Below are 57671 nucleotides of genomic sequence, written 5' to 3' on the forward strand. Positions count from 1 at the left end.
AAAGTAGCCCAGTCTAATACCGAAAGACACAAACTCACCACGGTGGAGTCCAACAGATAGACTGGTGCCTTGGTACTCTTGGCAAAATGACAGAACAGCATCGATGCCAAATGCGTCCAACTGTCAAAGCCTTTGCAGGCCTTGTCGGTTTGTTTCTCTTCAACCAGTTTCTTGAAAATTGGACGCTCGGTTTTTTTAATAATCTGCGAAAACAAGGTAATATTACCCATGAGAGGTCTCAGGTTTTTGGTGCAAACCCAAATTAAATAGTTTGGGCAAAAATCGGGACCTCTCTCTCTCTTTATTTAGGACGGTATTGAAGTGCTTTCAATTCTTTCCTTGAGAAATAATTGAACTTCACCATTCCGACAGCTTATGTCAAACAGAAAGTGTTTGACAAGGTGGGTGAATACCTTGATCCAAATTCGATATATTTGATTGATTATATTGTTTACAGATTAAGCTCAGAAATGCCCGTTAAATACTCAGAATTAAAGAAAAAATTGAAAATTGAAATCAAAAAGCCAGAACAGACCGAATTGGCTTATTTGACCCACTTTTTACATGATGCCGGAAATGGAGCTTCCAAGTATTATCAAGTAGGCGCAACCGAATACGCTGAAACAATTTTGGACATGGTGGCTGAACCTTGGTATCAGGGATATCTCCCAATCAAATGGGACATCCCTTTTCCTCCTCCTGAAAACCCCAAATTCAAGTTCATCGATCTCTTTGCAGGTATCGGAGGCTTTAGAATGGCCTTCCAGAATTTAGGGGGCAAGTGTGTCTTTACCAGCGAATGGAATCATTATGCCCAAAAAACCTATGAAGCCAATTTTGGAGAAGTTCCCTTCGGAGATATCACCAAGATTGATGAAAAGGAAATACCTGATCATGATATTTTAGTCGGCGGTTTTCCATGCCAGCCTTTTTCAATAGCTGGCGTTTCGAAAAAAAATTCATTGGGCAGAACCCATGGGTTTTTGGATGAAACCCAAGGCACTCTGTTTTTTGATATTGCTAGGATCATAAATGAAAAACGGCCGAAAGCATTCCTTCTAGAAAATGTCAAAAACCTTGTCTCACATGATAAAGGGAAAACATTCAAGATTATCTCTGAGACTTTGAAGGAGTTGGGGTATAATATTCATTATCGGGTACTTGATGGCAAATATTATGCACCTCAACACCGGGAGCGGATAATAATTGTTGGATTTAATAGAGGTGTTTTTCATGGAAATGAAGAGTTTTCATTTCCTGAAATGCCCGATAATCCTCCGATGGTAATCGAGGATATTCTGGAGAAAGAGGTAGATGACAAATATACGCTAACTGATAATCTCTGGGATTACTTGCAAAAATATGCTATGAAACATAAAGCAGCAGGAAATGGCTTTGGCTTTGGTATGGTAAAATTTGATGGAATCTCCAGAACCCTAAGTGCTAGGTATTACAAAGATGGATCTGAAATTCTGATACCCCAGGAAGGCAAAAATCCAAGGAGATTAACTCCGAGAGAATGCGCTAGACTCCAAGGATATCCAGAAAATTTTATCGTTCCATCTTACGTGTCGGATACTCAAGCCTATAAACAGTTCGGAAATTCGGTAGTGATGCCATTGATGGAGGCAGTAGGTTCTCAAATTGTAAATACCTTCGAAGAATATGACTCTAGAAAACCTGTTTAGAGTTTTTGATAATTATGGTTGTCAGAAAGTTTTTGTAAAAAGTTTATCCCCTAATGACAACTCAAAAAACCAAGTCTATTTGGCGGGAAGTTTTGATTTGTTGAATGTGTTCCCAATAAAAGAAATCATTTCAGACTCATCAGGTGATTGGGAACGAGATAGATTTAAGGCTAGTTTGAATTTTTCTTGGATAACAGATGAAGGTAATTTAAGCCCAGCTCCTAAATCTCAATTAATCCTATATCCAAAATATCCTGAAATACGATTTTCTGGTTTTTTACAAAAATCAGAAAATCCTCCCTCAGACTTGATGACCGTTAGATTAGCCGGAAGACTATTGTTCATGTCTGTTACTAATCGAGGAGAAATTTTGGGTTACGTTGCACATCCAGATTCTTCTTTGGCTACTGACTTTAATGGAATAAATGGATTACAAGCGTATGGTGTTTTTAAAGTATATGAGTTAAAATCTGAAAAGGGGGCAAGAGAAAACCTACTTAGTGAATTGTACCGAATTCATAAAATTGGATGGATTGATTCCAAAAGATTGGATAAAGATGGTTCTATCCTATCGTGTTTGGCTCCAAATTGTGGCGGCTATACACTTGAAGCGGAATTAGGAATTACACCAAATGGGTTTTCTGAACCTGATTACCTTGGCTGGGAACTAAAGCAGTTTGGAGTTTCTGATTTTCTCAGAACTCAAAGCGCGATCATCACACTAATGACACCGGAGCCAACTGGAGGATTTTATAAGGAACAGGGAGTAGTTGAATTTTTGAGAAAGTATGGTTATCCAGACAAGAATGGGAAAGCGGATCGAATCAATTTTGGTGGGATTCATAAGGTTGGCTTGGTTCATCCTTTGACTAACCTGAATATGGAATTAATTGGATTTGACCACGGTATCGGAAAAATTAGAAATACTGATGGAAGAATTGCATTATTGGATAAAACAGGTCTTGAAGTTGCATCTTGGTCATTTGCTTCATTGTTAAAACACTGGAACAGAAAACATAATCTTGCATGTTATATTCCATCTATGTCACAAACACAACCAAATCGACAATATCAATTCGGCAACAGTATCATCTTAGGAACAGGGACTGTTTTTACCTTATTACTGAAGGAGATGGCAGTTGGGAATATTTATTATGATCCGGGAATAAAGTTGGAAAATGCCACAAAAGGGGTTCCGAAGGCAAAGCGAAGAAGTCAGTTTAGAATTAAATCGGGTAATTTAGGCAGTCTATACAAAGTAAATGAACAGATTGATTTGCTTAAGCTTTAAGAATAACCTTTTTTAAATCGAGATTTTGATTCCACAAAATAAGTTCAATAAATCCCCAACAACATTGAACTTGCCCATCTAATAAGACACCTTGTGATGGGATGGAATCTTTGTTGTCCAGAGCTTTGAAGACTTTATCGAATTTTTGATCGGTTTCGAGTTGTTTGAGTTCGATCCTATCCAATCTGGAAATAATCAATTGATTGTCTTGGACCATCTTTCGCAGGGCTACAAAAGCCCTCATAATGGCTACATGAACCTTTACTGCGATTTCACTTTTTATTACTCCCGATAGTCCTGCTACGCCTTGTTCGGTAAAAACTAGAGGAAGTTTTCTTCTGCCTCCCCAACTTGATATCCCATTTTGCGATTTCAAGTTCTCCCATTCCTCTTTAGAGAGTTGAAACATAAAATCTGTTGGAAAACGGTCAACATTTCGTTTTACCTGTTCATTTAATCTTCCTGTTGGTATACCATAAATTTCTGCCAGATCTTCGTCAAGCATTACTTGCACACCTCTGATTGTAAAAATCCGATTTTCGATCCCTTGGCTGGAAAGCGGAAGTTCTTTGCTCATGATTTTAAAAGTCAGGTTGAAAAATTAATCAAGTAGTATTTTAAAAATAAGGATTTTTTGAAAGTTTTAAACTTTAGGTTTCAAAGTCTCCAAACTCTTCCGATGCAGTACCAAGGACTTCATCTGGGAGATGGCCATTTGATTGAGTTGAAGCAAGCGTTCGGATTGCGTCAAGCCCTGATGGATCAAAAGTGCATTGGTGCTTTCCATATTTGACAGGACTACGAGCTGCTCAAGGTTGGCGAAATCTCTGATGTTGCCTTTTTTATCCGGATTAGCATCCCGCCATTGTTTTGCTGTCTTTCCAAACAAGGCCATGTTGAGGACATCGGCTTCATTGGCATAGATTATCGCGGCTTGGTTACTGGTGATTGTAGCAGGAATTAGGTTTTCTTTAATTGCGTCGGTGTGGATGTGATAATTTACTTTTGCCAGTGTCCGCTGGAAGTTCCATTCTAAGTTATGGCGGTTATTTTCATCTTCTTTGAGACGCTGAAATTCTTTGATCAAAAAAAACTTAAATTCTGCGCTTAGCCAAGTAGCAAATTCGAAAGCTATGTCTCTATGGGCAAATGTTCCCCCATATCTTCCGGATTTTGAAATTATACCAATTGCTTGAGTAGCTTCAATCCATTTTTGTGGAGTTAATGCAAAACTATTAGATCCAGATTGATTTTTAAAAGCATCGAATTCGATGCTTTTAAAAATCGGGTTATTCAATTGTTCCCAAAGTCCACAAAATTCGATCGCACTTCGTGTCCTCATCCAATTTTGGATTATGTAATTTGTCCGGTCTGCATCCCGATATCTTGCCATATCAGTTAATGAGATATAGTCATTAGAATTGGTCGACAGGAAAGTGATTTCAGTTCCTTTGACCGTTATTTTCTTCCCTTTTGCCATAAAAAATCTGGTTTAATTGTTTAAAGATTGGCTTTCATATCCTCTATTCAATTTACAAATAATGAATATCGAATGGTAAACATCGAATGATGAAGGGGCCGAATTTCGAATCTCAAATTTTCCATTTCAGCTTGACATCTAATTAACCATTAACAAATAACCCTTAACTCCAGTGAGATTGCTTCGTCGCTGCGCTCCTCCCTCCACGGCGGGCAGGCGCAATGACGCTACGCCAACTCCCTCAAATCCACCGGTACCACCCGACTCACACCAGCCTCGATCATTGTAATCCCATAAATAATATCCGTGCTGGCCATGGTGCGCTTGTTGTGCGTCACAATGATAAACTGGCTCTCGGCACTAAACTTTTGGATGATGTGGTTAAACTTATCGATGTTGGCGTCGTCAAGTGGTGCATCCACTTCGTCAAAAATACAGAAGGGCGCGGGCTTCAGGAGGTAGATCGAAAAGAGGAGGGAAGTGGCAGTCAGCGTTTTTTCCCCACCTGAAAGTTGATTGATGGTCAAGGGACGCTTACCCTTGGGCTTGGCGATGATCTCGATGGCACTTTCCAGCGGATTGCTCGGATCCATCAAGGTCAGGTCACAGTCGTCCTGCTCGGTAAAGAGCGAGCGGAAGACCTTGATAAAGTTCTCCTTGATCTTGCCAAAGGCATCCAAAAATGTCTCCCGCGCCACCTGATCGATTTCCGAAATTGTAGTCAAAAGGCTTTGCTTGGCATTGAAAAGATCAGCCTTCTGCGAAGTGATAAAGTCATAGCGCACTTTGATCTCGTCGTAGGCTTCCATCGCCATGGGGTTGATCGGGCCGATTTTCTCCAGTCGCTCCTTTTGCTTTCGCACGAGTTCCCGGAGTTCCTCCTCCGCAAAATCTGTGAATTCAGGATCCAAATTCGGGTTTTCCTCCATCAGCGAATCAAGGTCTAACTCAAACTCCACACTCAGGCGCTCTTTCATTCCGCTCATCTTGAGCTTAATCTCGTTGATGCTGTTTTGGAGTTCCTGCAGGAGTACGTCAAATCCTTCCTTGGTTTTCTGCAGGCTGCGAATTCGGGTATCGGTCTCATCGATCATCCCGCGGGCACCGTAGTAGTCTTTTTCGGCCTCTGTGACTCCAACTTCAATGTTTTCCTTTTCGGAGTAAAGCTCAATCAGTTCGTCGTCCTTCACTTCATTGTTGTCGAGGAGGGATTTGATCTCTGAATCCAGTTGGGCGAGTTCGGCCTGAGACTTTTCGATTCGCTCTTTGGAGCTTTCAAAGGCATTTTGCTTAAACTCAATTTCCTGCTCCAGACTGTTCACCCGGTTGACCTGCTGGATGTAGGTGATATTTTCTTGGTTGAAGGTCTGAGATTTCTCGGCCAGTTTCTTGTTTTCGGCTTCTACTTCTTCATTGACCAAGGTGAGTCCTTCCGACAGTTCGGAAAAACTTGCTTTCTGATCGGTTAGTTGAGGAAGGATCTCTATCAGACTATCCTCCAGGCTGGCTATGCGATCCAAAATATCCTCCCGCTTATGCACATTGGAGGAGAGGAGTTCGGCCAGCTGTTCCTTTTTGGTTCGGACGGATACGTAAGCCGAGTTGAGTTCATTGATGCGGATTTGGCTTTCCTCCAGGGTTTTCTTGTGGCTGACTTCCTTCAGCTTCATCAGGTCGCTGAGCTTTTGGTCTAGGTTGGCACGGGTCGAACTCACCTTCTTGCTCAGGTCTTTGATTTCACGGTCCAGCTTTTCCAGGTTCTTTGCCCGACCGATTCGCTTTCCTTCGAAAAGTCCCACCGAACCGCCGGAAAGGGAGAATTTACGCTTGATGTATTTGCCGTTTTCAGAGAGAAAGACACACTCTGAATCCACGGGGAAATCCTTGTATTCTCCCTGCACGAGATAGACATTGTCCAGGATGAAATTGATCAGACGACCGTACTTGACATCAAATTCGATGATCTCCGTCACCGCGATGGCATTGGCGAAAAGCTTGCTCTGTCCCGCCTTAAACCGCTCAAAATGCTCCAGCACGAAGAAATTGGCTTTACCACGTGCCGCATCACTGAGCAGCTGAATCGCCGCAATGGCCTGATCCTCTGTGTCCACCACATAATAATTCATGTATGATTCGAGGTAGTTTTCGATGGTCACCCGGTACTTTTCATCCGTGGTCAGCAGGTCGGAGAGCAGGGGAATGTCCTTGCCCCAGGTCGGGTTTTTCTTCAGGAATTTAATCGCTTCGGGAAAGCCCTCCAGGTTTTCGACCAGAGACTTGGTGAGGTTGTATTCGTTGGTTTTGGAGTCGAGCTTGCGGGAAGAATTAGTCAATTCCTCCCGGATCATTTCGATCACACGATTGGTTTCTTCGATCTTTTGGTCCTGATCCTCCTGCTTGGATTTGAGTTGGGCAAAAGCCGCAATCGCCTCATCCAATTCGGCCTTCAGCTCCACCATTTTGTCCTCAAACTCCACCAAACTTGCTTCCTGGGAGGAATCATCTGAAGATGTACGTTCCAATTCCTGCTTTAATGTGCTGAGCTGAATCTGCTTGATTTCAACCTCTTTGCCGAGTTGATACACCCGTTCTTTGAGGCTTTCAAACTTCAGGCTTTGCTCTTTTTGGCTTTGCTGCCTAGCGGAAGTGATCAGTTTCTGTGCATCGTATTGCTCACGCAGTTCGGAGACAATGTGGTCCTTTTCCGCAAGGATTTTCTCCGCGGATTCTTTCTCCTGCTGAAGCGATCGGATACTAAATCCAGCCCGGTCATTTGACTTGCGATCGGTGTCGATTTGCCCACGCAAAGCCTGGGAGCGATCCTCGAGGAAGCGCATCCGCTCGTTTTTAATTTTCTTCTCCGACTCAAAAGCCCTGATTTTATTCACATGCTCGTTGAGTGTTTTTTGACGGGAGGAGAGGAGTTTCTCCTTTATAATCAAGTCTGCCTTCAGTTGGCTCAATAAGGCCTCCTGATCAGTGATTTGCGTGCTGAGCTGAAGCTTTCGATCCGATTCGCTCTGGATTTTTGAATTCGCTTCAATCAGTGCCGTGCTGTATTTCTCTATGGATTTTTTGGCCATGTTGATACTGGCCACGCGATAATCCGCCTTGATTTCAAAATATTTGGCAGCCTGTTTGGCCTGTTTCTCGAGGCTTTTCAGGTTTTTGTCAATTTCAAAAAGCAAATCTTCCACTCGTGCAAGATCTGCGTCTGTGTCTTCCAGTTTGCGAAGGGTCTCGCGCTTTCGGTTTTTGAACTTGGAGATTCCGGCAGCTTCCTCGAAGAGTTCGCGGCGTGAGTTGTTTTTGTCATTCAGCAACTCATCGATCATCTTGAGTTCGATGATCGCATAGGAATTGGAGTTGATCCCCGTGTCCATGAAGAGGTTGGAGATATCTTTCAATCGGCAGGATACGCCGTTGATTTGGTATTCGCTTTCACCGGTTCGGTAATAGCGGCGAGTTATGGTGACGTGCGTGTATTCGGTAGGGAGGAGATTTTTGGTGTTTTCAAAGGTCAGGGAAACCTCCGCCATATTGGTAGGCTTGCGGTTTTTGGTTCCGTTGAAGATGACGTTTTCCATCTTGTCGGAGCGGAGCAAGCGGGACTTTTGCTCGCCGAGTACCCATCGGATGGCGTCCACGACATTTGACTTGCCGCAACCGTTAGGACCTACGACTCCGGTGATTCCTTTGTCGAAGTGGATGACCATTTTGTCCCCAAAACTCTTAAAGCCCTTGATCTCCAGTTTACTGAGCAGCATGCTATTTTTTTTCTCCCTGTAAAGGGAACAAAATAAGTCCAAAGCAGGGAAATGGCAAATTATTGTACAAAGTACCATGTGCAAAGTACCAAGTAGGGATGAGTGACTAGCGCAAGTATTCCGACTTGTGCTTTGGATAATGTAGTCTTCAGACTGCCCAAGACAGTTAGGAAAAGCTTGAAAGCAGTCCGTAGACTGCATCATTGTGGGTCCAAGTCTGAAGACTTGAACCAAACGTCCCAGATTCCCAACCTCCCTGCTTCCCACTATCAAAATTTTGAATTAACTTGAGGGCATGGATTTGGGTAACATCGTTTATATCGTGGCCATTTTGGCCTATTTCATTTATCAGGCCACTCGGAAGAAAAAGGATTTGGATATGCCGGATTCGGATGAATCTTCACCTCAGGCTCCTCAGAAAGGGATGACTTTTGAGGATTTGATGAAAGAAATCCGTCAGGCTCAAAATCCTACTCCTGTTGAAAAACCTGTTCAGGCAAAGCCAAAGCCTGTAATCTCCGAACCACAAAGGGCTGAAGCTTATCGTCCTTACCCGGCCCCGTCCCATCTTCCCCAAGTCAAAACAGTCTCCCGAAAGCCTGTCATCGTAGAAGATGATGAGGAAATCGAGTATTATGAGGGTTCTTTCGGTGCTTCGAAAAAAGTGCCTTTTCGGGACTATAAATTCGCCAATTCTGCGGAATTGATTCCTTCATTCAAAATGGACTATGAAGCCATTAAGGCTAAAAAATCAAATCCTTATGCCCAGATTCTTAAAAACCCGAAAACTTTGAAAGATGCTGTCATCCTGAGTGAAATATTGAAGCCAAAGTTTTTCTGATTACAGTAAAAATTTAAAACATTTAGCATCCGTTTGAGATTATTTATTCGTATTTGATTCTATCTACCGAATAATCAATTTGAAAATGGATAAAGACATTATTACCCGTTCAGGAAGTTTGACCGAATCCAGAAGGAGATTTTTGGAAAAATCCGGTGTTTCTCTCGTGTTAGCTACCTTTGGTGCTGCTTTTTTCACCGCATGTTCCTCGACTGAGGATGCTGATCCAACAGGACCACCGACGCCTCCGGGAAATTCAAGCTCCGGAATTACCATCTCAGGATCAGTCATTGTCATTAATTTGGCCATTCAGACAGCACTCAACAATTCTGGTAATTGGCTGTTAATTGAAAATGCAAAGGCACTGGTCGCAAATGTCAATGGCTCATTTGTCGCGCTTACTTCCGTTTGCACCCACTCTGGCTGTGACCGAAATTGGACTTTTGCAGCCAGTCGTTTTACCTGTACTTGCCATGGTTCGGTATTTGATGCCTCGGGGCGCGTGGTGCAAGGACCCGCAAATCAACCCTTGACGCAGTTTACTACGCAGGTTTCAGGGACTACATTGACCATTAACAAATAAAAGTGGGTCCGCCTGATGCAGGCAGGCATGGCGAAAATGCCAATTGGGCGGACGATGTTCTACCCGGCGTGATGTCCATTTGACTATTAAAAATCAACTATTAAAACGATGAAGATTTTAGGCTTTCTTTTGGCCATTTCGCTGAGTTCTGCTGCATTTGGGCAGGAATTTCTGACTAAAACAGGGCAGGTTACATTTTTGTCAAAAGCACCGCTCAATGAGTTTGAAGGGAAGTCAAGTGTATTGAATGGTTTGGTGGACTTTGATAAAAACCTCCTTGATTTCTTTGTGGATCTAAACACCATTAAGACTGGTATTGGGCTTCGGGATAGTCACATGCGGGAAAATTACCTCGAGACTAATAAATATCCATTTGCCGAGTTTACCGGCAAAATCGATGGCAGCCCCCAACTGTCGGTCGGACAAAAAGTGCCGGTTAAAGCGATCGGGACTTTTAAAATTCACGGTGTGGAGCGGAAGATTGAAGTTTCCGGATTTTTGACCAAGCTTCAAAACGAGAAAATCGAACTTGACACAAATTTTACAATTTTACTTTCAGACTATAATATACCTGTTCCAAAGCTCGTGTTTTATGAATTGGCGGAGGAGCAAAAAGTCACGATCAAAGCCACTTTAACTGAGAAAAAATGAAAACATCAGGACTTATTATAGTGCTGTTTTTTGGTATAATCTCTTATTCAAATGCTCAATTGGAGCGAGTGCTTGAAAACACCAATCAAGCGGTAGATCTGATTTTTCATGCCCCCAGACATATCAATCTGATGACTGTGGAGCCGCTTGAGAAGAAGACCATGCACTTTGCCATCATGCACACTTTCGGCACTCTTGATGGAGGGATTGAGAACCTTTTTGGCTTGGACAATGGGGCAAACATCCAGTTTAGCTTTGAATTTGGTTTATCCGACAAGCTTTCCCTTGGTGCAGCTCGATCCAGCCGGGATAAGTTTTACAACATCTATGGACGGTATCATCTTCTGGAACAAACGCAAAACGGCAATGTACCTATTTCTGTAAGCTTGGCAGGTGGTGCGGGGGTGATCAGTAATCCGTATTCATTTTTACCGGCAGCTGAGCGACCGGAATTTGTCGATCGGCTTGCCTATTCCGCACAAGTGATGATTGCACGGAAGTTTTCAAACAAATTCAGTTTGCAGGTCAGTCCAATGTTGGCCTATTTCAACGATCCCCGTCAAATCTATCTAATCGAGGGTACCCAAAATCTTTACCTCGCGGTTGGTTTCAGCGGAAAATTAAAGGTTACAGATCGTTCCTCGCTCACACTTCAATGGATACCCAATCTTAATTCAGACTTGAGAAATAATGTCGGAATTGGTTGGGATGTCGAAGCGGGGGGCCATGTTTTTCAAATGTATTTCGTGACCTCTCAGGCACTCAATGAGCAATATTTATTGGCTGGGGGCAATGGTGTTCCCGGAGAGGAATTTAGACTCGGATTTAACGTAAACCGGATTTTTGCCTTAGGGCAAAAAAAGAGGAAATAACTATTCTCTGGAAAAATTACGTAACCAAAGTTTGCCATTGACTGATTCGGAATCCAAGCGGTAATTTTCATTCAACCATATTTCCAAAGCAGACACATCTACCTGTTCCTTGGGATATCCGTGTTTGTAATAGTCATAGATTAAAACCCTCAATTTCTGAGGTGGATTAGGTTTAAGTGAGTCCAATTTTTCGATCGGGAAAAGTAAATCTTTTGTGGTTTGATTCTCTGGTAAAAGCACTTCCTTGCTGAAATCAAGAAAATTATTTGTGAGTATAATAGATTGATTAGTAGTTGTTAAGGATTCTTGATCTAAAGTTTGAATAAGGTGTTTGTACTCCTTTAATTTCATTTGGTAGCTAATTGCCATTAGAGCAGGAAAAGCCAAATAAACTCCAAAAGACCATACCTGTTGTCTTTTTTGAATTACATAAATGATAACAATAGCGAAAGCCTGAAAAGCTGCCATTTTCCAATCTTGTTGGATTAAACTGATTCCTGTTCCAAGTAGAATTAGACCAGTCATTGATCTTTTTAATTTCAGGTTTCTACTCCAATCTTCCCAGCCCAAAGCTATCAAAAAGGCTAAAATCGGTACCAAAATTATCAGATGGCGAGGGTTGAGGTAAATTGGATTGTAAAACCGAAAGTTGGTACTCATCACCCAAAACAGTCCGAGTAAACTCAGGAATGCCAAGCCAAATTCAATTCCCGGACTCTGTGGATTTTTTCGAATTTTCAGCAGTCCTGGGATGGCAAATACGATCCAAATCCAATAAGATCGTTCGACAAAAGTAAGAATGGGAAGTATGGTCAGGCGCTTGAGCATTACCCAGACACTCTTGTCAGCATAGGTAAATTCTGAAATGTAATGTCCGTCCTGAATTGATTCAAATCGATAAAAGGGACTTCCGAATTGAATCCAAAAGTAAGCCAAATACAGACTGCCAAAGACAATCCCAAATCCGAAAAGAGCGGAATAGAAAGGGATGTTTTTGGTTCCTTTTTTCCAATCGAAAGCCCAAAGTAAAACAGGAAGTGGTGCAAGGAATATGATGGTTTCCTTGGTCAAAAAGCCAAAGAACAAACCGGAAATCAATCCTAAGGCTGCCAGAATGGGCCTCTCATTTCTGTATACTGCTGAAAACGGAACTAATACTGTCCAAAATACCAACTGAGAATCAGGATAAACCTTGGTCAAAAAGTGGAGAAAATAGACTTGAGTGGAAAACCAGATGAGCAAGACCCACGGATTAGATTCCCGCGGTAATACCTTCAACAGCATGGCTAGGGTACCGATGTAACTGAACAGGGAAATCAAGGAAATTCGATGTGGATCAAAACCGAATAGAAAACCAATCAAACCCGAGGGGATGTAGGCACCCCATCGGGTGGAGAAATGGTATTCGTTGAATTCCATGGTGCCAGCCCAGAAGTTTTTGCCGGCAAGTAAGTAGTAGACATCGTCAGAAAAAGTGATTCCGTCAAAGCCGAAAAGCCAATACAGGAAAAGAAAGCCTGTTCCGGCAAAAAAGGCGCTTTTCTTTGGATTTGAATAACTAAAGCTTCGGATTGGCATCCTGTAAAAATAAGGGAATTGAGATGAAATCGAGCCTGCCTATCGGATGCGACAGGCACTTACTCACTACAATATAAATGAGCACTATTTAAACATAAACTTTTCCCGAAATTCTATCGGATACTATCCCAAAAATGAAAAAAGCCCGGTACAATCCCGGGCTTCTATTCAAATTTTGATCACTGACTACCAATCGAAAGACTAATCCAATGGATCTAGTGGCCTTTGCTGGCAATGCTTTACTTTAATTAAGAACCGATTTTAGCCGCAGCTTTACCATATTCCCATCTAACTTCAAAACCATCAGGTTTTACTTCATATACCAAGCGCTCCTCCATGGTAGAAGTTTGCATTGAAGGTACACTTACCCTTAACGCATCTTCTTTGGCATCATAGGTATAAGCTCCCCACTGTTTTGCCACTTTATTGAAGATGAAAGTAGACTCAGTCTCACCTGGAATGATGAAGAAACTGTAAGTGCCCGCAGGTAATTTTTGACCTTGGATGGTGATGTCTTTGGAGGTCGTAAATGTGGTAGCATCATCAGCACCAGCTCTCCATACCTGACCAAGTGGCACCAGATCTCCCCAGATCGTACGACCTTTTACGGCAGGAGAGGAGTAATTAATCGTGATTTTTGAACCGGCTGCTGTTCCTTCAGCGGATCTTGCAGGGCTTGCTTTTTCTTGCGCAGAAGCTGAAAACGCAACAAATGCCATGAGGGCAAACGCAAATAGACTTTTTTTCAAATTCATAGATTTCATGGAGTTTATTAATTATTTAAGTTTAGTTTTTTATTAAACAGTTCTTGTCTTCCTACTGACAAAAGCCGCAAAAGGTTTTTAGATTTTAACCCAAGCTTGCTTTTTGTCGCTTTCCACTATTCGTTCTCCGATAATCAATTCTCTCAGACCACTTGCAAAAGTCGGAAAGGAGGGGTTTTCAGGTTGCTTTCCTACAGCAATGGCCGCATAGACTTCTTTAAACATTTGCTTGGAGGTGTCTGGAAAGCCCTCGTTGTGTCCTCCAGGAAAACTGATCAGGGCAGAAGCCTCAGGGTAAGCCAGGGAAGGATCTTTCATCAGCTGCTCATTGGCTTTGTCCCGTTTCCCAATCCATAGTTCATTCGGTCTTTCTGAATTGAATTCAAAATTGGATTTGGAACCGGCGATCTCAATATTCAGTCGGTTTTTGCGACCTGCACTTACTTGAGAGACAGTGATCGAACCCTTGGATCCATTGTCAAACCGAAGCAAAACCGTCGCATGATCTTCCGTATTGATCGGAACTTCCGCATAGTCTGAGGCTTGCAACTTAGTATCAGAATAGGTCTCAATAGCTTTCAGCGGCTTCAATCGCGTTTTATGTACCGTGGAGAAATCAGCCATCACTTCAGTGATTTTCAATCCGGTGACATACTCAGTGATGTCAAGCAAGTGGGAACCGATATCCGCGATCGCTCTGGAATCACCTGATTTGTCAGGCTCCAATCTCCAGTTATAGTCAGTTTGGAAGAAAAGCCAATCCTGCAGGTAAGATCCCATCACAGAATAGACCTCGCCAAGATCTCCTTTTTCGCGCATGATTTTCATCTGCCGTACCATCGGATAGTAGCGGAGATTGAAATGAACAGCATTGACCAAGCCGGTGGCGGAAGCAATCTTCACCAACTCTTCCGCTTCGTGAATTTTGACTGCAAGGGGTTTTTCACAAATCACATGCTTTTCTGATTCCAACACAGCCTTTGCTTGCGCAAAGTGGAGGAAATTTGGTGTACAGATGTGGACTACATCGATGTCATCCTGTTTTAGCATTTCGTCAAAAGTATAGGCTCGTGGGATTCCAAGCACTTTTGCTTTTTCATTTGCAAGTTCTTGGGTGACTTCACAGAGTGCTACTACCTCGACATTGGGTAATCTTCTAAGTGCCTCAAGGTGAGCAGGACCGATAAATCCGGTACCTACGATGGCAGCTTTGATGGTTTGGGACATAGGTTTAGGGTTTTGTTAAAAAACAGAATGATCGAAGATAAATAAATAATTTTCAAGAAACAGGGGTGAAAAGGGGAGTTTATCGTTAAAAAAACATGAAATGCCCATGAGAAAGTCTTCTCACACAGGGGAATGATTATCCAGGGCATTCCATCTGACCATTAAAAAACAAAATATAAACAGATGAAATACCCATGTCGAAAGAGCGACACACAGGAGCATGATTATCTGGGGGTATTCCATGTGGCAATTAAAAACCAAATTATAAACACATGAAATACCCATGTCGAAAGAGCGACACACAGGAGCATGATTATCTGGGGGTATTCCATGTGGCAATTAAAAACCAAATTATAAACACATGAAATACCCATGTCGAAAGAGCGACACACAGGAGCATGATTATCTGGGGGTATTCCATGTGGCAACTAAAAAACAAATTATAAACACATGAAATCGAGCATGACCCTTTCGGTGTCACACAGAGGGATGATTATATACCATGCGAGATTCCATCTGACCATAAAAAATCAATTATAAACACATGAAATCGAATTCTAATTCCCCGCATTTTATGAATACTATTCATAATATCTACCAAGTCAAGCTCTTAAATCCCGCGATTCTTTTAATCCGATTTTGGCTTGGAACGGTCATGCTAAAACATAGCGGCACTTACCTTTTTCAAGGAAAAGTTCATGAACTTGCTTCTTTCCTTGAGTCGTTGAATTGGCCATATCCATTATTTATGGCTTATGCTTCCCAAATCACAGAGTTTCTAGCAGCAATCTTGATTTTGATTGGAATCCGATTTGGTGCTTGGATAATGGCCTTTACACTGGGAATTGCAGTGATTTTTGCCCATTCAGGAAAAATCTATTCTGAGGCAGAGCTACCTTTCAATTACTTTTTGATGAGTATTGTACTCAGTTTGACAGGTTGTGGAAAGCCAGGTTTGGATAATGTTTTTTCCCGAAAATCGAAATAAATAGTAGCGATTGAACTGTATTTCAGATTGTGTAAGTCATTCATCCCTTGTTATTGCAACTCATCCAAAATCTAGGCAATTGAGCTGGATTCCAATTCGATAAGCAAAATTTATTCTTTATCTTAAGATCTTGAATAAACTCAAAACTCATGGCAAATTACAATCTGAAAATCAATGGGAAGTCCCACACCGTAGATGTCGATGATGATACTCCACTCTTGTGGGTTCTTCGGGATAACTTGGGACTGGTAGGCACCAAATTTAGCTGTGGAATCGCCCAATGCGGGGCTTGCACGGTACACATCAATGGCAATGCTACTTTTTCCTGCCTGACACCGGTTTCCAGTATCGGAAATGCAGAAGTATTGACGATTGAGGGCCTTTCCGAGGAGGGGGATCACCCTGTTCAAAAAGCTTGGGCAGAAGTGGACGTTGCTCAGTGTGGCTATTGCCAGGCTGGTCAAATCATGACTGCTGTGGCTTTATTAAAAAGCAATCCAAATCCCAATATGGAGGAAATTGACAATGCGATGAATCGAAATATCTGTCGCTGTGGTACCTATCATAAGATTCGCGAAGCTGTCGCCCTAGCCGCTAAAACCAAATAATCATGACAACACTTACAAAAGCAAGCAGAAGGGACTTCCTCAAAATTGCGGGATCCTCAGTCGGTGGATTAGTCATCGGATTTAGCTGGTTTAGCTGCGATTCTCCTAAGATGGAGGTACTCAGCACAGAGGAAATTCTTTCTCAAGCCAAATCATTCAACAGTTATTTATCCATTTCACCTTCCGGAGATGTAGTGATTTATTCTCCAAATCCAGAATTGGGACAAAATATCAAAACCTCATTTCCAATGGTTGTGGCGGAAGAATTGGATGCGGACTGGGAGAAAGTTCGGGTACTCCAAGCCAATCTGGACACCGAAAAATACGACCGCCAACTGACCGGTGGATCCGGTGCAATGCCGCATAGCTGGGAAAGACTGAGAAAAGCCGGAGCAACTGCCAAATTTGTTTTGGTGGCGGCGGCTGCTAAAGCCTGGAATGTAAATGCCTCAGAGATCACGGTGGAGAAAGGGATTATTTCTCACAAAGGATCGGGAAAAAGTGGTCATTTCGGCGAATTCGTAGCCGAAGCTGCTACAATGACAGCCCCTGAGGAGGTGACATTAAAGGATAAAAAGGATTTCAAAATCATTGGAACATCAGTGAAAAATGTGGATTCCAAAGAAATGTACACCGGTAAGCCAATGTATGGACTGGATTTCTACCGCGAGGGAATGCTGCATGCCATGATTCAGCGAGCTCCTTTTGGAATGAAAATTAAGGCTGTAGATGATTCGGCAGCGAGAGGTGTATCAGGAGTAAAAGACGTCGTCACTTTTGGAACAAGTGTGGCTGTAGTCGGTGAATCCACCTGGCCACTGTTGAAGGCGAAGAAGTTACTTCGAATAGATTATGAGCCGGATGGAGCAGTAGAAAGTACGGCAGATCATGACCGGATTTTTGCGGACTTAATGTTGAATGGAAAACCGGACGTGAAGCGGAAAGACGGAAATTTTGATGCTGCATTTAAAGGTGCTGCTCAAGTTGTGACCGCAGAATATCAATGTCCTTTCATTGCTCATTCTCCAATGGAACCTGAGAACTTTTTTGCTCATGTGAAGGGGGACAAAGTCGAACTCATCGGCCCAACCCAAACTCCGGATCGTGCCAGACAGGCAACTGCCCAACTTTTAGGTATTCCTTTAGAAAATATCACAGTAGAAATTACACGCTTGGGCGGTGGATTCGGCAGAAGACTACGAGCAGATTATGTAGAAGAAGCTGTGGAAGTTTCCCGAGCAATGAATGCACCTGTAAAAGTTACCTGGAGCCGTGAAGATGAATTGACTGGTGGTGCTTATCGTCCGGCTGTTAGATACCGATTTGAAGCAGGCTTGGATGCCTCTGGGAATATGATTGCCTACAAACTTCGTGGAGTCGGAATGAATGCAGGAAACTGTACCCGTGAAAATAACTTCCCCTCCGGAGCAGTGGCCAATGTTCTAATTGAAAGCATTGAACACAAGTCAAGCATCACCACTAATGCCTGGAGAGCACCGATCACGAATTTCTTGGCTTATGCCGAGCAAAGTTTCTTGGATGAAGTAGCGCTTGCCGCCGGAAAAGATCCTGTCCAGTTCCGATTGGATTTATTACAGCAAGCCAAAACTTCACCTGTAGGGGGAGAGTTGGGATATGATGTAGACCGGATGATTGGTGTGGTGAAAGCTGCCGCTGAGAAATCCAATTGGGGAAAAGATCCGAATGTGAAACAAGGCTTTAGCGTCTACTATTCTCACAGATCGTATGTCGCTCAGGTGGCAGACATTGCGATGGAGGGAGGAACCCCTGTACTCAAAAAGGTAACTGCCGTCACCGACTGCGGAATGGTGGTGAATCCAATCGGAGCTAACCACCAAGTTCGCGGCGGAATTGTGGATGGAATGGGTCATGCGATGTACGGGAATCTGACCTTCGAAAATGGGGTTCCAAAGCAGAAAAACTTTGATTCTTACCGTTTGATTCGAATGAAGGAAGTTCCGGAGATAGATACGCACTTCTTGGATACAGGCTTTGATCCAACTGGTTTGGGTGAGCCCGCTTTGCCACCTACAGGGGGAGCGATAGCGAATGCTATTTTCTCTGCCACAGGCAGAAGACTGAGAAGTCAGCCATTTATCGAGCAAAAAGAATTCTCTGATATTAAGCTGGAAATTAGAAGAGCCTAAGATTGAAAAATTGGAAGATTGAAAAATTTAAAAATTGATTCGATTTTATGAGTATCCGCAATCTTTCACGTACTAAAAAGTGAGGGTTTGAAGCTTAATTTGAGGAGATTCCCTCCGCCGCGGCGGAGGGCTAGGGGGATTTTTTCCTCAGGTTAATTCGAAAAATTCCTACAACGTGCAACATTCCGTAGAGTCATATTCGATTTTATTGAATCCCTGAAATAAATAAAGCCTCTAAATTTAATTTAGAGGCTTTATTTATTAAGTGGGAACAATCAACTTGGCTAATTTTTCAATTTTCCAATATTCAAATATTTCAATTAATCTTCTCAGCTTCAACTTTCAAAATTTCATTTTCATCATTCTTACAGGATTCAATAAAATCTGAAATTGCCTGATTTTTAGCCTGACCGTTTTTCAACAAAACCCCCACCGAAAGAAGGACACCGATTCGGGTTCCTGTCTTTTTTGAAGCAGTACCAAAAAGCGGCTCTAATTCATCATAGGTGACATCTTCAGCAAATTCCCGGATTGAATTCATTGCGGTTTCCAATTTTTCACCGGAGAGATTGGTCAGTTTTTTGCCGATTTGTTGAATCTCATTCAAGGCAGATCGCTGACTCTGGGCTTGTGTCGAGGTTTGGGGCTTAGGCTGATTTTGGGCTGGAGTTTCCGTATTCTGTTTAGCCCAAGTATCTTTCAAACCTACCGTTTTGTTAAATACCAGTTTTCCATCCGAGGAATCCAAATCCAAGGTAAAGTATCCCAATCGCTGGAACTGATACTTTTCATCCAAGGTTGCATTGGCCAAAAAAGGCTCGAGATATGCTTCATTGATACTATTCAGAGAGTTGGGGTTCATGAATTCCATGAAATTCTTTTCCTCATGCGAATCCGGCGCTTCTTCCAAAAACAAGCGATCGTATTCCCGAACCACAGCCTTAATCGCATGTGCAATAGAAACCCAATGAAGCGTTCCTTTTACTTTTCGCTGACTGGCCTCGGATCCGCTTCCGGATCGGGATTCAGGATCATAGGTACAGTGGATCTCAAGGATATTTCCAGCTTCATCCTTTACTACAGACTCCGCTTTGATGAAATAAGCACTTTTCAGCCGAACTTCATTTCCTAAGGAAAGGCGGAAGAAATTTTTACCTCCGTCTTCTTTGAAATCTTCCCGCTCAATATATAATTCTCTGGAAAAAGGCACCTCATGAGTTCCTGAATCAGCTTGTTCAGGATTATTTTCCATATCAAGGAATTCAACCTTCCCTTCAGGGTAATTGGAAATGACCAATTTTACCGGATTCAATACCGCCATCACACGGGTGGCGGTTTTATTCAAATCTTCGCGGATACAAAATTCCAGCAAGGAGACATCGGTCACATTGTCCCGCTTGGCAATACCTGCCAAATCACTGAATTTACGAATTGAAGTAGGAGTGTAACCTCTTCGCCTCAAGCCGGAAATAGTTGGCATGCGGGGATCATCCCAACCCGCTACCGCTTTGTTTTGTACCAGTTCGAGCAGCTTTCGCTTACTCATTACAGTATAGCTCAGATTGCGGCGCGCAAACTCCCGTTGCTTCGGTCTCAGTAGCTTCGAATCATAGATCTGATCGATGTACCAATCGTAAAGTTCCCGATGAGCTTTGAATTCCAAGGTACAAAGCGAATGAGAAACCTGCTCGATATAATCTGACTCGCCATGTGCCCAATCGTACATTGGATAGATACACCATTTATTTCCGGTTCGGTGGTGATGTGCGTTGATGATTCGATACAAAATCGGATCCCGCATGTGCATGTTAGGGGATGACATGTCGATTTTGGCACGCAGAACATAACTTCCAGCCGCGAATTCCCCATTTTTCATTCGCTCAAACAAATCCAAACTCTCTGAACTAGGGCGATTACGATAAGGACTTGCAGTACCGACTGTAGTCGGGGTACCTTTTTGGGCTGCAATCTGTTCTGAGGTCTGCTCATCTACATAGGCTTTGTCTTCCTTGATCAACTGAACAGCCCAGTTGTGAAGCTGCTGAAAGTAATCAGAAGCATAGCATTCATTGGCCCAACGAAAACCCAACCAAGCAATATCCCGCTTGATGGCGTCCACGTATTCCTGTTCCTCTTTGGAAGGATTGGTGTCATCAAAGCGGAGGTTGACCGGAGCATTGTACTTTTCTCCTAAACCAAAATTCAGACAAATAGATGCTGCATGTCCGATGTGTAGGTAGCCGTTAGGTTCGGGAGGAAATCGAAAGCGAAGTTTTTCTTGGGGAAAACCATTCGCTAAGTCTTCCTCGATGATATGTTCAATAAAATTCAGTGATTCTGTCATAGCCTAAAATTCAAGGCCAAAATTAGTCCAATTGGTAGGAATTGCAACCAAAAAACGAACGAGACAATATTAGAAAAAAGATCCAAGACATAAGACACAAGAAACAGAATAGGACAACCGATTCTAGACAAAGTCATTGCGACTTTATTATGTTTCTAATTTTTATGACACTAAAGTCTTACATCTAAAGTCTAATATCTAGCGTCTAAATTTCGTCCATCTCACGGCTTGGCCAATAAGCTCCGATTAATTTAATTTTTTGATTTACCTGGTCGATTTCAAAAGTCATTTCCATTTCATCCCGGGCTTTTTCATGAATTGCCAAACAAGCATTGAAATGAACCAAGTCAAAATCCAAAGTCAGTTTTCCCGCCGTCGAGGAGGAGAAGTGTGGAGAGCCCTTCAGTTTCACTTTTTCAGAAACCGCTCCATCTTTTTTGAAATAGTAGGACAAAAAAATACCCAGATCTTTTTCTTTTTCCATTAAAATGGCTTTCAGTTCATTTTCAGGAAAATCAGTGTTGGGAAAATCAAAAGTCCAGGATTCTTGCATGGGTTTTAAAGATAGAAAGATGAAAGTTACATAAATCTGTAAGTGATTCGTGAGAGAATAGCTTATTTTTAAGCCATGCAATACCCCATTTATCTTGATTACAACGCCACAACGCCCTGTCTACCCGAGGTCATTGAGGCAATGTTGCCGTACTTCGGAACACACTTAGGTAACGCTGCCAGCAAAAGTCATCCTTACGGTTGGGTAGCGGAAAATGCTGTGGAAGAGGCTCGGGAAAAAATAGCGAATCTGATTGGGGCCAAATCCAAAGAAATCATTTTCACTTCAGGGGCTACTGAGGCAATAAATTTGGGAATCAAAGGAACGTTTGATGCCTACCTTGGGGAAAAGCAGCATTACATCACTTGCAAAACGGAGCACAAGGCGGTTTTGGACACCTTTGCCGAATTGCAAAAAAGAGGCGCTGAACTCACTTACCTTGAAGTGAATTCCAAAGGAGAAATAAGTCTGGACGAACTGGAAAAAGCCATTCTTCCAAACACCAAACTAATCTGCCTGATGTGGGCTAATAATGAGACGGGAATTATCCATCCGGTGGAAAAAATTTTCAAACTGGCCGAGAAGAGAAATGTTATTTTTTTCACAGATGCAGTTCAGGCAGCAGGAAAAATACCTGTTTTCACCAAAGGGATTCACCTGATGGCGATTTCTGCGCATAAGCTCTATGGGCCGAAAGGAGTAGGAGCATTGTACGTTCGACATAATCATGATATGCCCAAACCTCTGTGTCAAATCCATGGCGGAGGACATGAGAAAGGAATGCGGAGCGGTACGCTCAATGTTCCGGGAATTGTAGGTTTTGGAGCCGCAGCTCAAGTACGAATGAACGAGATGAAACTGGAGGGAGAGCGATTGAAAACCCTTCGAAATAAGCTGGAAAAAGAACTTTTAGAGATCGCCGAAACCAAACTGAACGGAAGTCAGGAAAACCGTTTGTCCCATGTCACCAACATCGCTTTTGGTGGAGTGGAAGGAGAGGAGTTGCTCAGAAGAGTCAATCAGAAAGTTGCTGTGAGTTCGGGTTCGGCCTGTACTTCAATTTCACCCAAACCCAGCCATGTGTTAGCAGCAATGGGTTTAAATTCAGATTTAGGAAGGGCATCGATTCGCTTTAGTTTGGGAAAGGGAACCACTGAAAAAGACATTGAGGATGCGGTTAGTTGGGTGAAAAAGGTGGTTGTAGAGTTGCGGAATTCTTGAGATTCAGGTTAGTCGACTCATTAATCCCCAATTGGAAGGTTCCGGAATTTTCGATTTGAGGTCGGGTAGCCAAGATGGATGTCAGATGAATCTTCAAAACAGTTGTTTTAGTGTTTTTTTCAAATGTTAATGCGACTTTACTTGAATAAATATGGATATCATAAATTTAGATTTCAAAACATAGACTATTCTAAACTTTTAAAAATCAGTATATTCAACTATGGAAACTGAAAGGGAACCAAATACCGTCGAAGAACCGAAAGCTGCTTACGGCTTGTATTCCTACGCCGATTATTTGACTTGGCAGTTTGAAGAAGTAGTAGAGTTGATAAAAGGTAAAATTTTCAAGAAAGCGGCGGCGGCACCAAACCGAATTCATCAAAAAGTATCTGTAAAGTTAGTATCTAGACTTTATGTTTTCTTGGAAGGAAAGAAATGTCAAGTCTATGATGCTCCATTTGATGTCCGGTTTCCAAAAGGGTCTAAAGAAGATCACAAAATTCACGATGTAGTGCAACCGGATATCTGTGTGATTTGCGATCCCGAAAAGCTGGACGATCGGGGATGCATCGGAGCGCCAGATTTAATTGTGGAGATCCTTTCTCCGGGAAACAGCAAGACCGAACTCAAACTTAAATATGAGCTTTACGAATCACACGGTGTCCGAGAATATTGGATCATCCATCCCGAAAATCAGAATGTGCTGATTTATACGCTTATAAATGGAAAATATGTTCCCTCAGGTTTGCTGACTTCAGGTGATGTGGTCGAATCGACTGCTATTGAAGGGTTTAAACTGGACCTGGAGGAATTTTTTGGGGATATAGAATAGTTTCATGCTTTAATTTTTCAATTTTCAAATCTTTCAATTTTTCAATTGTAGCAAATCCTCCTCAGTATCTATATCTATTTTCCCTTTCGGAAATGGTATACTCACCAAATCCTCCTGGTGAGCCTGTGCAATTTTCTTTGCCCCTTCGTCACCTTTGAGTCCCATCAATTCCTTAAAATAGGCTTTTCCAAATAGAATCGGTACCCCAACAGTCTTTGAATACCCACAGGCTACGATCCCTTTTCCTTCTTTCGCCTGAGTAGCGATCAACTTGTTTAGAATCTTCGCATCTACAAAAGGCTGATCACACAGCATGATGATGACCTGATCCGGTTGGTCAAATTTGAGCATATACTCCAAGCCAATTTTAAGACTGGAAGACATCCCTTTTTCGTAGTGAGGATTGGGGATATTTGGAATGCTGGAACCTGGAAATGTCTTCTTGATTTCATCCCGGTTTGCACCGAGGACAAGCACTCGTTTATGGGCTTCACAGCCATTTGCAGCATCTATTGCGAGCTGAAGCAAGGTTTTATCCTTGTATTTAGCGATTTGCTTCGGGTAGCCAAGCCTGCTTGATTCTCCGGCTGCCAATATGATAATTCCAGTCTTCATCTCAGATTTTTTCGTGTATAGGTCCCGGTTTTTCCCGGAGGAAAATAGGCTGTTTTTTGTTCAATACTGCTTTGATCTCAGCCAAAACGGAAAGCGCAATTTCCTCGGATGTTTCAGCTCCGATTTCAATTCCGACAGGAGCGTATAAATTATCGGTATGAACTTGAATTCCTTTAGTTTCCAACCTTTGAATCAGCTTTTCGGTTTTGCGCTTCGGACCCAAAATTCCGATGTAAGGAATCATGCAAGTCAGTAATTTCTCCAAGATAATCACTTCATATTCAAAATTATGAGTCATGAGGAGTGCGACTGTGTTTGGATCTGTTTCGATTTGTTCAATCACTTCTTCAGCAGGACCTTGAAGGATTTTCGTGGCAGAAGGGAATCGTGTCTGATTTGCGAGATTTTTTCTTCCATCAATCAAAATCAACTCTAGTCCTAAAATATCAGCCATTTTGGCCAAGGGCACCGTATCATTTCCTGCGCCAAAAAGTAAAACCCGAATCGGAGGCTTAATCAATTCAAAAAAAACTGAAACTTGCTGATATTTTGAATAGGACTTAATGACATTTTGCGGAGCATCGAGATCAATGATTTCTTTTTCTAGTACCTGTCTAAAATCCGCATGAACTTTGGATAAACTTCCAACGTCATGGTTTCCTTTTTTCAAATAGATCGTTCCGATCTGCTCTGATTTGGAATTGGGGACCGAAAAAAGGGTCAATAGAAGTGAAATTTCTCGGTCAGAAAATGCTTTTTTGATCAATTCAATGGGATTTTCCGGATTGATGAAGTCAATCGGTTCAATCAAGACATGGATGATTCCATTGCATCCCAGACCCACACCGAATTTCTGATCGTCTTCATCGGTAGTATCATAAGTAACAAGCATGGATTTCTGCTGAAAAATCACTGCTTGGGCTTTGCGCAACGCATCGCCTTCCAGACAACCGCCACTGATTGCACCGGTAAGACTGCCTTCCTGAGTCACCAGCATTCGCGCTCCCGGTCGGCGATAGGCCGAGCCATCCACTTGTACAACCGTTGCCAAGGCGACCGGTTGATTTTCGGTTTTGCAGACTTCGTAGGCCTGAATGATCTGCTGAAGTTCTTTCATTTACTGCATCCGGAGTTTGTTGGTAAGCTCAAGCTTTTCTTTTCGCAAAGAAAACCAAACTGAAAAGAAAGCTGAAATAACCAGATACCCGACAAAAATGTAAACCGAACCAGGCAAAAACTTATTCAATTCAAACCAATCTCCTGAATTCACTACGAAGTACAGCGCATAAGCTACCTTGAGCAATTCCCAGGCCCATGCATTCGGATTGCGATCCATCAGTTCGGTATAGGCAAAAACTGTCAAAAAGACAAATCCACCATAATAAAATATACCAGGCGCACCGATAGTTGCCAGATTTCCAAATAAATAACTAAGCAAAAAAAGGAGTGCAATCAATTGACCAAAACTCCAAATCAACATCCCTTTGGTAAGTTGTGGATTGTATTTTTCGAAGTGATATACATCCTCGATCTTGTTCACCGGATAGTTTTTAGCAACATCGGCTGGTCTCCAACCCAAAGGCATAAACCAGATTTTAAGTTTATCAACCCACTTTTCAGCTCTCCAAGCATCTTTGATCAATAGCCAGAGATGCATAAAGTTGATCTTGATCGGATTCCAGGTTTGGACCGGACGTGTTACCCCATATACGGCAGGAATTTCTTCCTTTTCTTCTTGATAGGTATTGAATATTTTATCCCAAATGATGAAAATCTGTCCGTAATTTTTATCCAAGTACTCGGGGTTAATCGCATGATGAACTCGATGGTGGGAGGGGGTGACAATGATTTTCTCCAAAAAACCCATCCGCTTAATATGCTGAGTATGATACCAAAACTGAGCAAAAAGATGAAGCGGGGCTACAATGGCGATAACTTGTGGGGGTACACCCAAAATTGCAGCAGGAATCAAAAAAATACCGAAAATCTTAACTATTGAAGAAATGCTTTGTCGCAGGGCGCAGGCCAGATTAAACTCCTCGCTGCTGTGGTGGATGATGTGGTTGTTCCAAAAAAGATTGTATTCATGTGAAATCCGATGTGTCCAATATCCGGCAAAGTCAAGTGCTATAAACGCAATCACATAAGTAACCCAAGTCGCTTCAAACTGTACCAGTTCGAATTGATTCACCATCCATTCATAAGAGATGACAATCAGACTGAGCCCCAAGACATCCTTGGTGACATTGGTCATTCCCGAACTCAGGCTGGAAATCATGTCGTTCAATGGAACAGTGTCATTTCCTTTCCAGATTCCATAAAACTTTTCAAACAATACCAGCACAAAAAATGCAGGCATGGCAATCAGTAGAATTTGTCCGTAAGCTTCCATTGGGTTTATCGTTCGCAGGTTAAACTTAAAGATTAACCTGATTCAAATCAAAAAGATATTCCAAAACAGAAAAAATGGGCCTGTTAAAAGGAATATATTGACTTTGGTCAAAGCCAGTGACTTTTATGTGCTAGGTTAATTACTTGTGCCTGCGAATTAACATGTAGTTTTTGGTATATGTTTGCGATATGCTTACGAATTGTCAGTGTTGAAATTTCCAGTTCAACTGAAATTCTTTTTGCATCCCAGCCGTTTATTAGGTGTCGAAGAACTTCTTTTTCGCGTTCAGTGAGTAATTCTGGCAATTCAATTTTGGAAGATTTTGAGACCATATTTGTCCTGCTAAGTAATTGGAGCGTCTTTCGGGCGATCCCCGGACTCATCGGTGCCCCACCGAATTCAATGACATTCTGTACCGATTGTAAAATATTATCCGAAGGTTCATGCTTAAGCAAATAACCCGAAGCACCGGCTTGGATTGCTTCAAATATATTCTCCTCATCATCGAACACCGTTAAAACCAAGAAATGAATTTGCGGATATAGTGCTTTACCGATCCGAATAGCTTCTATGCCATTCATTATAGGCATTTCAATATCCATAAAAACCACCTGAGGTAAATTCCCATGGTGCAATGCTTCCAATTCGGAAAGGGCGGATTTTCCGTTATCAGCAATGAACATCATTTTCAAGGCAATATTCCCCTCGGTCTTCAATCGGAAACTTCTTACGTTAACAGGATTGTCTTCTACGAGTGCGATACGATAAACTTCCATGGTTCAAAATTCTGTGGAAAAAACAGGATGGGCTATAATCAATTTGCAGTAGGTTCTATCCGAACCGATGTACCTGTGTCTCCAATAATCCCTTGCCATGAAATACTCCATCCTGAAGTTTTTGCGCGTTTTTTCATGTTTTCCAGTCCATTTCCAGATAAATTGGTTGTATCAGAGTTTATGCCTCTGCCATCATCCTTTACCTCAACTGACCAGGATTGGTGACATTTGAGTGAAATCGTGATCAGCTTACAATCACTGTGCCTCAGAGCATTATTGATCGCCTCTTGAAGAATTCGAAACAGGTTAAATGCTTCAGCCGATGGCAATGTCTTGTCTTCCATGATTTCTTCGTAAAAGTTGATCTGAATTTTCGGATAGGAAGAATTTAATCGCTGAAGGTAAAGTTTGAGTCGGTCGCTGAGGGCAGTAAGTCTAAGTGAGTCATTTTTCAATGCCCAAATAGTGTCATTCAATTCGCTGATCATTGACCGGGAATTGAGTTGAAGTTCTCGTAAGGCTGTTTTACCCAAGTCATCCAAATGATCAGATTTAATATATTCAAGGTTTGAGGTGATGGAAGCGGCAAAAGCTCCCAAATTATCATGAAGATCAGATGAGATTCGTTTTCGCTCTTGTTCTTTGGCTTCCAAAATCAACTTTTTACCTTTAAATTTTTCTTCTTCCTGAAATTTCACCCGCTGAATTTTTTCTTGTCTTTTAGAAAAAACTATCCATAAAGCAGCCAAAAGGATGAAAATTGCCATTGTTGCCAACGTTCCGTAGACGAGTCGCTGTCTTCGGATCAGGTCAAGCTGTTGCTGTATGATCGTGTTTTCCTTCTGCTGCAACTCATATTGTGTTTGAAGTTCAGCTAGGGCCCGTTCTGAATTTATAGTATAAAAGACATCTTTTGCTTTGATGATCTGTTCGAGCGTCTCCTGATACTTTTGCAAGTTGCCGGATGCCTTGTATGCTTTAGCCAAAGCCTCAAAATAAATTAATCGTAGATTTATGGAGTTTGTGAATGTGTTGGAGTCCAAAGTATTCGGGTCAGGCATTGTTCCTTCCAAAATATTGTTGGCCAGATTTATGACCTTTTCATTTTGACCGGATTTTAAATAAAAATTGAGAAGGGCCTCCTTATCATCTGCATATAAATTTTGATCACCGGTGAGTTTCCTTGCTTCAAGAAGTTCAATCAGTGCATGTTCAGCTTCTATCAGATCACCTCTTTTCAATGCCAATTCTGATTTTCGCTGTAGGGCTGTCGAATAAATGGGCAGATTATTCACTTCTTTGCTCAATTCCACTCCCCTGTTGATGTAAAAAACGGCGGAATCCTCTTTTTCAAGTTGGATAAAAGCATTGGCCTTATTGATCAAAATAGAGGCTTTGGCAGTTTGAAAATCCAAGCCTAGACCCAAGTTGGTTTCTGCTTTTTTAATCCAAGTAAGTGCTTCTTCTGGGTAATTTCTGGCAAGTGCGATTGAGGCGATTGAATTCTGGTTTATGGATAGGTTAAGCAGATCCCCGATTGATTCTGCTTCCTTCACCAATTGGTAAAGAATATCCAAAGCTCCGAGGTAGTCCATGCGTCCCCCTTTGGAAATGGCTTTCAGTCTCATCAATTTAAAATAACCCTCGCTAGTCGCTTTGTTGTCAAACGCTAGCCTCGGAAGCACTCCGTCTATCAGAACAACCGCACTATCCAGCCAACCCCAACGGTAATAATCCTGGGCTTTTGCGAATGCTCCCAATGAGATAAGCGAGTCATTTTTTGTCTGTAGCGCAAGGCTATAAGCCTCATAGGCATATTTGTCAAGGGTATCCCGGGGAATGTTATAATGGACTTCGCACAGGGCAAGGATGGCGTTTAATCGTTCTAAATCTGTTTTTGCCTGATAGATTTTGGTTCGTAGGGAGTTCAATTCTACGGATTGACCGAAGGTCATACACGTGACAATGGTGAAAAAAAAACAGTATATCAGTCGCTTACCCATGGATTAAAAATAGCATTTTTCGCTTCTTCTACTCCAAATTGAGTATTTTTTTCGGGATTTCATGAGACCAATTTTGAATGCTTCAAAGCCTGAAGTTTTTCCAAAATTCAAACTACACAGCCATGAAAAATCTACAATCCATTTTATTGCTTTTTGGAATATTTATATTCCTTTTTTCCTGTAAAGACCCTGAAGAAATAGATCCTACGGTTCCGATTTCGGAAAATCCAATCCGTCCTCCAAAGGGAATTGTAAAAACAAATCTCATCGGAAGGGTGATCGATGAGCAAAACAATCCATTGGTAGGAGCTATTGTCCAGGCAGGCGGACGACAAACGGCGACAGACGTCAATGGGATCTACACTTTTTCGGATGTATCCATTGACGGAGACCGGGGCTACATCGAAGTCAGCAAAGCCGGATATTTTGACGGGCATCGAGTAGTGGAGCCTTATCGGGATAAGCTTTCCCAAGTTCCGACGCTCCGGTTAATTGAAAAGAAATCTATCGGCACCATAAGCGCTGCTTCCGGCGGAAAAGTCGGAATATCCGGAGGGATCCAGGTGGAGCTTCCTGCAAACGCCGTGGAGAATTATTCGGGGCAAATCAATGTGGTGGCATCCTATATCAATCCAACGTCTCACGATTTCATAGCGAGAGTGCCAGGAGACCTCATAGCTGAAAATGCTCAGGGAAAAATTGGGATTTTAGAATCCTATGGAATGGCTCACATTGAGCTATTGGACAATTCAGGAAAAGAACTCAAAATCAAAGCAAGTTCAAAGGCGATTTTAACACTTCCCATTCCTCCATCTATGGTTGCTAAAGCACCTGCTTCGATGGAGATGTGGTTTTTTGACGAGGCGAAGGGAATATGGAAAGAAGAAGGAAAAGGAACCAAACAGGGGAGTGTTTATGTAGGGGAGGTATCCCACTTTTCAGTCTGGAATTTTGACAAATGGAATCCTTTCCGCTTTATACCTACGACCATCAAGTGGCTTTTTGATTACCTGCTAGGAACGACAAGTCCGGACGGAAATCCCGATATGCTTACAGATCTGTTAAAAGAAATGGAAGGAGGGAAAAAGGGGATGTCAGTGCATGTGACACGAAAAAGTACCGGTTCCACCGTTTACCATCGGAACCTTACCTATCCATCAAAAACCTCCAAAAATCCCTTTTCCGCCGATTTTACGGAAGATATCAGACTACCTGACGGCTTGGATGGACAGGAAAAACTTGTCGTGAAGATCTATCCACTTCAGCCGGGTGGCCCTGAATATCCCGTCAATGAACGCTACACCCCCGTGCCGGGTGAAACACCAGTACCTATGCCTGAATTCGTTCAATCGGATGATTTTGAAAAAGTCGAAAAAGAATATGACGCAGATTTCACCAAAGCTCCCACATCAAAAATCGAAGTGATAATTCCTCCTGTAACTCCTGTAGATGGCAAAGGTGCTTACATCATCAATGTGAACGGAAAAACCGTCAATTGTGATAAAAATGCCCTGAGACAGGGCTATGCCTATGCGAGCCTGAGAAGTGGAAATAAAGTACTTGCCTCGGCCTATGCACCGATATTCAATGACGGCTTGTTTACGATCAATTATTTCATGAAGCAAAAAGGCCCTGATCTGGTCAATAATGTGGTATTGACGATCTATGATGTGCAATCCGGTAAAAAAAGTAAGGACATCCAAATTTCTGTAAATCCTTCATTGCCCTACCAATTCAAGGAGAATATTTCAGTCTGCAATGAGCCCAATGATCCGGGTAACCAAACTCCGACCAAAATTTTCACAGGTTCAATAACAATTTCCACTACACAGCAACTTCAGGCTTTTATCGACTCGGCTTACACTGAAGTAGGAAGCTTGAGTTTAAGTACTGCAGCTATTAAAGACCTAGGTGGAATTTCTTCTCTCAAAAAAATAGGTACACTTTTTATCGGTCAGACAAATATCGAAACGCTAGGTGGACTGGCTGAAGTTGAAGAAATCACACAAGCCATTCGGTTTCAGAATAATGGTAATCTGAGAAATATTGGTTTCCCTAAACTTATTACCAAAAACATGGCAGGCGGTCTGTACATTAATACCAATCCCAGCTTACAATCTATCACTTTCCCCAATTTGGAGGAAATAGGTTCAAACGGGCAGGAATTTAGTATCTATCTAAATGCATCTCTTTCCTCGATCTCTATGCCCAAGTTCCGGTCAATTACTAATGCCAGCCAATTCACGCTATCAAACACGCTGTTGAAAAATTTGGACTTTTTGGCAAACGTCACTGGGAATCCTTCGGGCTATTTGGTACTTGATGCAAATAATGAGCTAATCAATTTGAACGGAATTCAAAAAATTGTTCCACAAAGAGGGGTATGGATTAGAAACAACAAAAAACTCGAAACTCTAAATGGGGCTGGTTTGAATGTTCAAGATTTGTATTATACCGTTATTCAAGACAATCCCGAGTTAAAAGATATTTCAGCAATCACTTCAAAAATTAAATCAGGGTTTCAGATTTTGATCAACCGGAATCCAAAGATCGAATCCATCACCTTCACAAACTTAGAAAGGCTTGTCGATTTTTCGGGAATCAATATATCAGTATCACCCGGCTTGAAAATCTTGGATTTACCTAAATTGAAGGAAATTCAGGGTTTTTTTATTATCGATGATGCCAAAGCACTGACTTCTGTCAATGCTCCAATATTGGAAAAAATCTCCCATCGACTTTATTTTGCAACACTTTATTCTTTGGAAGCCTTGGATTTCCCTGAACTCAAGGATGCACTTAGCTTGGAGTTTTACCATACCCAAGGTTTGAAATCGCTGAATGGCTTTAACAAACTCGAAAAATTGAGCGGAACTTTTTCTGTCAATCTTGCTGCAACTCCGGTTCCCAACCTCGCTTCGATCAATGGATTAAACAGTCTAAAAACTGCCCAAGCCATCTTGATTAATGATGATCAAAATGGTTCGAAGCTTTTGGAAATTAAAGGGTTTAAAGCACTAACGGACATTCAGTCGGTCTTCTCTCTAACTCGCTTGGGAAAATTAAGCGATGTAAGTGGATTTGCCAATCTGACCACCGTAGGTCAGGATTTTACAATTCTTCTCACTTCTTTGCCAAAAATGCATGCTTTCGCTAAGCTCAACAGGGTAGGTACCGGCGCAAGCGGAACCTTAACTCTTCATAACAACAGCGAATTAACAGACTTGGATGGATTTAATGCCCTAAAAACATGCAGTCAACTTTCGATAAACTCCAATCCCAAACTGACTCAAATTAATGGTCTTTCAGGACTAGAAAAAATTGCTTTGGGAATTAGTATCACCTCCAATAAATTACTCAATACGCTTAATGGTCTGGCTAATTGGACTGGAGCAACTGTGAATGTTTCCGTATCAAGCAATGAGAGCCTTTCGGATCTTTGCGGACTGACAAAAATTGCCAAAGAAGGCACAATCACTAATTACTCTGTTAGTTCTAATTCCTACAATCCAACCCTTGCCCAGCTAAAGGATGGAAACTGTAAAAAATAGTTGGCTTGAGTTTGAAAGTAAAAACCGTCTCCATGAGATGGTTTTTCTTTTTTATACTATTTGGGCTTGAACTGATATCTTTGAATACCCAAGTCAAAATGTATGGAAATACCCAGTCTCGCCAATCTTAAAAAAGATCTCAGCTACCTTCCCGAAAAAGAATTGATCACCTTGATCACTGATTTGGCCAAATTCAGCCGGGAAAACAAGGCCTTTATCTATTTCAAACTCAACGAGCGGGATCAGCCCAATTTGTTTGTGGATTCAGTTAAGGAAGAGTTGGATGAGGCTTTTCTGATGGCCAACACCCGTCATTATCATGTGGCAAAAAAAGCTGCTCAGACCATTCGTCGCAAGCTTAACAAATCACTCAAATTGAGTAAAAACAAAGCTGATCAAGCTGAATTGATTCTTTACTTCTGTGAGCAGATGAAAAAATATGACTATCAAAAACATCACCATCCAGTGATTGATAACCTTTATAAGGTTCAGATTGGAAAAGCCAAAAAGCTCATTTCCACTTTGCATGAAGATTTACAAAGTGATTATGAATACCGAATTGAAGAACTTGAATAAGCCCTAGCCTATGACTCTTAGCATTTCTCCAAACCCTATCGAATTAGGCCAAAAGGCCGGAAGCATTGGCGCCGAACTGATCCGAAAAGCCATTCAAAACCAAGGTTTTGCTAGCATCATTTTGGCAACCGGAACCAGTCAGTTTGAAACTTTGAGTCAGCTTTTGACAGAAAAAGACATCGATTGGAGCAAGGTGACTGTGTTCCACTTGGACGAATACATCGGAATTCCAATTTCACATCCTGCCAGTTTCAGAAAATATCTGATGGAGCGATTTTTCACTCATGTCCCTCAATTGAAAGCCTATCACCTGATTAGTGGAGAGAAAAATCCCGATCAGGAATGCGATCGGCTTTCGACTTTAATTCAAAACCATCCAATTGATGTGGCTTTTGTGGGAATCGGAGAAAACGGGCATTTGGCCTTCAATGATCCACCGGCTGATTTTGAGACTGAAAAACCTTATTTAGTCGTCGAATTGGATCAGGCTTGCCGCATGCAGCAATTGGGGGAAGGATGGTTTCCAAGTTTGGAGGAGGTTCCTACTCAAGCCATCAGCATGTCGATCAGTCAAATTATGAAATCAAAGCATATAATTTGTTCTGTTCCGGATCGAAGAAAAGCACAGGCAGTAAAAGAATGTCTGGAGAGCGAAGTATCCAATCTTCATCCGGCATCGATTCTTCAAACTCATCAGGATTGTAAGGTCTTTTTGGATCAGCCTGCTTCATCTCTGCTTACCGACCAATGAAAACGGGGTTTCGTGTGTGGGGACACTCAGGGAGGCTCCGAATCCGCCGAAGTGAGTGTGGACACTCACTTCATTAAAAGTTTTCTTTCTACTCATTTTCATCCCTACTTTTCAACCATTGATCTGAAAAATTTTGGATGGATGACATAAAATTTTGTATTTAAGGCAAAAGGTAAAATGATCTAAAGTCCGTGAGTGAAGACACTTACGGAGGCAGATGATATTCCGTGAGTAAGGACCAACCTGCGGCGTAGAAATTGGCGAAATATCCGTGAGTGAAGACACTCACGGAGGCGTCAAAATGATCTAAAGTCCGTGAGTGAGTACCTTCCTGAGGTAGACAGGCACTTACTGTGGCACAGGGTATCTCAAACGGCGGGTAGGTGTCAGACTGAGCGGAGTCGAAGGCCAAATTCAGCGAATAGAAGCACATTTCGACTTCGCTCAATGTGACAAACGGCAGTTATGAGACACCTCCAGCTATTCTTGAATTTCTTTTCTTTTGGCTTAAACCCAAAACCAGCCTATGTCAACAAAAACCGCTGCGGTGCTTGCCGATCAGCTTAGCCAACGGGATACTTGGATCTCAATCGGCATCATCGGGATGCTGTTTTTCATTTTCGGCTTTGTCTCCTGGGTCAATGCCATCCTGATTCCTTACTTCAAAATCGCCTTTACGCTAAGTAATTTCGATTCCTACCTCGTCGCTTTTGCCTTTTATATTTCCTATCTGGTCATGTCTGTCCCCTCTTCCTATCTGCTCAAAGCGGTGGGATTTAAAAAAGGCATGATGTTCGGATTCTTCGTCATGGCACTTGGAGCCTTCATTTTTGTGCCGGCGGCTATGAGCAGAACTTATGAAATTTTCCTGCTCGGTTTATTCACTTTGGGAACAGGTTTGGCTGTCCTACAGACTGCCGCCAATCCCTATGTGACCGTTTTGGGCCCAAAAGAAAATGCGGCACAACGCATCAGCGTGATGGGGATTTTCAACAAAGGAGCCGGAATTTTGGCACCGATTCTTTTTGCCGCAGTGATCCTGAGGGTAGGAGACAACGAACTTTTCCAACAGTTGGACACCATGAGTCCAGCTGCAAAAGATGCCGCCTTGGATGAGTTGATCCGAAGGGTGATTTTGCCATATACCGTAGTCGGTATCGTGCTCTTGGCCTTGGGGATTTTTGTGCGGTTTTCTCCTTTGCCAGAGATTGACACCGAACATGAAACAGCCGAAGTGGCAGAGGCCAACTCCGGAAAATCCTCCATTCTTCAGTTTCCACATTTGATGTTGGGAGCTTTTGGGATTTTCCTGCATGTCGGGACTCAAGTGATTGCGATTGATACGGTGATCGCTTATGCCGATTCTTTTGGAATAGGTTTGATGGAGGCCAAAGTATTTCCATCCTATACGCTGGCTTTTACGATTTTGGGCTATCTGATCGGGATTTCACTGATCCCCAAGTTCATTTCCCAGGTGAATATTTTGCGTATCTGTACACTTTTGGGGACACTTTTTACCCTGATGATCATTTTCACCTCAGGTCAGGTGACACTCATGGGCATCACTTCTGATGTTTCCATTTGGTTTGTTGTCCTTCTGGGTTTAGCCAATTCCCTGGTTTGGGCGGGAATTTGGCCTTTGGCATTGGATGGCTTGGGCAGATTCACCAAACTTGGCGCTTCGATTATGATCATGGGGCTTTGCGGCAATGCCATCATGCCTTTGATTTATGGTTATCTGGCCGATCTGTACAATGTCCGATTGGCCTATTGGGTGCTTTTCCCCTGCTATCTCTACTTGGTCTATTATGCTGTTTATGGGCATAAAGTTAGAAAATGGGCCTTCTCCTCATGAAAATCCAAGGCAACTCATACCGTGACAGCTCCGGGATAGAGATTTCTTTTTCAGAAGGAATCATCGACAGCATCTCCGAAACCCAATCTTCAATTGACAAAGACCTATTCCTCGGACCGGGATTTACAGACATTCAGGTCAATGGCTATGGAGGAATCGATTACAATGAGATTCAATCAGATCCGATGAATTTAGCCGGGATTTCCAGGCTCTTGTACCAAGAAGGCGTTACCACACATTTTCCGACGATCATTACCAACGATCCCGGGCAGATCAGCAAGTTAATCCATCAGATTGTTTCTCTTCGGAAAGGGGATGAGTTGTCTCGGATGAGCATCGAAGGATTGCATATCGAGGGCCCCTTCATATCTCCTGTAGATGGCCCTAGAGGAGCGCATCCCAAAGAATTTGTACGTGCGCCGGACTGGAGTTTGGTGCAGAAGTGGCAAAATGAATCAAAAGGTTTGATCAAAATGATCACCCTATCACCCGAATGGGAAAATGCCAATTCATTCATCGAGCGCTGCGTGGATTATGGTATTCTGGTGTCTATTGGCCATACGAATGCCACTCACCAACAAATCTTGGATGCTGTCAGTGCCGGGGCAAGGTTGTCTACCCATCTTGGCAATGGCATGCATCCGATACTTGCACGCCATCCAAATTACCTTTGGTCTCAGCTTTCGCAGGACCTTTTGGGAGCTTCGATAATTGCAGATGGATTTCATCTTCCGGCAGAAGTGATTCAGGTTTTTCAGAAGGTAAAAAACGAAAAGCTCCTATTGGTCAGCGACTCAGTTTCTCTGGCAGGAATGCCTGCAGGGGATTATAACCTTCATATTGGGGGAGAAGTGACCTTGACTTCGGAAGGCAAGCTACACCTCACATCCAATTCCTCGATCCTTGCCGGATCAGCATCCAACATCCGCAACGGGGTTTCATTTCTGGTAAAAAACAAGCTCGCCTTACTTCCCGAAGCTTGGGAAATGGCCTCAGTTCGTCCGGAAAAGATTTTGAATCCAGGTCATAAAATTTTCGAAGAAGGAGCGATTGCCGATTTGATCCTTTGCAGAATGAGTGAAAATGGTGAGCTTCAAGTTATTAAAACCATCAAACACGGGAGGGAAGTCTATTCCGCCTGATTATACCAGTACCCTAAAACTACTTATCTATGAAGAAGGACGTCAATCGAAGGAATTTCATCAAAACCGTGGCAACCGGTTCGCTTGGTTTGGGCGTGATGAGTTCCGCACATTCTTTCAATATTCTGTCAAAATATCCGGTTGAGGACAAGGTTCGCGTGGCAATCATGGGTGTGAATGGTCGGGGTTCTCAGCATATTCAGGCTTTTGCAAAAGTACCGAATGCAGAAATTTCGCACATCTGTGATGTAGACTCCAGAGCTGTAAGCAATGGTTTAGCCGTCGCTGAAAAATCCGGAGTCACCAACAAACCACAGGGCATTGCCGATTTCCGAAGGGCTTTGGACGATAAAAGCGTAGATGCGATTTCCATCGCTTTACCGGACCATTGGCACACTCCGATGGCTTTGATGGCGCTGAAAGCGGGAAAACACGTTTATGTGGAGAAGCCTGGAAGCCACAATCCTGCGGAAGGGGAATTGCTTTCCAAGGCAACATCTGCCTATGGAAAAATAGTCCAAATGGGCAATCAGCGTCGTAGTTGGCCCAGAGTGCAGGAAGCGATCGCCGAACTACATGGCGGTGTGATCGGCAAAGCTTATTATGCTCGGGCTTGGTACACCAACAACCGCCAATCGATTGGTTACGGAAAAACAGCCGCCGTTCCCGAGTGGCTGGACTTCGAACTCTGGCAGGGCCCTGCACCCAGAGCAGCATTCAAAGACAATCTGATTCATTACAATTGGCATTGGTTCTGGAACTGGGGAACCGGTGAAATCGTCAATAACGGCGTCCATTTCCTTGATTTGGCTCGATGGGGATTGAATGTGGATTATGCGAAAAAAGCCTATTCAAGCGGTGGACGCTATCATTTCAAAGACGATTGGCAAACACCAGATACACAGACTGCCTCTTTTGATTTCGCAGAGGGAAAAAGTATTCTCTGGGAAGGCAGAAGCTGCAACCGCAGAGGAATCAACGAAATGGGTTCGGGAGTTTCTTTCCATGGGGAAAATGGAACACTTGAATTGCTCGACAATTCCTACAAAATCTATGATAACGCAAACAAGCTTTTGAAAAGCGCCGACCCAACAAGCAACACCGTGGTAGATCAGCGAGGCGCTGGATTTGACATGGATATTGCTCATTTCACCAATTTCACCAATGCCATAACCAAAGGGGAGAAGCAGATTTCACCGTATCAGGAAATCGTAAAAAGTGTCATGCTTTGCCATTTGGGCAATATTTCTTACCGGACAGGCAGAGCCTTGGAACTCGACCAATCCAATGGCAGAATTCTTAATGAAAAGGCAGCAATGAAGCTTTGGAGCAGGGAATATGAAAAGGGTTGGGAACCAAAAATCTGAGGAAATGGAAATCCTGCTTAAAGAACCTTCCAAACGGTTGATATCCATCGATGCACTTCGGGGTTTCGACATGCTGATGATTTGCGGTGCGGATGCATTTTTCCGAAGTTTCGAAGGCAAAACTTCTTGGGCTTGGCTGGATGGACTGGCTCTTCAGTTTGAGCATCCGGAGTGGATCGGATTTACTTTTTACGATTTCATTTTTCCGCTTTTCCTGTTTGTCGCGGGTATTTCAATTCCTTTTTCTTTGGGAAAATTGATGGATACCAATGCCCCAAAAGGTCAGATTTATAGAAAAGCATTTTGGAGAATGATGATCCTGATTGGTCTCGGTATGCTTGACAAAAATGCGCCTTTTCCATTCTTCGATTGGGAACAAATACGCTTGGGAAGTGTCCTTGGGCGGATCGGAATTGCGGGTTTCGTCACCGTAGTGCTATTTTTGAATTTCAACACAAGGAAGCGGCTAATCATTACCGGGGGGATTTTGCTACTCTATTACGCTGCCATATTTCTTATCCCCGTACCGGGTTTTGGGGCGGCAGACTTGAGTTTTGAGGGAAATTTGGTGGGTTGGTTTGACCGCACTTTTCTTCCCGGAAGATTGCTTCAGGGCCAATTTGATGAACTCGGAATTTTAACCACATTTCCAGCCATCTGCCTCACCATTTTGGGATGTTTTGCAGGGGAAATTTTGAGAAAATCCGGTTTAAATGATATTCAAAAACTCAAGCAACTTTTGGTAACGGGCTTGATTTGCATAGCAATCGCGCTGGTGTGGAACCTTCATTTTCCGATATTCAAGCGGATGTGGACGAGTTCCTTTATTATGCTTACTTCAGGAATGGCGTTTCTTTCGATGGCTTTATTTTACTGGATGATCGATATTCTGAAATTCCAAAAGTGGGCATTCTTCTTTGTGGTGGTTGGGATGAACAGTTTGACGATTTACATGATCTACCGCTTTGTGAATTTCAGGTATACTTCAAGGCTTTTGTTTGAGGGTTTGTATCGACCCTTGGGCGAAAATTGGTTTCCGGTTATGGAAAGTTTGGGAGCATTGTTGTTGGTGTGGTTGTTCTTATATTTTCTTTATCGGAAGAAGATTTTCTTTAAGGTTTGATCAGTCCACAGTCGATAGACCATAGTCCAAAGCACCATTACTAGACTTCAAGCTATCTTATCGTGATTCAGCTTGGAGACGGCGGGCATTCGTAGACGTTCTCTTCACCTATTCCTAACTTCTTAAAGATATCGAATTTCAAGTTAAACCTTAACCTCAGGCTGTATCCAAGGTGATGTTACCAACATTATTTTTTTATTCGTCTATCAATCAATTTTTTGTATATGACAAAAGTAAAAGTATTATCCAACGGGAATCTATAAGCACCTTTTGCTTTCATCAAAAATGCGGCAATTGCTGTCATTTCCCACCCGTCATATTCATCTGCACCCCATTTACGTTTTGTTAATTGTTCAATATTATTTTCGTTGCCAAATTTTTTAACGATTTCTATATCCGTTCTAATTTTTTCTTCAACATGGGGATTTGCCCAACTCCATAACCATGTATTGCTTATTTTGGAAATACTCCCCACTTCTTCATATTCTATTTGCACAATTTCTTCTTCACTAGTTGGATTTGAAAAAGTTAGAATACCAGTTTCCTGATCATAAAACCAGTTTTCATACTGATGTATTCCATATTCTTTAACTACAATTTCTTGTTGTTCTTTTAAATATTTGTATGCCTTTTTACTACGAGATTCAAATTCAAGTGTTCTAATTGGAGTTTTCAAATCTTCTGGATGCATACCTTTGAATTTCAATAGAGTTCGTGAATATTGCTGTTAACAAAAATATTGAATAATTACCAGTTAAAAATTTTAATTACTTATGAAATCCTCCCGTCGTTCATTTATAAAGAAAACCACCGCTATAGGTGCTGCCGCAAGTCTCAGTTCTTTACCCTTTTCCCTCTTGGGAAAAACTCAAAATAACCCCATAAAAATCGGAATTATTGGGTTGGACACGTCCCATTCTCCTGCATTTACCAAACTGTTTAACGCTGAAAATCCCAAGCCCGAATTGGCAGGTTTTCGGGTTGTGGCAGCCTATCCCTATGGGAGCAAAACAATCCAATCCAGTATGGATCGCATCCCGGGCTACATTGAACAGGTCAAAGAACTCGGTGTTGAAATTGTGGATTCCATCGAAACCCTAGTTCAAAAGGTGGATGTGGTGCTATTGGAAACCAATGATGGAAAACCTCATCTGGAGCAAGCTCGGGCTGTATTTAAAGCCAAAAAGCCTGTATTTATCGACAAACCTGTGGCGGGATCTTTTTCCGACGCTTTGAAAATTTATAAGGAAGCCGAGGCGGCCGGGGTTCCTATGTTTTCTTCTTCCTCTTTGAGGTATCAAAAGAATGTCCATGCCGTTCGTCACGAAAACAAAATCGGTAAAGTTTTGGCCTGCGACGCATTCAGCCCGGCAACTTTGGAACCCAGTCATCCTGACTTGTTCTGGTATGGGATTCATGGAGTAGAAATTCTCTTTACTGCCATGGGGCCGGGCTGCGAATCGGTAACCCGTTTTTCAACTCCAGATTCCGAGCTTGTAGTTGGAACCTGGAAAGATGGAAGAATTGGGACATTTCGAGGAATGCGAAGCGGAAAACATGACTATGGAGGAACAGCTTTCGGTACAGATGGAAACCTGTTTTTTGGGCCGTTTGAAGGGTATGAACCTTTAGCTATTCAGATCGCAGACTTTTTTCGAACTAAAAAGTCACCAATCGATCCTCAAGAGACGCTTGAAATTTATGCATTTATGGAAGCTGCGGATGAGAGTAAGAGACGGGGAGGGGTAAAGGTAAGATTAGATTCGATTTTGTTAAGTTGAGTTCGTTCATGGAAGAGAAAAATATAACAAAATGATTTGAGTCCAAATCATTTTGTTATATTTTTTGATTTGATATCAAATCAATTTATTCTTATTTTTGATATGATTTGAAATCAATGAGATGGATGAACTATTGAACTATCAGGCCATTTTGGCAAAAAACAGTCCAAAAAAATGGCATAGATACCTTTACTCCCAAATTCCTGTCAATGAAAGATTAATTGGAATAAAGGGACTTCGGGGAGTTGGTAAAAGTACTCTCTTATTGCAACTTTTGTCTGAGAAGTTAAGTCAAGGGTCAAGAGCACTTTATGTGACGGTTGAACATCCCTATTTTTATAGAAGCAGTCTTTTCGATATGGCTTCAACTTGGTACAGCTATGGAGGCAGGTACCTTTTTATTGATGAAATCCACAAATATCCAAATTGGTCGAGAGAATTGAAGCTTATTTATGATGGATTCCCAGATCTGGATGTGGTTTTCACAAGTTCTTCTGCACTGGATTTATATAGAGGAGAGTCTGATTTAAGTAGAAGATTATTTGTAGCCGTTCTCCATGGGCTTTCCTTTAGAGAATACCTTTCAATTAATGGCTACTTTTCATTTGCTAAGATCGAAATTGAGGACGTTTTAAATCGGTCTATGGAAATCACTCAATCAATATTTGAAAATCTAAAACATCCAATTCTTCCATTATTTAAAGACTATCTTAAATCAGGGTATTTTCCAATGACACTTGAGTTTAGCAGCGATCAAATATCACAACGTTTGATAAGGATCATCAATACTGTATTAGAAAGTGACCTTTCCCAAATTCAAGGTTTTAGCGCTGATAATTTGATCAAAATAAAGCAATTGCTAGGGGCAATCGCTGAAAGTGTGCCATTTGAACCCAACATATCCAAAATTGCAGAAAAGATGCATTTAGGAAGACAAACCGTAAATCTCTACCTTAAAAATCTTGAAGATGCTAAAATCCTGCAATTACTATATGAGAAAACCAAAGGGATTAGTTTACTTCAAAAGCCAGGAAAAATTTATTTTGAAAATTCCAACTTCCTTTTTTCATTTCAAGGTACTCCGTCTTTGGGTACAATTCGCGAAACTTTCTTTCTTAATCAAATCAAAAATGCAGGTCATTTGGTAGGATTGGCAAAAAAAGGTGATTTTATAGTTAATGAGAATTTAACCTTTGAAGTCGGCGGAAAAAATAAGGATAACTCCCAAATCAAAGGAATTGAAAAAGGGTATTTGGCTTTGGATGAATTAGAAATTGGATTTGGACAAAAAATTCCACTCTGGTTATTTGGTTTTTTGTATTGAGATGTTAGCCAAAAAGTCACTTTCTTAGTGAAATTTTATAAGATATATGCCAAAACTGAAAGTAAAAATACTGGTTGGTTTAGTCCTCCTTTTTTTGTCAACTCACCTAGCTGGTATTGCCCAGCAAAAATTCACCCGAGCCGACACTTTGCGTGGAAGTATCACTCCCGAACGCGCATGGTGGGACCTGAATCATTATCATTTGGCAGTGGAGATTTTCCCAGAATCAAAATCCATAAAAGGCTCAAATACAATTCGATACCGAGTCCTATCCGAACAGCAAGTTTTACAGATTGACCTTCAAGAGCCACTTAAGATTACCTCCATTCTTCAAGAAGGAGAGAAGTTGGATTTCCAGCGAGAAGGTGCAGTGCACTGGGTAAGGTTGAAGAAAAAGCAGGTTCCCGGAAGCTTTGAAGAGCTGATCGTCAACTACGAGGGACAGCCCAAAGAAGCTATTCGACCGCCTTGGGATGGAGGGATCACTTGGCAAAAAGACAGCAATGGGAAGCATTTTATTGCTTCATCCAATCAAGGCATCGGTTCAAGCATTTGGTGGCCACTCAAAGATCATCCGGCCGATGAAGTGGACAGCCTGATGATTAGCGTGACGCTACCGGAAGGATTGATGGACGTCTCGAATGGCAGATTGGTAGGTATCGATCTAGGTAATGGAAAAAACACCTACCATTGGTCAGTCGTGAATCCAATCAATGACTACGGGGTAAATATCAACATTGGGGATTACGTGCATTTTGGAGAGAAGTACGCCGGAGAAAAAGGCACTTTGGACATGGATTATTTTGTGCTGCTCGAAAATCTGGAGAAAGCAAAAGTGCATTTTCAGGACGCAAGAAGAATGATGGAGGCTTTTGAACATTGGTTTGGGCCGTATCCATTCTATGAAGATGGGTTCAAACTGGTCGATGCACCCTATTTGGGTATGGAGCATCAGAGTTCGGTCACCTATGGCAATGGCTATCAAATGGGCTATCGGGGCCGGGATTTGAGTGGTACAGGTTGGGGGCTGAAATTTGACTTTATCATCATCCATGAAGCTGGACATGAATGGTTTGCCAATAACATTACTTACAAAGATGTGGCAGATATGTGGATACACGAGAGTTTTACCAACTATTCGGAAAGTCTCTTTTTGGATTTTCACTATGGGAAAGAAGCGGGGCAGGAATATGTCCGCGGCACCCGAATGAATATTGCCAATGACCGTCCGATTATCGGAACTTACGGCCTCAATCAGCGGGGTTCGGGCGATATGTACTACAAAGGAGGAAACCTGCTCAATATGCTCCGTGAAATTCTGAATGATGACGAAAAGTGGAGACAGGTTCTTCGTGGCCTGAATCAGGAATTTTATCACCAAACCGTCACGACGCAGCAAGTGGAAGGATTTATTTCTAAGGCCTTTGGTACGGATCTCAAACCGATTTTTGACCAATATTTGAGAGATTTTCGCATTCCGGTTTTGGAATACTATTATTCAGATAATCAGACGCTTAATTATCGTTGGATATCCTGCCTTCCTAATTTCACCATGCCTGTGGATATAGAAATCGGAGGAGAAAAGATAAGAATCCAACCTAAAACAGCCTGGTCAGAAATGAAAGTGAAAAATCAGGGAGAGGTAAAAGTGGATCCGGATTATTATGTCGGTCTAGTAAGAATGCGATAAGCCATAAAAACAAGTACATGGATGGGTAATATCCCCATCTATTTTACTTTTATTTCCAACAAAAACTGACCTCCAATGAATCATAAAACCCTCCTAGCTTTACTTGCTTTGGCAGCTTGCACTTCCAAATCTCCAACAGCAGAGACCGAAGAGCGCCTGTTTGTCGATGTTGCAGGAATTGATTCCAACATCAAGCCCGGCGACAATTTCTTTATGCATGTCAACGGCAAATGGTACGATACTGCTAGGATAGCCGACGATCAGGTTGGGGTGGGGTCTTATTCGTTCTTGAATATTCCGCAGCGGCAGCTTTTGGAAAACATACTCGAAGAAGTATCAGCACAAACTCATCCAAAAGGAAGTAATGAACAGAAAGTAGGGGACTTCTATGCCTCCGGCATGGCCACAGAAGTGATCAATGCGCACGGATACGAACCGGTTCAGCCGATCCTGAATGAAATAGATGCAATTAAAGATCTTTTCGGTTTGATGAGTTTTGTTACGACTCAGATCAGTCGCGGAAACAATTCTATCATCGGAATGAACGTTTCTCCGGATCAGGAAAATAGCAGCATCAATATCCTGCATTTCAGTCAATCCGGCTTGGGTTTGCCGGATCGGGATTACTACTTCAAAACTGACTCAGCTACCCTGGGAATACAAAAAGCCTATAAAACCTACATTGCCACACTTTTTGAACTGACAGGGTCAAATCAAGCAGATGCTCAAAAAAGTGCTGAGAAGGTTTATGGAATAGAAAAGTCGCTGGCAGAATCCCATAAAACACGCATCGAGCGGAGAGTGGTCAAAGAGAATTACAATAAGATGGCTGTCGCTGAATTGGATTCAAAAATGCCAAGAATTGCCTGGAGTAAGATGCTAAATCAACTGAATCTCAAAGCAGATTCCGTAGATGTGCGCCAACCTGCGTACTACGCCAAACTGAATTCGATGCTAAATTCTGTCAATCTGGCCGAATGGAAAACATATTTAAAAGCAAGTTCCTTAGTGACCTATGCGAGTGTATTGAGCGAACCGTTCGAAGCGGCTAGCTTTGAGTATGAAAAAGTCCTGCTAGGCCAATCCAAACAACTGACCCGTGCGCAGCAGATGGTCAGCAAAGTAGACCGTCAATTGGGTTTTGCATTAGGGCAACTGTATGTGAAGCGGTATTTCAACGAGGATGCCAAAAAGCGGATTTCGGAACTGGTGGACAACTTCCAAAAAGCCTTCGAAACCCGCATCAAACAATTGGACTGGATGAGCGACAGCACCAAAATCAAGGCAATCGAGAAACTCTACGCCATCAAAAAGAAAGTGGGATATCCCGATGTCTGGAGGACATACGATGCGGTAACTATAGATCGGGACACCTATTTTGAAAATGTGGTGGCTCTGATGGAAAACGACTATCAGTATCAAGCGGCAAAGCTCAACAAAGTGCCAAACAAGGACGAGTGGGGGACTACGCCTTCCACGGTGACGGCTTACTACAACCCTTCCCTGAATGAGATTGTATTTCCGGCTGGCATCCTGCAATTTCCGTATTTCGACCTGTATGCCGACGATGCGATCAATTATGGAGGCATAGGCATGGTCATCGGGCACGAACTGACGCATGCCTTTGATGATCAGGGAGCGCAATATGATAAAGACGGCAATGTGAAAAATTGGTGGACGGATGCTGATTTCGCGAAGTTCAAAGCCAAAACCCAGCAACTGATCGAGCGATACGACTCCTTCACCGTGCTGGACAGCGTACCGGTAAAAGGCGCCATGACGATCGGTGAGAATACCGCAGACAATGGCGCGCTCTACATCGCCTATGAAGCCTTCAAACTCACCAAGCAAGGCCAAGACAGCACCAAAATCGATGGATTGACACCGGATCAACGATTTTGTTATTCTATTGCCCGAATCTGGCGAGTAAAAACAAGGGACGAGTACATGCGAAACTATGTGAATACCAATTCCCATTCACCGGCCATTTGGCGCGTCAATGGACCACTGATGAACTTTGATCCATTTTATACGGCATTTAACGTTCAGCTTGGAGAAAAGAATTACAAGGCAGAAGAGGAGAGGATCAGGATTTGGTAGAACTAGAATTGCAAAATTTGAAGAACTCGTCCGCTGTGGCGGATTGAAAAATTGTGATTCAGACTGTTAACCTTGAAAAAGAATAGAGGCAGCCAAAGTCAAATCAAATTTTTAAAAGAGTTAATCAGATTTATAGTTCAAAAAAGTACAGAATTACGTACATTTATTTGTAACTTATTTGAAATAATTAAGTTAATCTGGTTGGATAAAATCAAGAAAAGATGAAAACTGCCACAATTACAGATTTTAGGACGAATATGAAAGAGCGACTTCAGGAAATTGAAGAAGCACAAGATATCCTGATTCTTACGGGGCCTAAAAAGCGAGATTTCGTGGTGATGTCTTTGGATCAATATAATGCCATGGAGGAAACTGCCCACTTGCTATCCACTCAAGCCAATACCCAAAGACTTCTCGAAAGTATCGCCCAAGATAAAGAAAGTGAAGTCCAGATCCGGGAAATAAAATTGGAGGAATAAATGCAAGTTGCATTTACAGACCACGCTTGGGAAGAGTATTTGTATTGGCAAGAGCAGGATGCCGATGTCCTTGAAAAAATCAGTGAGCTGATCAAGGAAATCAAACGAACTCCTTTCAAAGGAAAAGGTAAGCCGGAACCACTCAAAGGAAATTTAGCGGGATATTGGTCCAGAAGGATTACGGGGGAACATAGATTGGTTTATCGTGTTCAAGGCGCTGGAGAAGATCAAATTCTAAGGATTGTGCAGGCGAGGTTTCATTATTGAAAACCGGTTTGAAGGTTTTAAGCTGCTGTAGGGATTTAGAAATAGATTTTAATGTTATATAATTTATATTATGTTAAATAGAAAATCCCGATCTCCATTCGGGATTCTTTTTTATCTTTCGTGCACTATTCCAGCCCTAACCTCTGCTTTGCCTTAAATGACAAATTGGCTTCCCCGCTTCGGCTTATACTTCGGTCCGATTTCCTTTCTGTTGATTTATTTTTTTGTACAGTCTGCAGGATTGAATCCTGCAGCGCAGGCTATGCTGGGTTTGGCCTGCTGGATGGCAATCTGGTGGATCACCGAAGCTATACCCATTGCTGCCACCGCAATTTTGCCCTTGATCCTTATGCCGCTGCTCGGAATTCTCAATATCGAATCCATCTCGGATAATTACATGCACCCTACAGTACTCCTATATATGGGAGGATTTCTGTTGGCTACAGGAATTGAAAAATGGAATCTTCATCGCCGGATTGCGCTGAACATCATCAACCTGATGGGAACAGATTTACGACGGATTGTACTTGGGTTTATTCTTGCCACAGGATTTCTATCCATGTGGATTTCCAATTCCGCCACTGCCCTGATGATGTTGCCGATTGGTTTGGCTGTAGTCAATCAGTTTAAAACCCAACTGGGACCCGAAAATGAAGGAATTGCTTCCAATCTCGGAAAGAATATCATGCTGGGAATTGCGTATTCGGCATCGATTGGTGGAATGGCGACTTTGATCGGAACCCCTACCAATGCCATTATGGCTGCGGTAATTAAAGAACTTTACAACTATTCCATTGGGTTTAATGAATGGATGCTTTTTGGTTTTCCATTTGCAGCTTTCCTTTTAATTAATTGCTGGTTGTATTTGGTCAAAACAGCCAATCCCCTACCTAAAAAACTAAATCTTGACGACATAAAATCCGTAATTGCCAATCAACTAAAGGCCTTGGGAAAAATGAGTTTTGAAGAAAAAGTGGTCTTGATTGTCTTTGGATTGGTTTGTTTTTCCTGGATAACGCGAAGCTTTATTTTGGCCAAAATTTTCCCTCAAATCGATGATACAATAATTGTCTTGATCGGTGTGGTGTTACTTTTTATCCTTCCCTCCGCTCAGAAAAATGTTCGGATTCTGGACTGGAAAACTGCCGAGAAGATCCCCTGGGGGGTTTTGATTCTTTTTGGTGGTGGTTTGGCTTTAGCCGAAGGCTTCAAAGAAACAGGCTTGGCTGAATGGATTGGCGGAGGTTTTACCACCATTGACGGAATTGGTTTTATCGTATTGCTACTTATAGTTGTCGCCTCGGTCAATTTCCTCACCGAGGTCACTTCTAATGTCGCTACTGCTTCGATGCTGCTTCCAATATTGGCTTCTGTTGCGCTCAAGCTTGATTTGCATCCTTTTGGACTGATGGTTGGGGCCACTTTGGCTGCAAGTTGCGCATTTATGCTACCAGTAGCCACTCCTCCCAATGCGGTGGTTTTCGGCTCGGGTTACCTTCAGATGAAGGATATGGTTAAAGCTGGATTCCGTCTCAATTTGGTGTCCATCGTGGTCATCACGCTTATGGTCTACTTTATCCTTCCGTTGTTGTGGGGAATCGACCTAGAGCACTATCCATTTTGATTTCTGATTTCGGATATGTGATTTTGGATTTTTTCTTCAAATATGGGTACTAAAATATTTTTAGTCTCCGGAGATAATAATCCTAAATATTGATTCACCTGAGCATTTCGGTGTTTCAGGTTTTGCGGAGTCGAAACCGGACTTCGACTCCGCTCAGTCTGACACAACCTCTTTCCAGTTTGATCGAAGATACCTGGTCAAAATTTCTAAATTCAAATTTCTAATCTTCTTTCCTTTCCACCCCTAAAACTACCTATTTCGTCACATTTTTTTGATAAGCTTTGAAAGCTGCGCTAATCTTGGTTTAAGTTTTAAACAGTCTGAAAACTGAACCAACTATTGAAAACCCCTAGGCTAAAAGTGGAGCGAAAAACAGTCTTTTATTTTATTATAGCTGCGGGGCTTTTCTATAATCTGTTTTTGGCTTTTTCGGATCCGGAGCCTCATGAAGAGCGGCAATTGACCAAACAAGAAATTTCCAACTCTCCCAATCTTAATTAATCTTTACTTTACCAGCTATGCAGTCCAAAAGCTTAGATTTCCGACAAGTCGAATGGTGGATCGTCACCACAGCGGTTTTGACCGCCTTCCTTTTTGTCCTCTTTGGTTACCGTCCTCAATTCTACAATGATTCCGGAATGGCAATTTTCCAATTTGCCAGCAGACTGCTGATTTTGGCTGCACTCTATTCCGCTTTCCATTTGATTCACATGGTCCTGATTCCAAAGTATCAAACAGATTCCAACAAGTGGCCATCCGTCCTTTGGATAGTTTTTACAGGCATCGCCTCCTTTGGGATCATCGCTATTTTTGGATTCAATTCAGATCTGATCAAGGCACCATTTCCTGCATTCTATTTGGGAGTAATTGTCCTTTATGTCTGCTATCTGTTGGCAGCTCACATTTTAAATCAAGCACTCACTCCTCCAAAAGTCCGGGATTTTCAGCTTTACAACCTTTTCCGATTAATTTTAAGTTACCTATTTACCTTATTTAGCCTAATTCAACTTGAGCCTATCGTTAACAATGGGCCTGCAATTATCTTTTCAGTTTTTATCCCAATTATTTTCATTGCGAGTCTTTTCAACTTCTATTTGGTCTATGGGAAACGAAAAAAGGGGCAAATCAAGCAATCCAGGTGGTATAATTGGGGTTTGATGGCCATCATTTTAATTGGTGCTCTCATTATATCAGTAGAGAGCAATCATGAGGAAATATTTGTAATTGGCGGCTTGGGAACTGTAGCTTTCATCCAATTGATCTTTTTTCCTTTGACTTCCCTCCTTTTCAAAAAGTACGACTCATACATTGGTCAAATCTCTACCCTTTCTTACCAAGTCAATCAGGGTGAAGCAGGAATGGATTTCCTCCGCTCCCAGATCAACCCTCACTTTCTCTTTAATGCATTGAACACGCTCTATGCAAGTTCGCTGATGGAAAATGCAGAAAAAACTTCTGATGGAATCCAGAAACTCGGCGATATGATGCGCTTTATGCTTCATGAAAATCAGCTGCCCCGAATTCCGCTCTCCAGAGAAATCAACTACCTTAGAAACTACCTCGATCTGCAGATGCTTCGTTTCGGTTCGCAGGATAATTTGGACATTGACATTCAAATCAATGAAAATCAATGTACCGGAGAGATCGCTCCTATGCTATTGATTCCTTTTGTCGAAAATGCCTTCAAACACGGCATATCTGCCAAAGAAAAATCCTGGATCAAGCTTAACTTGAGGTGCATTGCAGGGTCTGTTCATTTGGATTTGGTCAACAGTACTCATCCCGAGAAACCGGCCTCCGAAAAATCACGCGAGGAGTCTGGGATCGGTTTGGAAAACGTCAAAAGCAGACTTCAGCTCGTGTATCCGGATCGGCACAACCTTAATATTGTATCTAACGACACCGATTTCTTTGTTCATCTTTCCATTCAATTGAATTAACACATGATATCGGCTATCGCCATCGACGATGAATCCTACGCTTTGGAAGTGGTCAAATCTCACGCTTCCAAAGTGCCTTTTCTGGAGCTCAAAGCCACATTTACCAATCCGGTTCAGGGACTTGAATATCTGAAAAACGAATCCATTCAACTGGTATTTCTTGATATCAATATGCCGGACATCTCAGGGGTTGACTTGGCTGTTCTCCTTCCAAAAGAAACCGTGGTGATTTTTACAACCGCTTATTCAGATTATGCGGTAAAAGGCTTCGAGCTTGATGCCCTGGACTATTTGTTAAAGCCTTTTAATCTCAGTCGTTTTCTGAAAGCCTGCCAAAAAGCCCAGGAATGGATCGAACTTCAACCGAAAAATGAACCTTCCTTCCTTTTTGTCAAAACCAGCGATGGTCAGATTCGTGTCGATTTTTCGGATTTACTGTATTGCGAGGCTCAGGGAAATTACGTGACCTTTCAGCTGTTAGACCAAAAGATTATGAGTCGGATGACACTTTCTGAAACGGAAAAACTTTTGCCGGTATCCTTTATCCGAACTCATAGATCGTTTTTGGTTAATAAAAATCAGATCACTAAAGTCGAAAAACATCAACTTCATCTGAATGGATTTGTGGTTCCGATAAGTTTGTCTTACATCGATCAGGTTTTGGAATTATTAAAAACCTGAATTGATCCTACGCGATCACAAATGTTTTATAAAACTCTTTCCTGTATTGCACAGGGGTCATTTTGATCCGTTCTTTAAAGAGTTTGTTGAAATTGGACAAAGTAAAAAACCCGCATTCATAAGAGATCTCGCTGATATTCAAATCAGATTCATGCAGTAGTTTGCAGGCATGAGAAATTCGAACATCAGTCAAAAAATCGGAAAATGATTTATTTACTCTTGATTTGAAGAATCTGCTGAATGCAGACACCGAAAGATTGGAAATTTGGGCAGCTTCTTCCAAACTGACTTTCGACTGGAAATTGTGCATGACATATTCATACACCTGACCCATTCGATCCTTTTCGGATTCTTTGTTGGTATTTACATAAGCCGCATCGGTAATCAATTTGCAATCCGGTGAATCAGCTATTGTCTGTAGGATTTTGAGCAAACTGATAAGACTATTCACTCCTTTTAAATCGAGCAGCTCGATCATCATATTTTTAACCAAATGATTCGTGTTTCCGGTAATCTCAATTCCTCTCACTGATTTTTTGAGCATATTGGATAAGCCTTCGAATTCCTCCAACTGAAAAACTGAATTGTTAAGAAAATTATCCGGAAAGTAAACCACAATGCCATGTGTGCCCAGATTATTCTCAGGAATGTGATAAGCCTTATCATTTTTCCAAAGGTGAGGGAGATCAGGTCCGGTAAGTACCATATCCCCTTCCCGAAAAGTCTGCATATGATCTCCAATAAACCGGGTACCACTCCCCTTCAATGCAACGAACAATTGATATTCTGAATGAAAATGCCAATTTACATCAAAAAATGGAGCGATCAACTCTTTAACTACAAATGCTTTACCCTCTGGGATACGGGATTTTTGAAGTGGTTTTTTCACTGATTTTTGCTCTTTTTTTTCAAATATAAAATTCAAATTGAAAAAAAACAGTCACTATTCAAGTAAAAACAGTAAGGAATTCTGAGCCAAATTGAGGAATATTAGCATCTAAATACCAGTAAGCCCAAAGCATGACCAATTTAAAAAATTGGAGAAGCTCTTATCTTCTCCTTCTCATCGCACTCACCCTCATTATTTCCTGCGGGAAAAAGGAAAATTTCCTTTCCATGACTGATCCAAGACGGGTGGAAATCCTCGTCCTAGGCCATGAAAGTGAACATCACAACTCCGAAAAACTGATGATGTATCTTGGAATTCCCCTTTTCCAAAAAGGAATCAACCTCACCTACACTACAGATCTTAATGATCTCAACAAGGTGACCTTAAATAATTATGACGGGCTAATGATCTATGCCAACCATGAAAAGATCAGTCCTGAACAGGAAAAAGCGCTTAAAGACTATGTTCAAAGCGGTAAGGCACTAATACCGATCCATTCGGCTTCCTTCTGTTTCCAAAACTCTGACTGGTACATCGGTGCGGTTGGAGGTCAGTTTAGTACCCATGGAACAGGAGATTTTACCGTGGACATTATTGATAGTGCACATCCGGTGATGGCTGGCTTGGAGGAGTTTGAAACTTGGGATGAAACCTACGTTCATACCAAAGTCAATCCGGATATGCATGTCCTGATGGAAAGGGTCGAAGGCGGCAAAAAAGAACCTTACACTTGGGTAAGGAATGAAGGCAAAGGGCGTGTGTTCTATACGGCTTACGGCCATAATGAGAAGACATGGGGAAAAAAGGGCTTCCAGGACTTGGTGGCAAACGGTATTCTTTGGGCTGTTGGAGATAAGGTGAATGAACTTTTGGCCAAATATGAAATTCCAACACCTGAATTTCAGGATGCCGAAATCCCAAATTATGAAAAACGGGATCCCGCCCCACGCTATCAGCTTCCTTTGACACCTGAGCAAAGTATGAAGCTGATTCAGGTTCCTGTTGGGTTTGAATTGCAGCTTTTCGCTGCCGAACCGATGATCATCAATCCGATGGCAATGGCATGGGACGAAAGAGGCAGACTCTATGTCATCGAAACAGTGGATTATCCTAATGAAGTCCGAAAAGAGGGTGGCAATGACAAAATCAAAATCCTGGAAGATACCAATGGAGACGGCAAGGCTGATAAAGTTACTGTCTTTGCAGATAATCTGAATATTCCGACATCCATCATGGCTGTCAATGGCGGCATCGTAATCTCCATGGCACCTGATTTTGTATTCTTAAAAGATACCGATGGCGATGATGTTGCCGATGTCAGAGAAGTATTGATGACTGGTTGGGGCAAAAGCGATACCCATGCAGGACCTTCCAATTTGAAGTATGGTTTTGACAATAAAATCTGGGGAGTCTTGGGTTATTCCGGCTTCAATGGAGAAGTAAGTGGAGTAAGACATCAATTTGGTCAGGGTGTTTATCGATTTGATCCTAGCGGTAATAATCTCGAATACCTGGGAAATACTTCCAACAATACTTGGGGATTGGGTTTCACCGAAGACTTTGAAACATTTATTTCTACAGCAAACGGTCAGCACAGTGTGTATTTTTCCATGGCAAATAACTACCTAAAGCGACCGGTCTTTCAGGGATCTGCCAATACAGTTCATGGCATCGACTCGCATTATGATATGCCTCATCTTACGCCTTTCCTAAGACAGGTCGATTGGCATGGAAGCTATACCGCTGCTGCAGGACATAATTTCTACACGGCAAGGAGCTTTCCTAAAAACTATTGGAACAAAATCGCCTTTGTGGCAGAGCCAACAGGACGGGTGCTCCACAATGCGATCATCAATCCGGAAGGATCTGGATTTAAAGAAAAAAATGGATTTAATATTTTGGCGAGTTCCGACGAGTGGTTCTCCCCTGTTCATGCCGAGGTTGGACCTGACGGAGCGCTTTGGGTTGCAGATTGGTACAACTTTATCATCCAGCATAACCCTACTCCAAGAGGATTCGAAAACGGTGACGGTAATGCTTACATCAATCCCCTACGTGACAGCAAGCACGGACGTATTTATCGCATGGCATACAAAGGAGGAGATGATTCAGAGACTTTTGACCTGAAAGATGCCAGTTCCAAAAAGCTAATCTCTGCCTTGAAAAGCGAGAACATGTTTTGGAGATTGACCGCGCAGCGTTTGATTGTAGAGACAAAAAATAAAGAGGTCCTTCAAGACCTGTATAAAATTATCGGAGATCAAAGTGTGGATGCAGTGGGGCTTAACGGTCCTGCAATCAATGCCCTTTGGACCTTGCATGGTTTGGGTGAATTGAATGGGACAAACAGGGAAGCGGAGCAAGTGGTAGAAAAAGCACTTCGACACCCCTCCGGTGCGGTAAGGAAAAATGCACTTCGCGTGATCCCTCGTACTGAGGCTTCGCTGAAAGCTATCATGGCTTCCAATCTCCTGAACGATTCGGATTTACATGCGCGGAAATATGCATTCCTGACTTTGTCAGAAATGCCTTTCAATGAAGGTGCTGCCAAAGAATTGATCAAGGCAGCCGATGTTCCTGATAATGGAACCGATGCGTATTTGCCTCAGGCGATATTTGCAGCGGTTTTGGCACACCCAACCGAATTTGCAAAGCGAGACAGCAAGACAGCTCTGCAGTCCGGTGACATTGCCGAATTGTCCTTGGCTGACCGAATCAGTAGAAGCTTGGTTGCGGAGCAATATCCATTGGATTCCAGAAACTCTATCCTTTTTCCACCTGATGTGGCTGGAAAGGAAATTGCAATTCGAATGATTGCATCCAAAGGCAACAATCCACTGGACGGGATTTTGGTAGCACATGGAAATGGTACCAATGGTTACAGCTTATATATCTATGAAGACAAACTTCACTTTGCAGTAGCTCAGGATGAAAAACTCACGATCATCAGTTCTAAAAAAGGCCTTCCTGAAGAGCAATTCATCATTGATGCAACCCTTGTGGAAGATGGAAGTATGACATTGATGATCAATGGGGAGGAAATCGGAAAAGCTAAAACCAAAGGACTTTTCGCCGCAGAACTTACTCCTAGACGAGTTCGTGTCGGTCAAAATGACTCAAGAAATCAAGTTGGAAAATATGAAGGGGGCTGGATGTTCTCTGGTAGAATTAGCAACAAATCAACCCTAGCACTGAAAAAACCAGGTTCTGATATTCAAATGATGGCTGACGCTGGAGGTGCTACCACCGCGGCAAATGGTACAACTCTGATCAAATTGGGAGTAATCCCCCATGAGATGAAATTCACCTTGGCCACATTCACGGTGAAGGCTGGTTCTCAGGTTACGATAGACTTCGAAAATCCTGATTTCATGCAGCATAACTTGGTCATTGGACAAAAAGGATCCATGGAGACCATCGGTGAAGCTGCGGATGCTTTGGCCCGTGATCCAAAAGGTGCCGAACAAAATTACGTCCCTAAGATTCCTCAAGTAATAGCTGCTACCCTATTGGTTGATCCAGAAGGTCGTGAATCAATCGTATTCACTGCCCCAACCGAACCGGGAGACTATCCATTTGTCTGTACAGTACCGGGCCACTGGAGAATTATGAATGGAATCATGAAAGTAGAATAGGCATGGCGTTGAATGTAACATTTGCAGTCAGCACCTGGCTATGGACTTCGCCTTTCAACAAGGAAACCGTCAAGCTTTTTCCAAAAATCAAAAGCTACGGATACGATGCAGTGGAGATTCCTGTGGAAGATCCCGCTTTAATTGACATTGATTGGGTAAAGAAAGCACTTGCGGATAATGGGCTCAGCCCTGTTATCTGCGGCGCTTTCGGTACCAGCCGGGATTTGACCAATGAAGATCCGGCATTTCATCAAACCTGCTTCGATTACCTCGATTCCTGTTTTGAAATTGCTTCTGAATTGGGAGCAGGTTTTGTGGCCGGACCGATGTATTCGGCGGTAGGAAAAGCCCGTTTGGTCTCAGCCGAACAAAAAAAAATCGAATGGAATCGCGCTGTCACCAACCTCCGGAAAGTCTGCCATCGTGCAGGTGAATTTGGATTGGAGATCGCAATAGAAACCCTAAACCGATTTGAAACTGACCTGATCAACACCTCCGAAGAGTTGATGCAATTGATCACAGATATCAATGAACCTCAGGCTAAGGCAATATTGGATGGATTTCACATGAATATTGAGGAACCGAGTATCGAGCATGCGATTAAAACTGTCGGAGATAAACTGATTCATGTCCAAGTCTCTGAAAATTACCGAGGCACACCGGGAACAGGCCAAACCAACTGGGCTGCCTGGAAGCGAGGCTTGGAAGCAATCAACTACCAAGGGGTAATTTCTGTCGAAAGCTTTACTCCCGATGTGAAAGAACTGGCGGGTGCGGTATGCATCTGGAAACCATTGGTTCCATCTCAGGACGGCTTTGCCAAAGAAGGACTGGAATTTTTGAGGAAGTGGGCAGCGGAATAGGAAATAAAAAGTACGAAGTACGAAATACGAGATCCTCGCATCCGTCATCGGACTTCGGACGTTTTAACTTCCAAACTTGCTTACCTCCTAACCTCCATACTATTATAAAAACCAAAAACACTAAATACCCATGAGTCAAAAACAAATCAACATCGCCATCATTGGACTGGGATTTGGAGCCGAATTTATTCCGATTTACCAAAAGCATCCCTTGGCCAATATGTATGGAATTTGCCAGCGGAATAAAGAAAAGGCAGAAGAAATCGGAAAAGCATTTGGAATCGAAAAGGTGTATACCGACTACGATGAATTACTTAAAGACCCCAATGTCGATGCAGTTCACATCAATACGCCAATCCAAAATCACGCTGAGCAATCCTTAAAAGCCCTTCGTGCTGGCAAGCATGTCGCCTGTACCGTACCCATGGCTACCACCGTCGAGGAGTGCCGTGCGATCGTCGAAGAAACCGAGCGTACCGGTTTGACATACATGATGATGGAAACGGTGATTTACAGCCGCGAATTCCTCTTTGTAAAAGAAATGTATGAGAAAGGCGAGCTGGGTAAAATTCAATTTCTTAGAGCTTCTCATCAGCAGGAAATGGCAGGATGGCCAGGCTATTGGGAAGGGCTCCCCCCGATGCACTATGCCACCCACTGTGTAGGACCGGTTTTGGCCTTGCCAAAAGGACAGGCAGAATACGTTTCCTGTTTAGGGTCAGGAAGAATTGATGAAAATCTTATTCCAAAGTACGGTTCTCCTTTTGCGATCGAGACTTGTCACATCAAGC

Annotated in this window: 48 protein-coding genes (1 of these 48 running past the window's edge); 31 read left to right on the forward strand and 17 right to left on the reverse strand. The window is 42.4% G+C overall.

All coding sequences use genetic code 11. The features are described from left to right. Positions 1-230, reverse strand: a 230-nt coding sequence (locus tag BLQ81_RS15845; RefSeq protein ID WP_139183645.1) for a DUF4372 domain-containing protein, incomplete at its 3' end; no start/stop codon positions are given. Positions 231-470: 240 nt separating this feature from the next. On the opposite strand from BLQ81_RS15845, the gene dcm reads away from it, so the two are divergent. Both dcm and BLQ81_RS15855 read left to right on the forward strand, forming a co-directional pair. Then, on the forward strand, positions 471-1688 hold the full coding sequence (gene dcm, locus BLQ81_RS15850) for a DNA (cytosine-5-)-methyltransferase (RefSeq protein WP_092732073.1): 1218 nt from the start codon (positions 471-473) through the stop codon (positions 1686-1688). Beyond that, complete coding sequence (locus BLQ81_RS15855; RefSeq protein ID WP_092731910.1) at positions 1666-2979, forward strand: MvaI/BcnI family restriction endonuclease; 1314 nt, start codon at positions 1666-1668, stop codon at positions 2977-2979. The genes dcm and BLQ81_RS15855 overlap by 23 nt, the downstream gene beginning before the upstream one ends. Here the strand turns inward: BLQ81_RS15855 and BLQ81_RS15860 are convergent. The 3 genes from BLQ81_RS15860 to smc all read right to left on the reverse strand — a co-directional run bounded on the left by BLQ81_RS15860 (position 2969) and on the right by smc (position 8226). Beyond that, positions 2969-3556 carry an ORF6N domain-containing protein gene (locus BLQ81_RS15860; RefSeq protein ID WP_092731913.1) on the reverse strand — a complete coding sequence of 196 codons (588 nt, stop codon included), beginning with the start codon at positions 3554-3556 and terminating at the stop codon, positions 2969-2971. The two genes, BLQ81_RS15855 and BLQ81_RS15860, sit on opposite strands and share 11 nt — an antisense overlap. Positions 3557-3622: 66 nt before the next feature. Then, positions 3623-4459 (reverse strand): KilA-N domain-containing protein, encoded by an 837-nt coding sequence (locus BLQ81_RS15865; protein WP_092731916.1) that lies wholly within the window; start codon positions 4457-4459, stop codon positions 3623-3625. Positions 4460-4686: 227 nt separating this feature from the next. Beyond that, a complete protein-coding gene (gene smc / locus BLQ81_RS15870; RefSeq protein ID WP_092731919.1) occupies positions 4687-8226 on the reverse strand; it encodes a chromosome segregation protein SMC in 3540 nt (1179 codons plus the stop codon). A gap of 295 nt (positions 8227-8521) precedes the next feature. Here smc and BLQ81_RS15875 point away from each other — a divergent pair, with 295 nt between their 5' ends. The 4 genes from BLQ81_RS15875 to BLQ81_RS15890 all read left to right on the forward strand — a co-directional run bounded on the left by BLQ81_RS15875 (position 8522) and on the right by BLQ81_RS15890 (position 11173). Then, entirely contained in the window at positions 8522-9067 is a 546-nt protein-coding gene (locus BLQ81_RS15875; protein WP_092731922.1) for a hypothetical protein, read from the forward strand. Positions 9068-9152: 85 nt separating this feature from the next. Then, positions 9153-9650: a QcrA and Rieske domain-containing protein gene (locus BLQ81_RS15880; RefSeq protein ID WP_092731925.1), complete on the forward strand. Its 498-nt coding sequence runs from the start codon at positions 9153-9155 to the stop codon at positions 9648-9650. Between the two features lie 108 nt (positions 9651-9758). Beyond that, complete coding sequence (locus BLQ81_RS15885; protein WP_092731927.1) at positions 9759-10301, forward strand: YceI family protein; 543 nt, start codon at positions 9759-9761, stop codon at positions 10299-10301. Further along, on the forward strand, positions 10298-11173 hold the full coding sequence (locus BLQ81_RS15890) for a DUF5777 family beta-barrel protein (protein WP_092731930.1): 876 nt from the start codon (positions 10298-10300) through the stop codon (positions 11171-11173). Before BLQ81_RS15885 ends, BLQ81_RS15890 begins: the two co-directional genes overlap by 4 nt. Here the strand turns inward: BLQ81_RS15890 and BLQ81_RS15895 are convergent, their stop codons facing one another. The 3 genes from BLQ81_RS15895 to BLQ81_RS15905 form a co-directional block, all read right to left on the reverse strand. Beyond that, entirely contained in the window at positions 11174-12751 is a 1578-nt protein-coding gene (locus BLQ81_RS15895; RefSeq protein ID WP_092731933.1) for an ArnT family glycosyltransferase, read from the reverse strand. It lies immediately after the preceding gene. A gap of 248 nt (positions 12752-12999) precedes the next feature. Next, positions 13000-13515 carry a DUF2911 domain-containing protein gene (locus BLQ81_RS15900; protein WP_092731936.1) on the reverse strand — a complete coding sequence of 172 codons (516 nt, stop codon included), beginning with the start codon at positions 13513-13515 and terminating at the stop codon, positions 13000-13002. A gap of 78 nt (positions 13516-13593) precedes the next feature. Further along, entirely contained in the window at positions 13594-14742 is a 1149-nt protein-coding gene (locus BLQ81_RS15905; RefSeq protein WP_092731939.1) for a Gfo/Idh/MocA family protein, read from the reverse strand. A 574-nt stretch (positions 14743-15316) separates the two neighbouring features. Between BLQ81_RS15905 and BLQ81_RS15910 the strand changes: the two genes are divergently transcribed. From BLQ81_RS15910 to BLQ81_RS15920, 3 genes are all read left to right on the forward strand, one after another. Then, positions 15317-15730: a DoxX family protein gene (locus tag BLQ81_RS15910; protein WP_175454252.1), complete on the forward strand. Its 414-nt coding sequence runs from the start codon at positions 15317-15319 to the stop codon at positions 15728-15730. 149 nt (positions 15731-15879) lie between these two features. Next, positions 15880-16338: a (2Fe-2S)-binding protein gene (locus BLQ81_RS15915; protein WP_092731945.1), complete on the forward strand. Its 459-nt coding sequence runs from the start codon at positions 15880-15882 to the stop codon at positions 16336-16338. A gap of 2 nt (positions 16339-16340) precedes the next feature. Then, on the forward strand, positions 16341-18506 hold the full coding sequence (locus tag BLQ81_RS15920) for a xanthine dehydrogenase family protein molybdopterin-binding subunit (protein ID WP_092731948.1): 2166 nt from the start codon (positions 16341-16343) through the stop codon (positions 18504-18506). A gap of 316 nt (positions 18507-18822) precedes the next feature. Here BLQ81_RS15920 and BLQ81_RS15925 read toward each other — a convergent pair whose 3' ends face one another. Together BLQ81_RS15925 and BLQ81_RS15930 are read right to left on the reverse strand one after the other, a co-directional pair. Next, positions 18823-20850, reverse strand: a complete 2028-nt coding sequence (locus tag BLQ81_RS15925) for a glutamine--tRNA ligase/YqeY domain fusion protein (RefSeq protein ID WP_092731951.1) — start codon at positions 20848-20850, stop codon at positions 18823-18825. A 205-nt stretch (positions 20851-21055) separates the two neighbouring features. Further along, positions 21056-21403 (reverse strand): hypothetical protein, encoded by a 348-nt coding sequence (locus BLQ81_RS15930; protein ID WP_092731954.1) that lies wholly within the window; start codon positions 21401-21403, stop codon positions 21056-21058. A gap of 75 nt (positions 21404-21478) precedes the next feature. Here BLQ81_RS15930 and BLQ81_RS15935 point away from each other — a divergent pair, with 75 nt between their 5' ends. Together BLQ81_RS15935 and BLQ81_RS15940 are read left to right on the forward strand one after the other, a co-directional pair. Beyond that, on the forward strand, positions 21479-22624 hold the full coding sequence (locus tag BLQ81_RS15935; protein ID WP_092731956.1) for a cysteine desulfurase family protein: 1146 nt from the start codon (positions 21479-21481) through the stop codon (positions 22622-22624). Positions 22625-22844: 220 nt separating this feature from the next. Then, positions 22845-23456, forward strand: coding sequence for a Uma2 family endonuclease (locus BLQ81_RS15940; RefSeq protein WP_092731959.1), 612 nt, complete (start codon positions 22845-22847; stop codon positions 23454-23456). Between the two features lie 33 nt (positions 23457-23489). Here the strand turns inward: BLQ81_RS15940 and BLQ81_RS15945 are convergent, their stop codons facing one another. From BLQ81_RS15945 to BLQ81_RS15965, 5 genes are all read right to left on the reverse strand, one after another. Then, complete coding sequence (locus tag BLQ81_RS15945) at positions 23490-24071, reverse strand: nucleotidyltransferase family protein (protein WP_092731962.1); 582 nt, start codon at positions 24069-24071, stop codon at positions 23490-23492. Between the two features lies 1 nt (position 24072). Then, entirely contained in the window at positions 24073-25188 is a 1116-nt protein-coding gene (locus BLQ81_RS15950; RefSeq protein ID WP_092731965.1) for an XdhC family protein, read from the reverse strand. Beyond that, positions 25189-26463: a sterol desaturase family protein gene (locus tag BLQ81_RS15955; protein WP_092731968.1), complete on the reverse strand. Its 1275-nt coding sequence runs from the start codon at positions 26461-26463 to the stop codon at positions 25189-25191. A 107-nt stretch (positions 26464-26570) separates the two neighbouring features. Beyond that, complete coding sequence (locus tag BLQ81_RS15960; protein WP_092731971.1) at positions 26571-27239, reverse strand: response regulator transcription factor; 669 nt, start codon at positions 27237-27239, stop codon at positions 26571-26573. Positions 27240-27277: 38 nt separating this feature from the next. Next, positions 27278-29170, reverse strand: a complete 1893-nt coding sequence (locus BLQ81_RS15965) for a tetratricopeptide repeat-containing sensor histidine kinase (RefSeq protein ID WP_175454253.1) — start codon at positions 29168-29170, stop codon at positions 27278-27280. A gap of 194 nt (positions 29171-29364) precedes the next feature. On the opposite strand from BLQ81_RS15965, the gene BLQ81_RS15970 reads away from it, so the two are divergent. From BLQ81_RS15970 to BLQ81_RS15980, 3 genes are all read left to right on the forward strand, one after another. Further along, on the forward strand, positions 29365-32793 hold the full coding sequence (locus tag BLQ81_RS15970; protein ID WP_139183651.1) for a hypothetical protein: 3429 nt from the start codon (positions 29365-29367) through the stop codon (positions 32791-32793). 102 nt (positions 32794-32895) lie between these two features. After that, positions 32896-33369: a hypothetical protein gene (locus BLQ81_RS15975; RefSeq protein ID WP_092731980.1), complete on the forward strand. Its 474-nt coding sequence runs from the start codon at positions 32896-32898 to the stop codon at positions 33367-33369. Positions 33370-33379: 10 nt separating this feature from the next. Further along, complete coding sequence (locus tag BLQ81_RS15980; RefSeq protein WP_092731983.1) at positions 33380-34120, forward strand: glucosamine-6-phosphate deaminase; 741 nt, start codon at positions 33380-33382, stop codon at positions 34118-34120. Positions 34121-34325: 205 nt separating this feature from the next. On the opposite strand, the gene BLQ81_RS22105 is transcribed toward BLQ81_RS15980, so the two are convergent. Next, positions 34326-34568, reverse strand: coding sequence for a hypothetical protein (locus tag BLQ81_RS22105; protein ID WP_139183652.1), 243 nt, complete (start codon positions 34566-34568; stop codon positions 34326-34328). A 78-nt stretch (positions 34569-34646) separates the two neighbouring features. On the opposite strand from BLQ81_RS22105, the gene BLQ81_RS15985 reads away from it, so the two are divergent. Genes BLQ81_RS15985 through BLQ81_RS16000 form a run of 4 tightly spaced genes read left to right on the forward strand, consistent with a single transcriptional unit; the run spans position 34647 to position 39607 of the window. Further along, positions 34647-35975 (forward strand): sugar MFS transporter, encoded by a 1329-nt coding sequence (locus BLQ81_RS15985; protein ID WP_092731986.1) that lies wholly within the window; start codon positions 34647-34649, stop codon positions 35973-35975. Further along, entirely contained in the window at positions 35957-37117 is a 1161-nt protein-coding gene (locus BLQ81_RS15990; RefSeq protein WP_092731989.1) for an N-acetylglucosamine-6-phosphate deacetylase, read from the forward strand. Before BLQ81_RS15985 ends, BLQ81_RS15990 begins: the two co-directional genes overlap by 19 nt. A 29-nt stretch (positions 37118-37146) precedes the next feature. Beyond that, the gene (locus BLQ81_RS15995) at positions 37147-38484 is read left to right on the forward strand and encodes a Gfo/Idh/MocA family protein (RefSeq protein WP_092731992.1); all 1338 of its coding nucleotides are present in this window, start codon (positions 37147-37149) and stop codon (positions 38482-38484) included. A gap of 4 nt (positions 38485-38488) precedes the next feature. Continuing rightward, positions 38489-39607 (forward strand): acyltransferase family protein, encoded by a 1119-nt coding sequence (locus tag BLQ81_RS16000; protein ID WP_092732076.1) that lies wholly within the window; start codon positions 38489-38491, stop codon positions 39605-39607. A 187-nt stretch (positions 39608-39794) separates the two neighbouring features. Here the strand turns inward: BLQ81_RS16000 and BLQ81_RS16005 are convergent, their stop codons facing one another. Continuing rightward, positions 39795-40298, reverse strand: coding sequence for a DUF6882 domain-containing protein (locus BLQ81_RS16005; RefSeq protein WP_139183653.1), 504 nt, complete (start codon positions 40296-40298; stop codon positions 39795-39797). Positions 40299-40380: 82 nt separating this feature from the next. On the opposite strand from BLQ81_RS16005, the gene BLQ81_RS16010 reads away from it, so the two are divergent. From BLQ81_RS16010 to BLQ81_RS16055, 10 genes are all read left to right on the forward strand, one after another. Further along, positions 40381-41388: a Gfo/Idh/MocA family protein gene (locus BLQ81_RS16010; RefSeq protein ID WP_092731998.1), complete on the forward strand. Its 1008-nt coding sequence runs from the start codon at positions 40381-40383 to the stop codon at positions 41386-41388. A 121-nt stretch (positions 41389-41509) separates the two neighbouring features. Further along, complete coding sequence (locus tag BLQ81_RS16015; protein WP_092732001.1) at positions 41510-42712, forward strand: ATP-binding protein; 1203 nt, start codon at positions 41510-41512, stop codon at positions 42710-42712. A gap of 46 nt (positions 42713-42758) precedes the next feature. Beyond that, positions 42759-44402, forward strand: coding sequence for a M1 family metallopeptidase (locus BLQ81_RS16020; RefSeq protein WP_092732004.1), 1644 nt, complete (start codon positions 42759-42761; stop codon positions 44400-44402). A 75-nt stretch (positions 44403-44477) separates the two neighbouring features. Then, positions 44478-46502, forward strand: a complete 2025-nt coding sequence (locus BLQ81_RS16025) for a M13 family metallopeptidase (RefSeq protein ID WP_092732007.1) — start codon at positions 44478-44480, stop codon at positions 46500-46502. Positions 46503-46723: 221 nt separating this feature from the next. After that, positions 46724-46981, forward strand: coding sequence for a type II toxin-antitoxin system Phd/YefM family antitoxin (locus BLQ81_RS16030; protein ID WP_092732010.1), 258 nt, complete (start codon positions 46724-46726; stop codon positions 46979-46981). After that, positions 46982-47248 (forward strand): Txe/YoeB family addiction module toxin, encoded by a 267-nt coding sequence (locus tag BLQ81_RS16035; protein WP_092732013.1) that lies wholly within the window; start codon positions 46982-46984, stop codon positions 47246-47248. A 157-nt stretch (positions 47249-47405) separates the two neighbouring features. After that, a complete protein-coding gene (locus BLQ81_RS16040; protein WP_092732016.1) occupies positions 47406-48872 on the forward strand; it encodes an SLC13 family permease in 1467 nt (488 codons plus the stop codon). A gap of 339 nt (positions 48873-49211) precedes the next feature. After that, a complete protein-coding gene (locus BLQ81_RS22505; RefSeq protein WP_217636678.1) occupies positions 49212-49373 on the forward strand; it encodes a hypothetical protein in 162 nt (53 codons plus the stop codon). 17 nt (positions 49374-49390) lie between these two features. Further along, complete coding sequence (locus BLQ81_RS16050) at positions 49391-50812, forward strand: sensor histidine kinase (protein ID WP_092732022.1); 1422 nt, start codon at positions 49391-49393, stop codon at positions 50810-50812. A gap of 3 nt (positions 50813-50815) precedes the next feature. Beyond that, positions 50816-51493, forward strand: coding sequence for a LytR/AlgR family response regulator transcription factor (locus BLQ81_RS16055; protein WP_092732025.1), 678 nt, complete (start codon positions 50816-50818; stop codon positions 51491-51493). Between the two features lie 7 nt (positions 51494-51500). Here the strand turns inward: BLQ81_RS16055 and BLQ81_RS16060 are convergent, their stop codons facing one another. Next, a complete protein-coding gene (locus tag BLQ81_RS16060; RefSeq protein ID WP_092732079.1) occupies positions 51501-52382 on the reverse strand; it encodes an AraC family transcriptional regulator in 882 nt (293 codons plus the stop codon). Between the two features lie 131 nt (positions 52383-52513). Here BLQ81_RS16060 and BLQ81_RS16065 point away from each other — a divergent pair, with 131 nt between their 5' ends. The 3 genes from BLQ81_RS16065 to BLQ81_RS16075 form a co-directional block, all read left to right on the forward strand. Further along, complete coding sequence (locus BLQ81_RS16065; protein WP_092732028.1) at positions 52514-56017, forward strand: PVC-type heme-binding CxxCH protein; 3504 nt, start codon at positions 52514-52516, stop codon at positions 56015-56017. A gap of 2 nt (positions 56018-56019) precedes the next feature. Next, positions 56020-56880: a sugar phosphate isomerase/epimerase family protein gene (locus BLQ81_RS16070; protein WP_092732031.1), complete on the forward strand. Its 861-nt coding sequence runs from the start codon at positions 56020-56022 to the stop codon at positions 56878-56880. A gap of 130 nt (positions 56881-57010) precedes the next feature. Beyond that, positions 57011-57671: the 5' portion of a Gfo/Idh/MocA family protein gene (locus tag BLQ81_RS16075; RefSeq protein ID WP_092732034.1), read on the forward strand. The gene runs 455 nt beyond the window's last position; only the first 661 of its 1116 coding nucleotides appear in the window; it begins with the start codon at positions 57011-57013; the stop codon falls past the right edge of the window.

It is taken from the genome of Algoriphagus alkaliphilus, assembly GCF_900103735.1.
GTDB lineage: Bacteria > Bacteroidota > Bacteroidia > Cytophagales > Cyclobacteriaceae > Algoriphagus > Algoriphagus alkaliphilus.

Excerpts from the sequence above, each read along its gene's own strand:
- BLQ81_RS15985 (WP_092731986.1), top strand. The coding sequence starts at position 34,647 with ATGTCAACAAAAACCGCTGCGGTGCTTGCCGATCAGCTTAGCCAACGG.
- BLQ81_RS15960 (WP_092731971.1), bottom strand. The coding sequence starts at position 27,239 with ATGGAAGTTTATCGTATCGCACTCGTAGAAGACAATCCTGTTAACGTA.
- BLQ81_RS16025 (WP_092732007.1), top strand. The coding sequence starts at position 44,478 with ATGAATCATAAAACCCTCCTAGCTTTACTTGCTTTGGCAGCTTGCACT.
- BLQ81_RS15865 (WP_092731916.1), bottom strand. The coding sequence starts at position 4,459 with ATGGCAAAAGGGAAGAAAATAACGGTCAAAGGAACTGAAATCACTTTC.
- BLQ81_RS15940 (WP_092731959.1), top strand. The coding sequence starts at position 22,845 with ATGGAAACTGAAAGGGAACCAAATACCGTCGAAGAACCGAAAGCTGCT.
- BLQ81_RS16035 (WP_092732013.1), top strand. The coding sequence starts at position 46,982 with ATGCAAGTTGCATTTACAGACCACGCTTGGGAAGAGTATTTGTATTGG.
- BLQ81_RS15950 (WP_092731965.1), bottom strand. The coding sequence starts at position 25,188 with ATGAAAGAACTTCAGCAGATCATTCAGGCCTACGAAGTCTGCAAAACC.
- BLQ81_RS16065 (WP_092732028.1), top strand. The coding sequence starts at position 52,514 with ATGACCAATTTAAAAAATTGGAGAAGCTCTTATCTTCTCCTTCTCATC.
- BLQ81_RS15975 (WP_092731980.1), top strand. The coding sequence starts at position 32,896 with ATGGAAATACCCAGTCTCGCCAATCTTAAAAAAGATCTCAGCTACCTT.
- BLQ81_RS15900 (WP_092731936.1), bottom strand. The coding sequence starts at position 13,515 with ATGAAATCTATGAATTTGAAAAAAAGTCTATTTGCGTTTGCCCTCATG.
- BLQ81_RS16050 (WP_092732022.1), top strand. The coding sequence starts at position 49,391 with ATGCAGTCCAAAAGCTTAGATTTCCGACAAGTCGAATGGTGGATCGTC.
- BLQ81_RS15920 (WP_092731948.1), top strand. The coding sequence starts at position 16,341 with ATGACAACACTTACAAAAGCAAGCAGAAGGGACTTCCTCAAAATTGCG.
- BLQ81_RS16055 (WP_092732025.1), top strand. The coding sequence starts at position 50,816 with ATGATATCGGCTATCGCCATCGACGATGAATCCTACGCTTTGGAAGTG.
- BLQ81_RS15970 (WP_139183651.1), top strand. The coding sequence starts at position 29,365 with ATGAAAAATCTACAATCCATTTTATTGCTTTTTGGAATATTTATATTC.
- BLQ81_RS16030 (WP_092732010.1), top strand. The coding sequence starts at position 46,724 with ATGAAAACTGCCACAATTACAGATTTTAGGACGAATATGAAAGAGCGA.
- BLQ81_RS15875 (WP_092731922.1), top strand. The coding sequence starts at position 8,522 with ATGGATTTGGGTAACATCGTTTATATCGTGGCCATTTTGGCCTATTTC.
- BLQ81_RS15980 (WP_092731983.1), top strand. The coding sequence starts at position 33,380 with ATGACTCTTAGCATTTCTCCAAACCCTATCGAATTAGGCCAAAAGGCC.
- BLQ81_RS15995 (WP_092731992.1), top strand. The coding sequence starts at position 37,147 with ATGAAGAAGGACGTCAATCGAAGGAATTTCATCAAAACCGTGGCAACC.
- BLQ81_RS16070 (WP_092732031.1), top strand. The coding sequence starts at position 56,020 with ATGGCGTTGAATGTAACATTTGCAGTCAGCACCTGGCTATGGACTTCG.
- BLQ81_RS15910 (WP_175454252.1), top strand. The coding sequence starts at position 15,317 with ATGAATACTATTCATAATATCTACCAAGTCAAGCTCTTAAATCCCGCG.
- BLQ81_RS16000 (WP_092732076.1), top strand. The coding sequence starts at position 38,489 with ATGGAAATCCTGCTTAAAGAACCTTCCAAACGGTTGATATCCATCGAT.
- BLQ81_RS15945 (WP_092731962.1), bottom strand. The coding sequence starts at position 24,071 with ATGAAGACTGGAATTATCATATTGGCAGCCGGAGAATCAAGCAGGCTT.
- smc (WP_092731919.1), bottom strand. The coding sequence starts at position 8,226 with ATGCTGCTCAGTAAACTGGAGATCAAGGGCTTTAAGAGTTTTGGGGAC.
- BLQ81_RS16040 (WP_092732016.1), top strand. The coding sequence starts at position 47,406 with ATGACAAATTGGCTTCCCCGCTTCGGCTTATACTTCGGTCCGATTTCC.
- BLQ81_RS15925 (WP_092731951.1), bottom strand. The coding sequence starts at position 20,850 with ATGACAGAATCACTGAATTTTATTGAACATATCATCGAGGAAGACTTA.
- dcm (WP_092732073.1), top strand. The coding sequence starts at position 471 with ATGCCCGTTAAATACTCAGAATTAAAGAAAAAATTGAAAATTGAAATC.
- BLQ81_RS16005 (WP_139183653.1), bottom strand. The coding sequence starts at position 40,298 with ATGCATCCAGAAGATTTGAAAACTCCAATTAGAACACTTGAATTTGAA.
- BLQ81_RS15915 (WP_092731945.1), top strand. The coding sequence starts at position 15,880 with ATGGCAAATTACAATCTGAAAATCAATGGGAAGTCCCACACCGTAGAT.
- BLQ81_RS15890 (WP_092731930.1), top strand. The coding sequence starts at position 10,298 with ATGAAAACATCAGGACTTATTATAGTGCTGTTTTTTGGTATAATCTCT.
- BLQ81_RS15935 (WP_092731956.1), top strand. The coding sequence starts at position 21,479 with ATGCAATACCCCATTTATCTTGATTACAACGCCACAACGCCCTGTCTA.
- BLQ81_RS15955 (WP_092731968.1), bottom strand. The coding sequence starts at position 26,463 with ATGGAAGCTTACGGACAAATTCTACTGATTGCCATGCCTGCATTTTTT.
- BLQ81_RS16020 (WP_092732004.1), top strand. The coding sequence starts at position 42,759 with ATGCCAAAACTGAAAGTAAAAATACTGGTTGGTTTAGTCCTCCTTTTT.
- BLQ81_RS15990 (WP_092731989.1), top strand. The coding sequence starts at position 35,957 with ATGGGCCTTCTCCTCATGAAAATCCAAGGCAACTCATACCGTGACAGC.
- BLQ81_RS16015 (WP_092732001.1), top strand. The coding sequence starts at position 41,510 with ATGGATGAACTATTGAACTATCAGGCCATTTTGGCAAAAAACAGTCCA.
- BLQ81_RS15885 (WP_092731927.1), top strand. The coding sequence starts at position 9,759 with ATGAAGATTTTAGGCTTTCTTTTGGCCATTTCGCTGAGTTCTGCTGCA.
- BLQ81_RS15855 (WP_092731910.1), top strand. The coding sequence starts at position 1,666 with ATGACTCTAGAAAACCTGTTTAGAGTTTTTGATAATTATGGTTGTCAG.
- BLQ81_RS16010 (WP_092731998.1), top strand. The coding sequence starts at position 40,381 with ATGAAATCCTCCCGTCGTTCATTTATAAAGAAAACCACCGCTATAGGT.
- BLQ81_RS15930 (WP_092731954.1), bottom strand. The coding sequence starts at position 21,403 with ATGCAAGAATCCTGGACTTTTGATTTTCCCAACACTGATTTTCCTGAA.
- BLQ81_RS15905 (WP_092731939.1), bottom strand. The coding sequence starts at position 14,742 with ATGTCCCAAACCATCAAAGCTGCCATCGTAGGTACCGGATTTATCGGT.
- BLQ81_RS15880 (WP_092731925.1), top strand. The coding sequence starts at position 9,153 with ATGGATAAAGACATTATTACCCGTTCAGGAAGTTTGACCGAATCCAGA.
- BLQ81_RS15895 (WP_092731933.1), bottom strand. The coding sequence starts at position 12,751 with ATGCCAATCCGAAGCTTTAGTTATTCAAATCCAAAGAAAAGCGCCTTT.
- BLQ81_RS15860 (WP_092731913.1), bottom strand. The coding sequence starts at position 3,556 with ATGAGCAAAGAACTTCCGCTTTCCAGCCAAGGGATCGAAAATCGGATT.